The organism is Homoserinibacter sp. GY 40078, assembly GCF_008017545.1.
In the GTDB taxonomy this organism is placed as follows: Bacteria; Actinomycetota; Actinomycetes; order Actinomycetales; family Microbacteriaceae; genus Homoserinibacter.
The window spans coordinates 640081-695437 of the sequence record NZ_VRTZ01000001.1 but is presented as its reverse complement, the minus strand read 5'-3'; the positions used below and the strand labels follow the sequence as shown (position 1 = coordinate 695437).

Here is a 55357-nt window from a genome sequence, read left to right as displayed (position 1 = left end):
CCCTCTCGATCTCTGCCGTCTTGCCGGCGGGAGCGTCCTTCGACCGGTACTGGGTGCCGTTGTGCACCTGCACGGTCGAGCGGTGCTTCTTCGACGGGTGGTAGTAGTTCGAATACACGTAGACGGTGTTGGCCGGCTCGTAGACGCCGTACGACCACTTGCCCCCGCCCACGTACTCCGTGGTGGCGTGCGCGGCGACCGCGCCGCCTGCGACCAGACCAGCGGCGACGATCGCGGCGATCCCCGCCCGAATGCGACCTCTCATGGCAGACCTCGTTCTCTCCGCGCCCCCACGAGCGCTGCGTGACGCCACGGTGACACGCCAAGCCCGCACTTAAGCGCGTTCTGTGGCAAATTAAGTGCGCCAGATAGCCCACTTACGTGGCCGAGCGACTCCCGCACACCACGATCGGTGATCACGTCCCCTGCTGTTCACCGTTGCGCAGTAGCGTTTCCCGCATGAGTGACCCGACCGGCAACGAAGCCGCGCGCGCGGCGTCCACACCCACACCGCCCGCCGCCGCCAACACCGGTGCGATCGCCGCGATGGGACTCGACCTGCAGGAGGGGCGCACCATCCCCCGCAAGCAGGTGTTCTCGTGGGCACTGTGGGACTGGGCGACGCAGCCCTTCAACACGGTGATCCTGACGTTCGTCTTCTCGGTGTACCTGACGAGCGACTACTTCCTCCCCGCTGGCGTCGAGCCGGATGCGAGCGGCGAGAACGCGCTCCTCACCTCCGGCCTCGGCTGGGCCGTCGGCGCCGCCGGGCTGCTCATCGCGCTGCTCGCCCCCGTGCTGGGTCAGCGTGCGGACGCCAGCGGTCGGCGCAAGCTGTGGCTCGCGTGGTCGACCGCGGTGCTCATCGTCACGACCGCACTCCTGTTCTTCATCGAGGCGGACTACGCCTTCTTCTGGTGGGGCGCCGCCCTCATCGGCTTCGGATCGGTCGTGAGCGAGATCGCGGGCGTCAACTACAACGCGATGCTCGTGCAGGTCTCCACCCCGAAGTCGGTCGGCCGCATCTCGGGCCTCGGATGGGGCTTCGGATACCTCGGCGGCATCGTCGCGCTCACGATCGTGATCGTCATGGACCAGGCCGACTGGTTCGGGCTGCCCACCGATGCGGGCCTCAACATCCGCGTCGTCGCGCTGGGTTGCGCGGTGTGGATGGTGATCTTCTCGATCCCGATCCTTCTCAACGTGCCCGAGGCGCCGCCCGCCGCCGGGCGCCCGCGGGTCGGGTTCTTCGCCAGCTACGGGGTGCTGGTGCGCGACATCGCGCGCCTGTATCGCGAGGCGCGTCCGACGTTCTGGTTCCTGCTCGCGAGCGCCGTGTTCCGCGACGGGCTCGCGGGAGTCTTCACCTTCGGGGCGATCATCGCGGCGACGGTGTTCGGCTTCGACCCGACGATGGTGATCCTGTTCGGTGTCGCCGCGAACCTCGTCGCCGGGGTGTCGACGATCATCGCGGGGCGCTTCGACGACCGGTTCGGGCCGCGCGCCGTGATCCTCACCTCGCTCGGGGGGCTCGTCGTGGCCGGACTCGTGGTGTTCATCGCCCGCGACGCCGGCGACGTGATCTTCTGGGTGTTCGGACTCGTCCTCTGCATGTTCGTGGGGCCGGCCCAGGCCGCCAGCCGCTCATTCCTCGCGCGCGTCACCCCCGCCGGTCGCGAGGGCGAGATCTTCGGCCTCTACGCCACGACCGGTCGAGCGGCGAGCTTCCTCTCGCCGTTGGCGTGGTCGGGGGCGATCGCCCTCTTCGGCTCGACCGCGTGGGGCATCCTCGGCATCGTGCTGATCCTGCTGGTCGGCTTCATGCTGATGCTGCTGGTCCCCCGCCAGTCCGCCTCCTGACCCTGCCCGCGTCCGTCTCGGTTGCCGCACCCGCCGTCGCCTCGGTCCCTGTCAGAAATGCAGGAGATTCTCCGGCCGAAGACCGGCGGTTCAGCCCCCAGCGGGGCCCTCACCCAACATCTCCTGCATTTCTCAACCTGAGCGCGTACGGGAGGTCAGCATCGTCGCGCGCCTCCCACCGCTCGGCATCTCCGGCGGCTGGGCCCCGAACGCTTGTCAGAAATGCAGGAGATCTTCCCCGCCGGAGCTGTAGATGGGTGCCGGCTGGTGTCACCGGAAGGAACTCCTGCATTTCTGAAACGGAAGTCGCGGAGAGCGGGGGCGAGCCAGGGCGCGCGGGGCGGGGTGCAGCGAAGGGGGCGAAGCTGGCCGCCGCGGCAGCCAGCCCGCCTGAGACCAGCGGCAGGGTCAGCGGAGGGGGACGGCGACGTCCGATCCGCCCTCACGGGTGAGGCGGGCGCCCATCTGCACGACCGACGGCTGGGCGATGAAGCCACCCGCCATCAGCGCCTGACCCTTGGCGAAACCAGGGACGCGCTCGAGCAGTGACGGCGGCGCGAAGCCGAACACGTCACCCAACTCGGCGAGGTCGCGGGGCGCGTTCATGCGCATGAGGGTGAGGTTGTCGCACTGGGTGAGCACGTTGGGGTGCACCTTCGACGGGCGCTGCGTCGAGATCAGCAGCCACAGCCCGTACTTGCGCCCCTCGGCGGCGATCTGCACGATCCGCTCGGTGAGCGCCTCCGCGAGCGGTGTGTCGGGGACGGGCGGGCACAGGTTGTGGGCCTCGTCGATCACGAGCAGGCGGGGGCGTCGCTCTTCGCGCTTCTCCCACAGGTGGTCGAGCACCGCGAGCGCCGCCGCACGCAGCTCGTCCGCGACGGCGAACCCGCCGAGGTCGAGCACGGTCGCATCCGGTTCGTCGTCGATCTCGTCGGTCGCGGCGCGGCCACCCCACGCCCACAGCGGCCAGTCGAGCACGCCGAGATTGTCGAGCCGGAGCGCCAGGTCACGCATCACGGGGTCGTCGCCGGCGCGCAGCTGGGCCACGACCTCACCCATCGACTTCGGGTCGCCGGGCGTATCCCAGTGCAGGCTCGCGTTGTACTCGGCGCGGTCGTGGAGCGGATCGATGCGCAGCGCTGCGGCACGGGCGCGGCGGTCCATATCCACGAAGCGCACGTGCAGCGAGTCGCCCTCCGCGTCACCCGAGCGGAACACTCGGATGTCCCGCTCGGCGAAAGCCTTCGCCACCTCCGCGGGCGCATCGTCGCGCACCTGACCGAGGTGCACGAAGTCGGAGTTCGGGTCGAACACGACGATCGGCAGGCGGGTCGCGAGCAGCAGCTGCTCGAGCGCCACCCCGAGCGCATAGGTCTTGCCGGATCCGGACTGACCGCACCAGAAGGTGTGTCGGTTGAAACGGTCGGCGAGCAACTCGGCCGCGACCCCGTCCTCGGCGTCGACCAGAGTTCCGACGGGCAGTTCGGGAGTCATGCGCAAGATCCTAGGGGGCCGGGGTTGCGCCGAGGAACGCCCAGGCGATGAGCACCATCGTCACCAGGAAGCCGGTGACGTAGTTGATCCAGAGGAACCGGCGCCAGCCGCGATTGGCGGATTCCGCATCCGCGTCGGCAACCGACCACCAGGGCGCGACGTTCGCGGCATACGGCAGCGCGAGCGCGGCGGCGAGCTGACCGGGCCACGGGGCGAGCAGGAGCAGCGCGCCCGCCGCGAGGTAGAGCACGAGGCTCAGGCGAACGGTCGCCCGGGCACCGATCACGGTGGCGACCGAGCCGATGCCGGCCTCGCGGTCGGCCAGCACGTCCTGCACCGCGCCGAAGGCGTGCGATGCCATGCCCCAGAGGAAGAACGCCGCGATCACGGCGAGGAGCTGCGGTGTCCAGGCGACGTCGGCGATCGCGAGACCGACGATCGCGGGGCTCACGAAGTGCGTGCTCGAGGTGACCGAGTCGAGGAACGGGCGCTCCTTGAACCTCAGCACCGGTGCCGAGTACGCCACGACCGCGGCGAGGCTCACCGCGAGCCAGACGGTACCCGACCACCACCCCACGATCGCGAGGTAGACGACGAACGGCACGCACGAGACGATCGCCGCGACGATCGTGGCGCGATGGTAGCTCGGCCGCAGCAGCGCCCCCTCCACTCCGCCTTTGCGCGGATTCCGGAGGTCGGACTCGTAGTCGAACACGTCGTTGATGCCGTACATCAGCAGGTTGTACGGGATGAGGAAGAAGATCGTGCCGACCACGAGCGTCGCGTCCAGTTGACCCGCGGCGAGCACGTAGGCGGCGGCGAACGGGTAGGCGGTGTTCACCCAGCTGACGGGTCGGCTCGCGACGAACAGCGCGCGGATCACGAGGCGGCCCCCTCGTCCCGATCCCGGCCCGGGCCCGGACCCCCCGGCGCGAGCAGGGCCCACACCGTCGGCAGCAGCACGGCCGCGGCGACCGTGTACGCGAAGTCCTCGACCGGCGCGACGCCGATGCGGATGCCGGAGATCTCGCCGGGGTCGTATCCGACGATCCCGACCGCCACGAGGACGTTGTCGAACACCGCCGTGAGCACGAGCAGCACCGCGAGCGTGAGCCCCACCCAGCGCCAGCGCGGGGCACGGCGCACGAGCACGGCCACGAGGGCCAGCAGGGCGACCGCGCCGAGGAACACGGCGTTCACGACGAGATAGGTCATCGCGCCACCTCCCGGCGCGTGCGGACGGCGCCGACGATCCGCGGCAGCCCGGTTACGAGGTTCATCGTCAGGTAGCAGAGCAGGGTGAGGAAGAAGAGCTCCTCGAGCGGCAGCTCGGGCGCGAGCTCGACCCCGATGAGCAACTCGGGGGCGCCGCGGAAGAAGATGCCCGCCCCGATGCCCACCGCATCCCAGGCGAGAAAGAAGGCAACGCCCACGACGAGCACGACTGCGGCCCGCAGCGGCGCCACCGCGAAGAAGAGCCGGAACCGCAGGTCGAGCACGACCATGCCGCCGATCGAGACGACGAGCGCCAGCAGGTAGAGCCAGTTCACGACTCCGCCCCGGCACGGTCGGGTTCGGGCAGCGGACCCGCGCTCGTGTCACCGCGCAGTCGCTTCACGACGAGTTCGGCGCTGATGAGGCACATCGGCAGGCCGATGCCCGGGATCGTCGATCCGCCTGCGTAGAGCAGACCCTCGACGCGGCGGCTCGCGTTGCGGCCGCGGAAGAAGGCCGACTGGCGCAAGGTGTGCGCCGGCCCGAGGGCGGTTCCGCGCCAGGAGTTCAGGTCGTCGCGGAAGTCCGCCGGCGCGATCGTGCGGCGCACGACGATGCGTTCGGCGAGGTCGTGCGCGCCGGTCCAGTCGGCGATCTGGGCGATCACACGATCCGCGAGCGCCTCGACCGCGGCATCGCCATCGCCATCCACGTTGCCGTGCCCGAGACGGGGGTCGGCGGGCAGCGGCACGAGCACGAACAGGTTGGTGTCGCCGGAGGGCGCGACGGATGCGTCGAGTCCGCTCGGCGCGCACACGTAGAGCGAGGGGGTGGCGGGCACCCGCTGTTCGTCGCCGAAGATCGCGTCGAAGTTCTGCTCCCAGTCGCGCGCGAAGAGGAGCGTGTGGTGCGCGAGCTCGGGCACCTCACCCCGCACGCCGAGCAGCAGCAGCAGGGCGCTCGGCCCGGGGGTGCGGCGCTCCCAATACGACTCCGGGTACGTGCGGTCGACCGGATGCTGCAGCAGCACGGTCTCGGTGTGGTGCAGGTCGGCCGCCGAGACGACGAGGTCGGCGGGCAGGAACTCGCCGTCGGCGAGCTCGACGCCCACAGCGCGACCCTCCTGCACCCGGATCGCGGTGACCTCGGCGTCCGTGCGCAGCTGCGCGCCACCCGATCGCGCCACCCGCTCCATAGCGGCGATCACCTGGGTGAAACCGCCCATCGGATACCGCACCCCGTCGACGAGGTCGAGGTGGCTCATGAGCGAGTACATGCTCGGCGCGAGCGACGGTGACGCCCCGAGGAACACCGCGGGGTAGCCGAGCACCTGCCGCAGACGCGGGTCGCGCACCGTACGGCCCGCCAGGCGGTCGAGCGGTTCGAGAAGCAGGCGACCGAGGCGCCCGCCGCGCCGGAGCACGCGCCCCGAGAACACGGGACCGAACCGCTGGAAGGTGGAGTACAGGAAGTGCGCGAGGGCCAGTTCGTAGATCTCCTGTGCGCGATCCAGGTATCCACGCATCCGCTCGCCGGACCCGGGCTCCACCCGCTCGAAGAGGGCGAGGTTCTCGTCACGGCTCGCGGCGATGTCGAGCGGCTCCTCGACGCCCTCGGCGTAGACGCGGTAGCCCGGGTCGAGGGTGACGAGCTCGTACTGCTCGGTCGCGGTCGTTCCGCACAGGCGGAAGAAGTGCTCGAACACCTCGGGCATGAGGTACCACGAGGGTCCCGTGTCGAAGCGGAAGCCGTCGTGCTCCCACGAGCCCGCACGGCCTCCGAGCGCCTCGTTCTTCTCGAGCAACAGCACCTCATGGCCTTCGCGGGAGAGCAGCGCGGCGGTTGCGAGGCCCGCGATGCCTCCGCCGATGACGATCGTGCGGGTCACGGTCTCCCCCTCTTCGGCATACCGCGGCGCACCACCACGCCCGCGGCGATCCGCAGCTTCACCGGATCCGGCACGCGGATGCGCGTGCTGAGCAGTTCGTTCGCCGGCGTGCGGCGGATGCGTGCGTTCAGCTCGGCGAAGAGGCCTTCGGCGAGCGCCACCGCGCGGCGGGAGCCGACGGGCAGCAGCGGCAGGGTCGCGCGTGCGGCGGCGAGGTCGTCATCGATGTCGTCCACGAGCCGCAGCTTGACCGCCTCGTCGAAGCTCTGCGCGTCGACCCCGGGGAAGTAGCTGCGCCCGAGCTGGAACGCATCCGCCGCGAGGTCGCGGAGGAAGTTCACCTTCTGGAACGCCGCGCCGAGGGCGCAGGCGCCGCGCTCGAGCCGGGCGAGCTCGTCGGCGCTGCGGGGGTGATCGATGAGGAACACCCGCAGACACATGAGGCCCACGACCTCCGCCGAACCGTACACGTAGCGAGCGAAGCTCTCGGGGTCGTGCTCGACCTCGTGCAGGTCGGCGCGCATCGAGGCGAAGAACGGGCGGGTGAGCTCGGCCCCGAAGCCCGCACGACGGGCGACCGTGGCGAAGGCGTGCACGACGAGGTTCGCCGAGTAGCCCTCCACCAGGGCCCGCTCGGTCTCGGCCTCGAACGCGTCGAGGAGCCGCCCCGCCGCCGCGGTGTCGAGCCCCGCCTCCGTGGCGCCCCCGTCGACGATCTCGTCGGCCACCCGCACGAGCGCGTAGACCTCTTCGATCGCGCGGCGGCAGCTTTCGTCGAGCAGACGCGACGCGAGCCCGAACGAGGTGGAGTAGCGGCGGATCACGAGGGCGGATGCCTCGCTCGCGACGCTGTCGTAGAGCCCGAGCCGCGCGATGGCGGCTCCCTTCTCCCCCGTGTGCTTCATCGGCCGCGCCGGAGCACCGCGTCGGCCACCGGGTGCAGTTCGGCGCGCAGCGCAGCCCCCACGTGGGGCTCGACGAGTCGGGCGAGTGCGCGGTTGGCGTAGTAGCGGGCGAGGCCGTCGGCGAACGAACGCGCTCCGGACTCCTCCAGGTGCGCGCGAAGCAGCGCGGCACCGTCCTCGTCGAGGCAGGGGTCGCCGAAGAGGTGCTCCACCTCGCTCCAGCCAGGCGCGGAGGTGGCGTATGCGATGAGCACGGTGCGCTTGCCCTCGCGCAGGTCGCCGAGCGTCGACTTGCCGGTCTCCGGAGTGCCGAAGACCCCGAGCACGTCGTCCACGAGCTGGTAGGCGGTGCCGATGTCGCGGCCGAAGTCGGCGAGCGTCGCAACGAGCTCGTCGCCGGCTCCCGCGAGGATCGCCCCGGCCTGCAGCGGGCACTCGAACGAGTAGACCGCTGTCTTCAGGCGCTCCATCACGAGGATGTCGTCCACCCGCGGGACCTCGGGAACCCACGAGAAGTCGACGTCGATGAGCTCGCCGGCGGCGCTCGCGAACAGCGCCTCATCCATCACCTCGTGCAGCCGGGCTCGGGTGTCGAGGTCGGCCCCCGAACGCTCGATGAGGCGGAACGCGCCGGTGAGCGCGAGGTCGCCCGCGATGACGGCGGCGCTCAGACCACGGTGCTCGGCAGCCTCCTCGCTCGCGCCCCGCGACCGCGCGAGGTCACGGGCGGCACCGGAGATGTTGGGTGCGCCCCGGCGCACGAAGTCGCCGTCGATGACGTCGTCGTGCACGATGAGCGCCGTGTGCAGCAGCTCGAATGCGGCGCCCACGTTCGCCGCCGCGTCGAGGTCGCGCCCGCCGAGAGCCGAGTAGGCGGCCATCACCATCCGCGGGCGGAACCGCTTGCCGCCGGTGGTCGCGGCCTCGATCTGATCCCAGAGTTCGACGTACTCGCGGCCGTGCGGCTCCGCGCGCTTCTTGGCTAGGCTGAAAAAACGCCCCAGCACGGCGTCCACTTGGGCTCCCCGCGTCGCAGCGGAGGAGGCCAGTTCGGCCGCATCCATCTAGGCAGGCTACCGGCTCATGTCGCTCCCAGGTACTCCCGAAGCCACGGAGCTCGTGCTGCTGCTCGGCGACGACGGCAAGCCCGTCGGCACTGCTCCGAAGGCCACCGTGCACACGGCAGACACCCCTCTGCACTTCGCCTTCTCGTGTCACGTCTACAGCCCGCAGGGTCGGATGCTGATCACGCGCCGCGCCCTCACGAAGGAGACCTTCGCCGGCGTCTGGACCAACGCGTTCTGCGGGCATCCCACCCCGGGCGAGACCGCGATCGCCGCTCTCACGCGCCGCGCAGGCGAGGAACTCGGCGTTCCCGTGCGCGATGTCGAGATCGTGCTGCCGCACTTCCGCTACCGCGCGGTCGACTCGAACGGCATCGTCGAGAACGAGATCTGCCCCGTGTTCCGTGCGATCGTCGACACCGACCCGCAGCCGTCGCGCGACGAGGTGTCGGAGTGGGTGTGGGCCGATCCGAGCTCGGTGCGGATGGCGGTCGCCGCCGCTCCGTTCGCGTTCAGCCCGTGGCTCGCGCTGCAGCTGGCCGCCTGGCCCTCCTGAGCGCGATCCGCGTTACTCCCCGGGAGCGCCCGCGGTCGTCGCCGTGACGTCGGTGCGGTGGAAGTTCTGCCACGAGCGCGAGGCGGTCGGCCCGCGCTGGCCCTGGTAGCGGTTCGCGTAGGCGCCCGATCCGTAGGCGTTGATCACCGGGGAGCTCGTGCGGAAGAAGCAGAGCTGGCCGATCTTCATGCCCGGCCACAGCTTGATGGGCAGCGTGGCGACGTTCGAGAGCTCGAGGGTGACGTGCCCCGAGAAGCCGGGGTCGACGAATCCGGCGGTCGAGTGCGTGAGGAGTCCGAGACGCCCGAGCGAGCTCTTGCCCTCCAGCCGCGCCGCGACGTCGTCGGGCAGCGTGACGAGTTCGTAAGTCGACCCGAGCACGAACTCGCCGGGGTGCAGGATGAACGGCTCGCCCGGCTTCGTCTCGATGAGGCGCGTGAGCTCCGGCTGCTCTTCGGCGGGATCGATGAAGGGGTACTTGTGGTTGTCGAAGAGCCGGAAGTAGCGGTCGAGGCGCACGTCGATGCTCGACGGCTGGATCATGTCGCGGTCGAGCGGTTCGAGCCCGATCCGGCCGGCGTCGAGTTCGGCGGTGATGTCGCGATCGCTCAGCAGCATGCGACGAGCGTATCGGGCGCTACGGGTGAGACGCCCAGCCCGCATCCCGCAGCCGGGCGAACGCGTCGAGAAGCAGATCGAGGGTGAACTCGAACTCGTCCTGCTCATCGCACGCGCCGGACGGGTTGCGCGTCGCGGTATCGAGGGCGATCGCCGTGATGTGGGGGTATCGCTCGCTCATCACGCGGAGCGTCGCCTCCTGCTCGGCGGGCGTGGGGGGCGTGCGCGGCGGCTCCTCGAAGGCTTCCGGGCTGAAGCCCCAGATGCGGTGGCCGAGCGCGTGCATGGCGTGATGGGTGAGGTCGACCGAGTAGCCGGCGGCGAGGAAGGCGCCCGCGACATCGTCCATGTGCGCGAGCACGGCGGGTGTGCGACGGGTGCGGGTCTCGATGGCGCGGCGCATCCACGGATGCTCGACGAGCGCCCGGCGTGCGGCGAGGATGCGTGATCTCACGGCATCCGCGCCGGTGAGCGCGGGATCGGTGGCCGCGTACGCGGTGACGACGGTGTCGACCATGCCGTCGATCAGGTCGTCCTTGTCGGCGACGTGCTTGTACAGCGCCATCGGCACGACGCCGAGTCCGGCGGCGAGTCCCCGCATGCTGATCGCGTCGAGGCCTTCGTGGTCGGCGAGATCCACGGCGGCCGCGAGCACGCGGTCGCGGTCGAGGGGGATCCGCTGGGTCCCGGCCGTGGTCGTCACCTCGCCATCTTGACAGGTGTACAGCGTACACCATAGGTTCTGATCGACCGGTGTACGCCGTACACCTAGCTCCCGGAAAGGACTCCCGTGATCCCGCACCGCCGCCTCTCGCTCGCCGCCGGCCTCCTCTACCTCGCCACCTTCGCCACCTCTATCCCGGCGGCCCTGCTCAACGCGCCGCTGCTCGCGGGGGCGGCGGAGCCCTCTGCCTTTGCGGCCCAATGGTCGGCGGTGCTCGAGGTGCTGCTCGCCGTCTCGTGCATCGGAACGGCGGTCGTGTTGGCACCCGTCGTGCGACGCGTGAGCGAACCGGCCGCTCTCGGATTCGTCGCCTCGCGCACGCTCGAGGCCGGGATCATCGCGGTCGGCGTGATCGCCGTGCTCACCCTCTCGGGGATGCGCGCGACCGGCACGGATGCCGCCGACCCCCTCGCACAGGCGCTCGTTGGCGTGCACACCTGGTCGTTCCTCATCGGCCCGGGGTTCCTGCCCGCGATCAACGCGCTCTGCCTCGCGCCCGCGCTTCTACGCGGCCGCCTTGTGCCGCGCGCCATCCCGCTCATCGGCATCATCGGCATCCCGCTGCTCGCCACCTCCGCAGGGGCGACCCTCTTCGGCGTCTTCGGCCAGACCTCGCCGCTCGCGGCAGTGGCCGCCCTACCGATCACCATCTGGGAGCTGTCGCTCGGGCTGTGGCTCGCGATCCGCGGCTTCCGGCGCGACGCCGTCGAGCGCCTCCTATAAGCTCTACCGGTAGCCGTTCGCGGCTGCGGGGCTGTAGTTCAATGGCAGAACTTCTGCTTCCCAAGCAGACAGCGCGGGTTCGATTCCCGTCAGCCCCTCCGTCGATTCTTCTCCGGCTCCGTTTGTCGCCGCCAAGCCGATGCGGTGTGACGGCTTACTTGAGTGTCCACTTGGCCCCTTTCCTGGGCTAGGGTGGGCATGTTCCCGAGATCCGTCCCTCGACTCAAGGTCTCAACTCATGCCACGGCTCTGGAACATCTCTGCCTGCTCGCTTCTCGCTCTCGGGCTCGTCGCGGCCTCCGTCTCACCCGCCCATGCGGCGGGTGCACCCGACTACGAGGAGGCGGTGAGCTTCGCCCCGCCCGACGGCAAGAACGCTGGGTACGCGATCGATCTCGCCGGCGATGTCGCCGCCTCGACCCGCGTGCGCGGCACCTCGGTCGACGTCATGGAACACGTGGGCCCGGGGCGCGACGACTGGCTCACCACGACGATCACCGCACCCGTCACGGGCAAGGGCTTCGGCACCGCTCTGACCCTCGACGACGACGGGGATCGGCTCTTCGTCGGCTCGCCGCAGGGGGCCACGGTGCATGTCTACGAGCGTGCGGCAGCCGGGAAGTGGCCGCTCACGGCAACCCTCACCCCGCCGGATATCGCCCAGACGAGCGAGTTCAAGAACTTCGGTGAGGCTCTCGCGTACGACGACGAGCGGCTGGTGATCGGCGTACCGAACGCGGATGTCAACGGACGTTTCGCGGCAGGTTTCGCGTTCGTCGTCGATCTCTCCTCGGGCGAATGGGACGCGCTCATCCCGCCGGAGCCGATCGTCAGCAGCATCACCGGGCAATCGGTGGCCATCGACGGCGACCGCGTCGCCGTGAGCGCCGTGCAGAACCGGTTCAACGGCGGCGTGCAGATCGGCGGCGTCTACCTCTGGGACCTCGCCTCCGGCGACGACCCGCTCTTCACCTCGCAGCCCGACACCGACCCGAAGGTGTGCCTCACCTCCGGCAGCGGCGGGCCCGCGTTCGGCATGTCGCTCGAGTTCGAAGGCGAGCTGCTCTACGTCGGCTCGCCGATCGAGATCGACTACGCCGCGGATCAGCCGGAAGTCGGCTGCACGATCGCCGAGGTCGAGGCCGGCAGGACCACCCAAGGAGCGGTCTACGTGCTCGACGCCCAGCTGCAGCAGGTGGGCGCCAAGATCGTCCCCGCCACCAAGACCCTCTCGTTCGGATACTCGATCGAGATCGAGGGCGGCACTCTGTTCATCTCCGGAAAGGACCTCGCCACGGGAGAGGGTGAAGTGCAGCTCGCCGAGCTGTCGACGATCGACACGACCTCCGCGGGCGACGAGAACAACCGCATGACTTTCCCGCACGCTCAGACGCTGCGAACCGCGGACGCGACGAGCGCCCCGGGCCTCGGGCAGCAGATCTACGGTCAGGGCATCCACGCGAGCGGCGATCGAGTGCTCGTCAACGCGTCCCGCACCGTGGGAGCCGCGCATCTCTTCGCCCCGGCCGTGATTCCGGCCGCCGCGAGCATCGACGCGCACGAGATCGAATACGGCCAGTCGGCCGAACTGACGGCGCGGCTCACCCCCGGCACCGTCGATCTCGCCGGTGGCTCGGCGACCTTCTCTGTCGACGGAGACAAGCTGCCGGGGGCGCCGATCGGTTCGGATGCGACGCTGGTCCGCGCACCCGCCCCGGCCCTACTGCCGGTGGGTGAGTACGCGATCCACGTCACGAACCTGCGCGACCGGCTGGACCGCGACGTCGAGGCGACCAGCACGGCGTCCATACTCACCGTCGTCGCGGCACCCACACGGGTGCGGGTCGACGACACCGCCGCGGGCGACTCGCTCAGCGGCACCGTGAGCGGCGCACACGGAACCGTCCCCACCGGCGAGGTGACGATCGACGTGGATGGCGAGCCCGTCGGCACAGCGGCACTCGACGACGGCCGCTTCACGTGGGACGTGCCCGAAACGCTGCGCGCGCGGGACGACGTGGCGTTCGCGATCCGGTACACCGGCGATCGCAACCACCTGGCATCCGCCGCCGACATAACCGGGAACGACACCGCGCCGTCGCCCGATCGGACGCCGGCCGACCCCGCAACGCCGCTCACGCCCGCGGGCGACACCGACCTCGCCGCAAGCGGTGCAGAGATCTCGATGGGGCTCGCCGTCGCCAGTGCTCTGCTCCTCGTCGGAGGTGTGCTCGCCGCGCGCGCGATCGCGCGCCGCCGACAGGAGCGCGACGCCTGAGCTCCCGCCTCGAGAAACCGGCCCCGTCCGCGCCCATCACCCGGCGCGGGCGGGGCCGACCTCTCCCCACGACCCCTCTGGTGCCGAGCCTCGCTCAGTCCTAATGTGAGCGGCAGAGCGCCCTCTACGACGCCCGGCACCACTCCTCGCATCACCCCCGAACACACGGCACGCGACGGAAGGGAACCACCATGTCGGAAACACCCACGATCGTCCTCGTTCACGGAGCCTGGGCCGACGCGTCCAGCTGGAACGCGATTGTCCCGCCCCTACACGACGAGGGCTACACCGTCCTCGCCCCGGCCAACGAGCTGCGCTCGGTCGACTCCGACTCCGCCTACGTCGCGTCGTTCCTGGCGCAGCGCACCAGCGGACCCGTCGTTCTCGTCGGCCACTCCTACGGAGGCGTCGTCATCACGAACGCCGGACACGCGGGCGACGTGCGCGCACTCGTCTACGTCGACGCGTTCATCCCCGACGAAGGCGACACCGTCGCCGGAATCCTCGACGGATCGAGCTCGGCACTCGCCGTCGCCGACCCGACCACCGTGTTCGACATCGCGGGCTACCCCGGCGCGCCAGAAGGTGCCGCCGACGCGTACCTCAAGCCCGCGACCGTCCACAACGCGTTCGCGCAAGACCTCCCGGAGTCGGACCGGACGCTGATCGCCGCGACGCAGCGACCCATCTCGTTCGTCGCGAACGTCTCGCCATCAGGGCCGCCTGCATGGAAGAGCATCCCGAGTTGGGCGGTGCTCGGCACCGACGACCTCGTGATCCCGATCGACGTCCAGCGCCGAATGGCCGAGCGGGCGGGCGCCACCATCAGCGAGGTGGCGGGGTCACACGTCTCGATGGTGTCGCATCCGGAGGCCACCCTCGCTGCGATCCACGCGGCGATCGCCTCGATCGGCTGAGTCGGCTCAGCGGGCGCCGACGGCGGCGCGCAACACGCTCGATCGGGATGCCGCTCGGGCGGGACGCCACCGTCGGCCCTCGAGCCGCGCCGCGCGCAACTCCGCCGCCGGGTTGGTCTCGACCTCGGCGATACGCACGAGAGCGTTCGCGAGATGCGCGGCACCCGCACGGCGCGCGGCATGGTCGTCGGCGATGAGTTCCAGCAGCAGGCGGGTCGTGCGGCGCAGCTCTCGCGGGGCGCGCAGGCCCGGAAGGCACGCGGCGTTCAGGTCGGCGAGGCGCACCGCGAGCGCATGCCGGCCGACAAGATGCGCGCGCTCGTGCTCGATCACGGCACCGAGCTGGGCGGGCGAAAGCAGCCGCTGCAACCCCGCGGACACCACGATGGCCCGCGACCGGCCCGGCACGGCGCACGCGAACGGCCGATCGATCGACGACACGATCAGCTCTGTGCGCCCTTCCGTGGCGAGCACCTCGTGCGGTGCCGCCAGTACCGCGTCGCGCTCCGACTCCTGCATATCGACGAGCAGCTCATGACGCGAGGCGACGAGCGCGGCAAGCGCGCCCACCACGAGCAGAGCCGTCCACCCGGCGACCGTCGCCACGATCCCCTCGGTCCCGGCCGTCGCCCCGGAGGCACCGGCCGCGCCGACCGCCACGAGCACCGACACCACGACGCTCGCGACGAGTGCCGCCACCCCCGCAAGCAGCGCGGCATGCCATGCCGCGAGCGCCAGCCGCGGGAAGCGCACCTGCCAGTGACCGAGGGTCAGCAGACGCGGAGCGAGCCAGACCGTCGCAACGGTCAGGCCCACGAGCGCCAGCGCGATGATCACCTCAGCGCTTCCCCCGTCGGGTCAGGGCGTCGCGAAGGAAAGCCACATCGTCGTCTGCGAGGTCGCCCGCGAACTGCAGCAGCGCCGCACGGCGGTCGACGCCGACCAGCGCACCGCGCATCAGTTCGCTCGCGTTCTCGACCTCGCTGAGGGCGGCCTGGAAGCGCACCCGGCGGGGCGACTCCGCGAAGCGCAGCACCTCGCCCTTCTCGACCAGCCGCTCGAGAGCGGTCAGCACGGTCGTGAGCGCGGGGCGGATGCCGGGCACCGCATCCTGGATTTCCGCGGCACTCGCCGGGGCCTCGTGGCTGCGCAGCACGCGCAGGATCTCACCCTCGAGCTCGCCCTTCGCGCGCGTCCGGATGCCGGCCATGAGTACCTCCTGGGGGTCGATTCTACGGAATGTCGAATGTGGGGTCAGGGGACGGTCGTCTCGACCAGCAGCGTCCGTTGGTCGAAGGTCGTGAGCCGGACGCCCACGGTGATCCGCCACTCGCCCGGGTAGGGGGTGCGCGCCTCGGCACGGAACTCGCCCGGCACACCCGTCGGTTCCGCCTCGACGGTGAACGGTCCGAGATCCTCGCTCGGGAGCCGGGAGTTCACGGTCGGCGGCTCGACAGGCTCGATCGGCGCACCGTCGTCATCGACGAGCGTGAACACGAGCACCGTGATGTCGTCGCCCTGCAGCGCCTCCCCCGACAGTTCGACTCCATCCGCCGACGCCGCGACCTCCGACGACGCGGGCGTGGCCGCCGCACTCCCGCCGCGCACCGCATCCGGACTCTGGCTCGTGAGGAACCCGGTCGCGGCGAGCACGACGAGCACCACGGCCGCCTCGCGCAGCAGCTGGGCGCGCATGAGGCGCCACGCGGCCGCCGCCGTGGGGCGGGCGCGGACGACCGGCACCAGACGGACGCGATTCCAGCCCGCGACGCCGAGCGCGATCGCCACCACGCCGAGCTTCATGAGGAGGAGGAGCCCGTAGACCGTCTCGACGAGGGGGGCCCAACCTCCGAGGATCGCCACGGCCATGACGGTTCCCGACACGATCAGCGCGCCGACCGCGACGGCGGCGTATCCCGAAAAGCGCGCGACGACCTGCGCCGTCGAGACCGCGTCCGCGGCGGATCGGTCGCGCTCCGATCTGGACGCCTGGATCAAGAAGAGCAGCATGCCGATGATCCCGCCGAACCACACCGCGCCCGCCGCGAGGTGCACGAGGTCGCTCACGACCACGAGCGCGCGCGGCTCGGTCGTGGCGCTGTGCCCGAGGAGCACCGGAGCGACGAGGGCGAGCAGCGAGACCGTGAGTGGCACGATCGCGCGCGGGCGACCGACCGTGACCACGACGAGCACCGCCGAGACCACGAGCAGCGCGGCACTGACGAGGCTCTGCCAGGTGAGTTCCGCGGCGACCGTCACGACAGCCCCCGCGACGGCGGCGAGCGCGGCGCCCGAGAGCACGACGACGCGCGACGCGCGCGTGCCGATCCGCCGACGAAGGGCCGCCGCCTCGAAGAACAGCAGGCCCGACACGAGCAGCGCTGCCGCGTATTGCAGGGCGGATGCGGTGCCGAGCACGGCGGTGCGCACCGTCGCAGCTCCGCCCACATCCGGCACGACGGGTCCGGCTCCAGGCGGAGGGTCGCCGACGCTGAACGAGATGGTGCCGGCGATCGGGTGGCTGTCGACCGAGACGACTTCCCACGCGATCACGTACCGGGCGTCGTCGGCGAGCTCGGGCAGTTCGACCGTCACGACGCCGTCGCGCGAGGTCGTCACGAGCGGCACGGGGTCGGCCGCGACGCGGAACAGGCGGATGCCACCCGCGGCGACCGTGACGTCTTCGCTGAAGCGCAGGGTCGCCTCGACGGGCGCGACCTCGAGGGCGGCGCCGTCCTCCGGGTCGGAGCCCAGGAAGTCGGCATGGGCCGATGCGGGTGCCGCCGGCAGCAGGACCGCGAGCAGACACGCCGAGATGGCGAGCAGGAGTCGCCCTGCTCGCCATCTCGAGACGCGTATGCCGGAGGTCACGCCGCGGGACGCCTCCGCAGCAGGGCGACGAGGGCGACTACCAGACCGAGTGCCCCGACCGCGAGACCCGCAATGCCGACCGCGAGGGCGGGCGAGGAGTCGGATACCTCGTCGGCGTGCTCGCCCTCCGCGTGCTCGGTCTCGGCGGCGTCGCCGTGTCCGTGCTCGTCGTCGACCGCCTCCGTGACCTCCAACGCCGGCGCGGGGCTCGCGAGCTCCTCGTCGTCCTGTCCGTCGGCGGGGATCTCGATCCAGTCGTTCGACCCCTCCTCGCACTGCTGCACGGTCGGGAAGTAGAGCGTCTCGCCGGCGGCGTCCTCGGGCAGCTGCAGCGAGACGTCGAACGAGACCCGGAATCCCTCGGGGAACGGAGTGTCGGCGGTGTAGACGATCTGGCTGACGCGCTCGGTGAGCTCGTTGCCGTGACTGTCGGTGATGGGGGTGTCGAGTGTCTCCATGACCTTCTCGACCTTCCATCCGGCCAGGATCTCGGGGCTCGCGGCGTTGATGCCGTCCGGCAGGTCGATGGTGAACGATGTCGTGGGCGAACCGTCGCAGCTGTGTCCGGAGGCGAAGGTGAGCACGGTGTACGAGCCAGCGGCTGTGCTGGTGGCCTCGACGGTCGTGTGGGCGAACGCCGCCGGGGCGGCCAGCAGCGTGAGCGCGGCAGCGCCCAGAACGGCGGCACCGGATGCGGCGGCGAAGCGGGACTTCGTCATGCGGGGCAGGATCCTCTCGGTCGCGGGGCGGGACCCCGTAGTTCTACATTCAGTAGAGTACTGCATCGGCGGTCACGCAAACGCCATCGCCAGGGTCATCGCACCCATACCGATACCCATCGCGGCGGTGGAGACGTCGTCGGAGACGTGCAACGCCGTACGCGGCGGACGACGCACAAGGCACACCGCCGCATCCGCCACCGCGACCGCCACCCCCGCGTAGAGCCCCGCGGCACCCAGCGCGCCGGTCGCGGCGAGCGCCGCCGGAAGGGTCACATGCTGGCCCGCCGTGCCAGGCGCGACCATCCAGACCATGGCGAGCATCATGAGCGCGTGATAGCCGAGCATCCACGGCGGATGCTCGGCGATACCCGTGCCTCCGCGCAGCAAGGAGCGCACCCAGATCGCCGCGCAGTAGAGCGCCCCGATCGAGAACACGAGCACCTGCGGGAGAGTCGGCACCGACAGCGCCCAAGCCATCGCGATCATGGCGAGCGACATCAGGATGTGCAGGCCGTGCATGACCCGCTCGATGAGGCGGCGGTCAATGATCGTCAGCACGACCGAGTAGACGCCGGTCGCCCCGAAGATCACGGTGAACACCCAGGCCACGGCGGGATCGTGGAGCATCGAGCCTCCGCCTCCCGAACGCCGTCTCTACTGAACGTAGAAGAAGCTACCATCCAGCGGGCGCCTCGACTACCGGATGTAGAATTAGGGGTCGCGCCGGAACCCGCGGCGCCACCCGTGAGGAGACCCCAATGCCCACGATCGAACGCCACGTCGACGGGATGAGCTGCAGCCACTGCCGTGCCGCCGTCGCCGGTGCGATTCAGGGTGTACCGGGCGTGACCGGCGTGAGCGTCGACCTCCTCACCGAGACCGCGTCGATCGACTTCGAGGGCGTGCTGGACGAGGCGGCCGTCTCCGCCGCCGTCGACGACGCGGGCTACAGCATCCGCCCGTGACGACCACCGAGCTGCCCGCCTACGACCACGCCACCGGCCGCAGACCGGTGGCCGTTCCGCTGACGGTCGGCATCGCCGCCGCCGTCATCGCTCTGGGCGTCCCCCTCGCGACCGTCGTCGCGCTCGGCACCACCCCCTACGACGCGATCTTCCGCGGATACCCGGGACTCGAGATCTCCGTGCTCTCCACCGGCCTGCGCGTCGTGGTCGAGCTCGCCTCGATGCTCACCATCGGCAGCCTCGTCGCGCTGCTGTTCCTACTCGCCCGCCCGCGTCCCTCCCGACTCCCCCTCGCCGCCGAGCCGGAATGGCGCATCGCCCGTATCTCCTCGCTCGTCTGGGCGCTCACGGCCACCGTGCTCGTCGCCGTCGACGCGGCGGATGCGAACGGTCAGCCGCTCGCGCGACTCCTCGAGCCCGGCGGTCTCGGCTTCCTCGTGGAGGCCGCTTACCTGCCGCAGGCATGGATCATCACGGCGGCGGCCGGGTTCCTGGCGTTCGGCGTGATCGCGTTCGCCTCGCGCTGGCGCACGCTGCTCATCGCCCTCTGGGCGTCGGCCATCGCCCTGCTCGCACCCATCGTGGTCGGGCAGATCCTCGTCGGCCCGGGCCACGACTTCGGGTCGGATGCCGGCGTGCTGCTGGCCGTCTCGGGGACCGTCGCGTATGGGGTCGCGGTCGTGCTGGCGATCCGTCGCGCGACCGGTCGCCTGCTCCGACCCGAGACGCTCGGGCGCGCGGGTGCGGTGCTCGCGGTCGCCTTCCCGCTCATCATCGCGTCGGAACTCGTGCTCGCCGGCTTCAAGCTCGTGGGCGGCGAATTCGCGGCGACTCCGACGGGGCTGCTGATCGCGCTCCGCCTCGCGGTCGACGTGGTGGCGGGCGGGATCGCCGCAGCGTGCGCCGTCGCGTGGCGCCGTGGCCGCCTCACCGACCGCCGGATCGGCCGGGCGCTTGCCGCGGGCGCTGTGCTGGCATCCGCGTTCGTGGCGCTGACCGTGGTGATGACGCGCATCCCGCCGCCGCAGTACTTCGTGCCCACGAGCATCAGCCAGGTCTTCCTGGGGTTCGAGCTACCGGACGCCCCGAGCTTCGCGACGCTCGTCGGCGGCTGGCGTCTCAACATCCTGTTCGCGGTCATCGCGACCGCGGGGATCACGGTCTACCTGGTCGCCCTCCGGTCGGCTCGGGGCAAGGGCGTGCGCTGGCCCCTCGGTCGCACGATCTCGTGGGTGCTCGGATGGATCGTCGTGGTCGTGGCGACGAGCTCCGGATTCGGCATGTACTCGGGCTCCGATTTCGGGGTCCACATGATCGTGCACATGGGGCTCAACATGCTCGCCCCGGTGCTGCTCTCGCTCGGCGGTGTCGTGACTCTGTTGCTGCGGGCCACGACCCCGCGCCGTGCGCCGGCGGCCGACGGCATGCACGAGTGGATCGTGCGGGTCATGCACTGGCCGCTGCTGCGCGTGCTCACCAATCCGCTCGTCGTGTTCGTGCTCTTCATCGGCTCGTACTACGGCCTGTACTTCTCCTCGATCTTCGAGGACGCCGTGCGGTACCACTGGGCGCACCAGCTCATGAACCTGCACTTCCTGATCGTCGGGTACCTCTTCTACTGGCTCGTGATCGGCGTCGACCGGCCCCCGCGTCCGCTCCCGCCGCTCGGCAAGCTCGGCCTCGTGCTCGCCGCGATGCCGTTCCATGCCTTCTTCGGCATCGCCCTCATGACCGCCACGACGCCGATCGCCGAGAACTACTACCTCTCGCTCGACCAGCCGTGGGCCGACGACCTGATGGCGTCGCAGTATCTGGGCGGCGGCGTCGCGTGGGCGGGCGGCGAGCTGCCGCTGCTGATCGTCGTCATCGCGCTCGGCATCCAGTGGGCCCGGCAGGATCAGCGGGAGGCCACGCGCACCGACCGCCACCTCGATCGTGGACTCGACGACGAGTTCGACGCCTACAACGACATGCTCGCCAAGCTCGCGGAACGCCGCGGCGCCGCGGGCGTGGGAAGCGCCCCGGGAGGCGAACGGTGACCGTCGAGCTCGACATCGGAGGCATGACCTGCGCCGCCTGCGCGGGTCGCGTGGAGCGCGCCCTCAACCGGGTGGAGGGCGTCTCGGCCACGGTGAACTACGCCACCGAGCGCGCCACGGTGGTGGGGCTCGACCCCGAGCACACTCCGGAGGCACTCGCCGCCGTCTCGAAGGCGGGCTACGAGGCGCGCGTGCGCACCGGCCCGGACGACACCTGGACCCGCCGCGCGCAAGAGAACCGGATCGTCTCGCTGCGGCGTCGACTCATCACGTCGACGCTGCTGACGATCCCCCTCATGGACCTCACGCTCATGCTCGCGCTCGTGCCCGGACTGCGGTTCCCGGGCTGGGAGTGGCTGTGCGTGCTGCTCGCGGTGCCCGTCGTCACGTGGGCGGCGTGGCCGTTCCACCGCGCCACGCTGCGCAACCTGCGGCACGGCAGCGTCAGCATGGACACCCTGGTCTCGCTCGGCATCGTCGCGTCCTTCGGCTGGGCTGTCGCGACGATCATCATGGGCAGCGAGAGCGGGTACTGGATCGGATTCGGTCCCACCCCCGCCGGAGCGAACGCGATCTACCTCGACGTCGCCGGCGGCATGACGACCTTCCAGCTCGCGGGGCGCTACTTCGAGACCCGCGCCCGGCGCCGCGCCGGCGACGTGCTGGATGCGCTCGCGGCGCTCGCGCCCACGACCGCGCGCGTGCTGCGCGACGGCCGTGAGGTCGAGATCCCGGTGGAAGAGCTGCGCGCGGGAGACCTCGTCGTCGTCCTCCCCGGCGAGACCGCCCCCGCCGACGGCGAGATCCGAGAGGGATACGCCGCGGTCGACACGAGCGCCGTGACGGGCGAGCCCGTCCCCCGTGCGCTCGGCCCGGGCGACGCCGTCGTCGGTGGCAGCATCAGCACCGACGGCCGTCTCGTGGTCGAGGCGACCGCGGTCGGCGCCCACACGCAGCTCGCCCAGATGGCCGCGATCGCGGAGCGCGCGCAGGCCTCGAAGGCGGGGGTTCAGCGCCTCGTCGATCGCGTGGTCACCTGGTTCGTGCCGGCCGTCATCGTCGCGGCCGTGCTCGTCATGGCGGGGTGGATGCTGGGCGGCGCCGATCCGGCCCACGCGTTCGGCGTCGGTATCGCCGTGCTGATCATCGCCTGCCCGTGCGCGCTCGGACTCGCGACCCCGACCGCGCTCATGGTCGGCGTGGGCCGCGGCGCCCGCCTCGGCATCCTCATCAAGGGACAGGATGCGCTCGAGGCTTCCGGCGGGGTCGACACGGTCGTGCTCGACAAGACCGGCACCCTCACAACCGGCCGCATGAGCGTGGAGCGCTCGATCGTGGTCGGCGCGTTCGCCGAGCACCGCGTGCTCGCGGCGGCCGCGGCGGTGGAATCCGGATCAACCCACCCGATCGCCGAGGCCGTGCGGGCCGCTGCATCCGAACTGGTCGCCGACCTGCCGCAGGCGGACGACTTCCGCACCCTTCCGGGGCTCGGCGCAGCCGCCCGCGTCGAGGGCGACGAGGTCATGGTCGGGAACCTCCGAGCGATGGCCGAGCACGGCGCAGAGCTGTCCGACGAGATCCGGGCGACGGTCGACGAGATCGCGGCGGATGGCGCGACGCCCGTGCTCGTCGCGGTCGGCGGCGAGGTGGCCGGCGTGCTCGCCGTGCGCGACTCGGTGCGCCCGAGTGCCCGGCGCGGCGTCGAGGCACTGCGCTCCCTCGGCCTGCGCACCGTGCTGCTGACCGGCGACGACCCGCGAGCGGCCCGCCGGGTGGCGGCCGAGCTCGGGATCGACGAGATCCACGCCGAGGTGCTCCCCGCCGAGAAGGCCGACGTCGTGCAGGCACTCAAGGATTCGGGGCGCACCGTGGCGATGGTGGGTGACGGCATCAATGACGCCGCGGCGCTCGCCTCCGCGGACCTCGGGATCGCGCTCGTCTCGGGCACCGAAGTCGCCATGCGCTCGGCCGACATCATCATCGTGCGCGACGACCTCATCGCGGTCGCCCAGGCGATCGAGCTCTCGCGGCGCACGCTGCGCACCATCCGCGGCAATCTCATCTGGGCGTTCGGCTACAACGTGGCCGCCATTCCGATCGCGGCGGCCGGACTGCTGAACCCGCTCATCGCGGCGGCGGCGATGTCGCTGTCGTCGGTGCTCGTCGTGTGGAACAGTCTGCGCCTCGGTCGAGCGAGCGGCATCCCTACCCGGTGACCGAGCTCGACGCGGTCGTCGTGGGTGCGGGCCCGAACGGGCTCGTCGCGGCGGCTGCGCTCGCCGAGGCCGGCATGTCGGTGCTCGTGCTCGAGGCGGCGGACGTTCCGGGCGGTGCGCTCCGCACCGAAGAGGTCACGCTGCCCGGCTTCCGGCACGACATCGGCGCGACCGTGCTGCCACTCGCCGCCGGGTCGCCCGCCTTCCGCGCGATCGGGCTCGACCGGGAGGGACTGCGGTTCGCCCATCCGGAGACGCCACTCGGCCATGTGCATGCGGGCGGCGCGACGCTGCTGCATCGCTCGGCCGCACAGACCGCGGAGGAGCTGGGGCGTGACGGACGCGCCTGGCTGCGCGGGCCGGGATGGCTCGGCGCGCACTGGGAACGCGTCGCCGCATCGGTGCTCGACCCCACCGCGATGCCGCCCCACGCCCTGCGCGAGCTGCTCGCGGTCGGGCTGCACGGCTCCGCTCCGGCCACTTTCACAAACCGCCTCGTGTTCCGCGACGAGCCGACTCGTGCGCTCTTCGCCGGCCTCGCGGCCCACTCGACCCTGCCGCTCGGGGCCCCGCTGACCTCCGTGTTCGGGGTGTTCCTGGCGGCGCTCGCCCACGGGGTGGGTTGGCCGGTCGCGGTCGGCGGATCGCAGTCGGTCGCGGATGCGCTCGTCACGCACATCCGCAGTCTCGGCGGCGAGGTGCGCACCGGTCACCGCGTGCGTTCGCTCGACGAGCTGCCCGAGGCGCGAGCCGTGCTGCTCGACCTCACGCCCCGCCAGATCGTCCAGATTGCGGGCGACACACTGCCCTCCGGCTTCCGTCGGCGCCTCGACCGGTGGCGCTACGCCCCCGGCGTGTTCAAGGTCGACTGGGCGCTCGACGCACCCGTCCCCTGGCGCGACGAACGCCTTGCAGGCGTCGGTACGGTCCATCTCGGCGCGTCATCGCGCTCCATCGCGGAGTCGGAACGCCGAGTCGCCCGGGGCGGGCACCCCGACGATCCCTTCGTGATCGCCGTGCAGGCGACCGCCGCCGACCCCACGCGCGCACCCGCCGGCCGGCACACCCTGTGGGCGTACTGCCACGTGCCGAACGGTTCGAGCCACGACATGACGGATGCGATCGAGTCGCGCATCGAGGCCGCCGCCCCCGGATTCCGCGAGCGCGTGCTCGCCCGTCACGTCATGCCGCCTGCCGCGCTCGAGGCGTGGAACGCCAACCTCGTCGGAGGCGACATCGGCGGCGGTTCGGCCGACTGGCGGCAGATGCTGTCGCGCCCCCGCATCTCGCTCGCGCCGTGGCGCCTGCCGATCCCGGGCGTCTACGTGTGCTCGTCGTCGGCGCTGCCCGCGGGCGGATCCCACGGGATGGGCGGATGGAACGTGGCCCGCACCGTGCTCGCGGATCTCGGCTGACGCCGGGTCAGAACGGCCAGACGAGCGGTACGAGCAGCACGGCCACGGCGAGGAAGAGCGCCATGAGCGGAAGCCCGAGCTTCCAGTAGTCGCCGAACCGCAGCCCCGCGGGATCCTTCACCATGAAGTTCGCGGGTGTCGCGACGGGCGTGAGGAACGCAGCCGCGCACACCACGCCGACGCCCATGAGGAACGGCAGCGGCGAGAGCCCGAGCGTCGTCGCGACCGAGACCGAGATCGGCGCGAGGATCAGCACGGTCGCCGTGTTCGAGATCAGCTGCCCGAAGATCAGCGCCACCACACACAGGGCGAGCAGCACCACCGTGGGGCCGGCGGAGCCGAGGGCATCCACGAGCGCCGTCGCGATGGTCGCCGCCGTGCCCGTTTCGGTGATCGCCGTCGACATCGGGATCATTCCGGCGACCAGCAGGATCGTCGACCAGCTGATCGCCCGGTGCGCGCGAGTGACCGGCACGACGCCGGTCAGCACCATCGCGATCGCCGCGAGCAGACCCGTGACGGCGGGCGGCAGAAGACCTGTCGCGAGCAGCACGACCATCGCCGCGAGGATCGCGATCGCCACCCCAGCGCGCCAGCCGAGCGGCGCCGCCTGCCGACGCACTGCATCCGGCGCGTCGACCACGAGCACGTCGGGATCGACGACGTTGCGGTCGAGCGCATCCCACGATCCCTGCAGCAGCAGCACGTCGCCCGCGCGAAGCACCACCTCGCCCGCGGGCAGCTGCTCGCCTCCCCGCGAGACGGCCACGATCACGAGCTCGCCGCTGTCGGTGACCATCCCCGGAAAGACGCGCTCGCCGATGAGACCCGACCGCGGGGCCACGAGTACCTCCGCGACGCCCGCCTCGCGGTCGACCTCGGCGCTCGCCGCGGCCGGGTACTCGCGCAACAGCACGCTCGGATGTTCGGTCAGGTCGCGCGACATCGTCGCCGGGCTCCGCGCGGGGATGAGTCGTCGCCCGAACAGCGCCGCGATGAGGATGCTGCCCACGAGCAGCGGTGCGCCGACGATCGTGAACTCGAAGAATCCGAAGCCGTGGCCCGCGGCATCCGCCGCGAACTCCGAGACGATCACGTTGACGGGGCTCCCCGTGAGCGTGAGCAGTGCACCCGCATGCGCGCCGAAGGCGAGGGGGAGCAGCAGGAGTGCGGGCGGCACCTCGATGCGGCGTGCGATGACGACGACCACGGGCAGCAGCGCGGCGACCGCGCCATTCGGCGTGATGAGTGCCGAGAGGAGCGCGACGACGAGCATGACGAACACGGTCAGCACGACCGGGTTGCCACCGCCGCGTCGGACGAGCAGCCGGCCCGTCCAGGCGGTGAGCCCGGAGGCGTCGAGGCCCTCCGCCACGACGAACAGCGCCGCGATGAGCACCACCGAGGGATCGGCGAAGCCCGCGAACGCCTGCGGCAGCTCAAGGATGCCGGTCGCCGCGAGTGCGAGAGCGACCCCGAGCGCCACGATCCCGGTCGGAATACGGCCCGAGATGAAGGCCAGCACGGCGAGTCCGAGGATCACGAGCGTTGTCGCGGATTCGGACATGCCCCTGACGTTATCGGAGGTGTTCCGTTGTAGCCATACGTGCGACAGACTGAGCCTCACCACGCGGTCAGAGGTTGACGACGCGGTGTTTCGCATAAGGAGCACGGAGTGACCACCACCACCCAGAAGACGTCCTGGCTGCCGCTCGTGATCGTCGTATTGACGCAGATCCAGGCGTCGTTCGCGGTCAACGCCCTGACCGTGTCGATGGCAGGCATCACCACCGACCTCGGCATCGCGGCGACGAGCGTCGGAACGGCGATCACCGCGGGGACCTTCTCGATGGCGGCGTTCATCCTGCTCGGGGCCAAGGTCGGAGCGCGCTTCGGCAGCAAGGGCGTGTTCCAGATCGCTCTCGTGATCCACGGCCTCGCCATGCTCGGGATCGCCCTCGCCCCCAACGGCACGGTGCTGTTCGTCTCGCAGGCGGCCTCCGGGTCGGTCATCGCGCTCATCGCGCCCGCCCTCACCGTGTTCATCGCCACGAACTACCGCGGCAGCCAGCAGGGGGTGGCGATCGGCCTGCTCGCCGCCGCGATCCCCGCCGCGGGAGTGCTCGCGCTGCTCGTGGCGGGCTCGTTCGCGACGACGATCGGATGGCGCTGGTCATTCGCGATGATGGTCGGACTCGCGGTGGTCAACCTGCTGCTGAGCTTCACGCTCAAGAAGGTGCCGTCGCAGCCGCTGCTGCAGATCGACTGGACCGGTGCGGTCATCGCCGCGGTGTCGATCATCCTCCTGAGCTTCGGGTGCTCGGGCCTCGAGCCGTGGGGCCTCGTGATGGCCACGGACGGCGCCCCGTTCTCGATCCTCGGGCTCTCCCCCGCACCGGTGCTCGTGGTGCTCGGCCTCGTCGGCGGTCAGGTGTTCTTCGTCTGGATCCGCAGGCGCCAGGAGGCGAAGCGCGCCCGCATCTTCGACCTGCGGGTGCTGCGCTCGAACCGCGAGCTCATGATCACGGCCTGCATGGCGATCATGCTGTTCGTCGGCACCGCCGCGAACTTCGTCATCCCCCTCTACATGCAGGTGGTGCAGGGGCTCACGGGCATCGAGACGAGCTTCTCGATCATCCCGTACACGCTCTCGATCTTCCTCGCCTCGACGTTCATCGCGACCCTCTACGGGCGCTTCCGCCCCCGGCACATCGGCACGGCGGGCTTCGTGGTCGTGGCCGGAGCGCTGACGCTGCTGGCGTTCAGCATCCAGAACTCGTGGGGGCAGGCGCTCATCGTCGTCGGGCTCATCCTGCTCGGCCTCGGGCAGGGCTCCATCGTCGCGCTCGTGTTCAACACGCTCCTGTCGCGCGCCCCCAAGGAGCTCGCGGGCGACGTCGGCGCCTGGCGCGGCCTCGTGCACAACCTGTCGGGCTCCGTCGGCATCGCCGTGATCAGCGTCTTCGCGGTGAGCGTGCTCGGCGGGCTCGTCGTCTCGAAGGTCGACGAGAGCCCCGTGCTCACCCCGGCGGTCGTCGAGCAGGTGAACCTCGACAACATCAACTTCATCACCAACGACCAGCTCGAGCAGACGCTCGCCGACACCGGTGCAAGCGGCGAGGAGCTCGCCGAGGCGGTGCGGATCAACGAGGAGGCGCGCCTGCGTGCGCTGCAGCTGTCGCTGCTCGCCCTCGCGGTGCTCGCGCTGCTGGCGATCGTGCCTGCGACGCGCATGCCCGACAAGGGCATGGACGAACTGCCCGAGCAGGTGGAGCCGGACGATCCGGATGCGATCCTCGAACCCGAGGAGGTGGAGGTCTGATGGTCGCTCGCTCGCCCGGAGAACTGCTGACCCCCGGATTCACGGCGGTCCCCTCGGTCGCGTGGATCGATGCGCTCGAAGTCTCGTCGAGCACCCCCGACGACACGGAGGCGATCGGCATCACGGTCGCTTCGTCGGGCGATGTCGCGGAGGGGCTCGGCTTCGATCGCGCCGCCCTCACGCGCGCCGGCTTCGGCGCCCGACCCGGTCAGACCCTCGTGATCCCCACCGCATCCGGGCCCGCGCTCGTCGCCGTAGGGATCGGCGACCCGGAGGCGCTCACACCCGACGCGCTCCGCGACATCGCGGCCGCGTTCGCCCGGGCGACGGCTTCGCTGCGGCGTGTGTCGCTCGAACTCACGACGAGCGGGCCCGTGGACGACGCCGCGGCGGGCCAGGCCCTCGCCGAGGGTGTGGTGCTCGCGCGCTACCGCTACCGTCCGCTCAAGACCACGACCGCCGAGCCGCCGCTCGATGCGGTCAGCATCACCGTCGAGGGGGCCGACCCCGCCGCCCTCGCCGCGGGCGTCGCGCGTGCGCGAGCGACGGTGCATGCCGCCTCCGTGGCGCGCGACCTCGCCAACACCCCGCCCGGTCACCTCACCGCATCCGACATCGGGCGGGTCGCGGTAGAACTCGGCGCGCGATTCGGCTTCGAGGTCGAGCTCTTCGGGCGCGAGCAGCTCCTCGAGCTGCGCTGCGGCGGCATCCTCGGCGTGAACGCCGGCAGCGAGGAGGAGCCGGTGATGGTGCGCCTGCGCCATGCCGGCCGCGAGGGCGGCCGACGACTCGCCCTCGTGGGCAAGGGCCTCACCTACGACTCGGGCGGCATCTCGTTGAAGCCCTCGGATCCGATGCATCTGCTCATGAAGATGGACATGGGTGGCGCAGGTGCGATCCTGGGGGCCTTCACGGCGCTCGACGAGCTGGGGTCGGCATCCGAGACCACCGCCTGGCTCATGTGCACCGACAACATGCCCTCCGGATCCGCCTACAAGCTGGGCGACGTGCTCACGGCACGCGACGGCACGACCGTCGAGGTGAAGAACACGGATGCCGAGGGGCGCCTCGCGATGATGGATGCGCTCGTGCTCGCGAGCGAGTGGGAACCGGATGCGATCGTCGACATCGCGACGCTCACGGGAGCGTCGCTCATGGCGCTCGGCACCCGCACCGCCGCGCTGTTCGGCAACGACGACGCGCTGCTCGCAGCCGTCGAGTCGGCATCCGCGACGACGGGCGAGTCGGCGTGGAGGCTGCCGCTCGAGCGTGCCTATCGCTCACAGCTCGACTCGGCGGTGGCCGACATCTCGAACCTCGGCGGCCCCTATGCGGGAGCCACCACGGCAGCGCTGTTCCTCGAACACTTCGTGGATGGGCGCCCGTGGGCGCACCTCGACATCGCCGGCACCATGCAGTCGCCGGTCGACGACGCGTGGCGCTCGGCGGGTGCCACCGGATATGGGGCACGCCTACTGGCGCAGCTCGCCGTCGACTTCTCGAGCTGAGCGTGGGGCCGCGGGGCGTGGTCTAGCGTGGACGCGTGAGCGTCTTCTCCCCCGAGGTGGTCCAGGCGGTGCTGTCGCACATGAACGACGACCACACCGACGACAATCTGCTCATCGTGCGCGCCTTCGCAGGCATCGAGCCCACGACGGCCACGATGGTCGATCTCGATCACCGGGGCGGAACCTGGAGCTACACGACCACGGGTGTGCCCGGCGAGCTGCGGATCCCGTGGTCGCGTGAGCTGAGCCTGCGCCCCGAGATTCGCGCCGAGATCGTCCTCCTCTACGACGAGGCGTGCGACCGCCTCGGCGTCGAGCCGCGACCGCACTCCTGAACGGCGATGTCGCCGAATCGCATCGCCGCCCTCGCCACGGGCTCGATCTTCGTCCTCGTGGGCGGCGCGGGGATCGCGGTGTCGGCGACCGCGGGGATCGAGGCGAACACCGGAGCCGTGCTGCTCTGGCAGCTGAGCACGAACGTGCTGCTCGGCTCCCTTCATCTCGTGCTGGGGCTCGTCCTGCTCTTCGCGGCTTGGCGGGGCGACCGCCTCGCTCGCACGGCGAACGTCGTGGCCGGGGGCCTGCTCCTCGGCATCGGCTTCTTCGGGTTGTTCGCGGTCGGCACTCCGGCCAACCTCATCGCCCTCAACGGTGCCGACAATGTGCTGCACTTCGCCGCATCCACGGCACTTCTCGCGACGGGGCTCGGCGCGGCACGCGCGACAGAGCGCTGAGCGGACCACTCACCGGATCAGGCCGCGGGGGTTCCACCGACCTTCAGTCAGGCATAAGCTAAGGGAACCCTTACCTAGAGGAGTCCCCGTGTCTGTCATCCCCTTCTCGCAGGCGCTGCGCGAGCGCACCTGGTCGAGCCACTCCGACAGTGAGGGCGCCGGGTTCATGACCGATCTGATGAAGGGCGAGGGCACGCGCGACGACTACATCGCGCTCGTCGCCCAGCATTACTTCATCTACGCGGCGCTCGAAGCAGCGGAGACGGTGTTCGCGGGCGACGCCGTGGTGGAGCACTTCGCGACCCCTCGACTCACGCGCCTGCCCGCGCTCGAAGCCGATCTGGAGTTCCTGCTCGGCGACGACTGGCGCGAGCAGATCACGCCGCTCCCCACGACCGTCGCCTACGTCGACCGCATCCGTCATGTCGCCGCCGAACGGTGGGCGGGCGGATTCGTCGCGCACCACTACACGCGGTACCTCGGCGACCTCTCGGGCGGCCAGTTCATCCGCAAGGTCATGCAGCGCCACTTCGGATTCGAGACCAACGGCGTCGGCTTCTACCTCTTCGACGAGATCGCGAGCCCGCAGGAGTTCAAGGAGACCTACCGCGACGAACTCGACCGGGTCGCCTGGGACGACGCGGAGCGCGAGCGGGTGATCGACGAGGTGCTGCTCGCCTACCGCTTCAACACCGAGCTCTTCGAGGACCTCGCGCGGGCGAAGACGGCCGCCTGAGCGAAGCAGCGTCTAGGTGTACTCGGTCAGATCGTTGGTGACAGTGGAGTGAGGAGAAGGCCTCCATTCGAGTGGTGTCTACGTCACTCGAAGGAAGGCCTTCTCTATGTCTCACGTTAGGGCGCGGCTGGCTCCGGCTGGTCGACTGATCTTGGTTGAGCGTGTCCTGTCGGGGCGTCCGGTTTCGCATGTCGCGAAGGAGATGGGTGTCTCGCGGCAGTGCGCGCATCGCTGGGTTTCCCGGTTCCGGAGACTCGGCGCCGCGGGACTGGTTGATCGCTCCTCGCGGCATCGCGCGCACCCGGCCACGACCTCCCCGGCGGTCACGGCCCGGCTGCTCAAGTTGCGCCGGAGCGAGCGGCTCGGTCGGGACGAGCTGGCTCGGCGGGTCGGGGTGAGCCCGTCGACCGCGTCGCGGATCATCGCCCGGGCCGGGCTGCCGGCCCTGCGCGAGCTCGACCCGGTCACCGGGATCCGCATCCGGGCCTCGCGCCGCACGAACCGCCGCTATGAGCGGGAGACGCCCGGAGAGCTGATCCATATCGACGTGAAGAAACTCGGCCGGATCCCGGACAGCGGCGGCTGGCGCCTTGACGGCCCGGCCGTGATCAACCACAACCGCACTCATGAGAAGCGCAAGGCCCGGATCGGGTTCGACTACGTCCATGTCGCCGTCGACGATCACTCGCGGCTCGCCTTCGCCCGCATCCTGCCGAACGAGCAAGGTCCGACCTGCGCGGCGTTCCTCGCCGAGGCGGCCGCGTTCTTCGCCGACCATGGCATCACGGTCCGGGAAGTCATGACCGACAACGCGATGAACTACCGCCTCTCCCGAGACTTTCGCGAGGTCCTGAACGCCCTCGGCGCGAAACACCGGCTGACCCGGCCGCACTCGCCATGGCAGAACGGCAAAGCCGAACGCTTCAACCGCACGCTCCAAGAAGGCTGGGCCTACCACCAGCCCTTCACCTCGAACCAGGACCGCGCCGACGCACTCGAACCCTGGCTGCAGCACTACAACTACGCTCGACCACACACCGCCTGCGGAGGCCAACCCCCGATCAGCCGAGTGTCACCAACGAAGTGACCGAGTACATCTAGGCCTTGACGGCCGGGATGGGCCGCGCGCCCGACATGAATCGGCGCACGTTCTCGTCGACGATGATGTCGCTCGGGCGCAGCGGCCGCGTCAGATACAGGCCGTCGAGCGCCGTGAGCCGGCTGAGCGCCACGTAGGTCTGGCCGGGGGCGAAACTGCGCGGACCGAGGTCGACGATCGCGCGGTCGTAACTCGACCCCTGCGACTTGTGGATCGTCACCGCCCAGGCGAGCCGCAACGGGAACTGCGTGAACTCGGCGACGACATCCTTGGTGAGCTGCTTCGTCACCGGCGAATAGCTGTAGCGGTAGCGCTCCCAGGTGACCGGGCTCACCTCGTGCCACTCCCCGTCGACCTCGACGGTCACGTTGTCGGCGATGCGGATGACCTCGCCGAGCGTGCCGTTGACCCAGCGACCCTCGCCTCCGGCGTCGTTGCGCAGGAACATCACCCGAGCTCCGACCTTCAACTCGAGCCGCTCGTCGGCGGGGAACGTGCGACCGCCGAAGTCGCCGTTCACATCCGCGACCGCCGACTTGGTGCGCCCGGGGAGGCGCGCGAGGGCCGTCTGGTTGATCCGGGTGACGGATGCGTTGGTCGTCGCCAACGTGATGGTGCCGTCATCCGGCGCGGGACGCGCGCCCACCGTGTTCAACCGTCCCGCCATCTCGGCGGTCACCATGCCGTGCCGCACGGCGTTGAGCAGCTGCTTGAACTCGAGCTCGTGCTGCCTGTGGATCGTGCCGAGCTCGTAGATCACGAGGTCGGCCTCCTGCCAGACGAGCGCGTCGAAGAACCACATCGAGCGGTAGCGGTCGGCGAAGTAAGCACGCTCGTCGCCGTCGCCCGGCACGGGTGCGAGTTGGAACGGATCTCCGAAGAGCACCACCTGTACGCCGCCGAACGGTTCGTTCGGCTTCTGCCGCGCCTGCCGGAGGCTGCGGTCCATCGCGTCGAGCAGGTCGGCATTGACCATCGACACCTCGTCGACCACGAGCGTCTCGATCGCGTTCAGCAGCTTCTTGAGCTCGGCCGACTGCTCGATCTCGTGATCGGCGATGACGCCGATCGGCAGCCGGAACAGGGAGTGGATGGTCTGCCCGCCCACGTTGAGCGCCGCGACGCCGGTCGGTGCGCACACCACGAGCTGCTTCGAGGTGTTCCAGGCGAGGTACTCCAACAGCGTCGACTTGCCGGTGCCCGCACGACCCGTCACGAAGATGTGCTCGCGCGTCGTCTCGATCGCCTCGAAGACCGCCCGCTGTTCGGGGGCGAGGTCGGAGCGCGGCACCTCGACAGGCTAGCCCAGCACACCGGGGGCGTCCGGGCGGGCACGGCAGAATGTGCAGCATGCGGATTGTCGTCGGCTGGGTGGGTGCGATCGCGCTCGTCGGCGCGACGATCGTCGGCGGGATCGCGATCGCCAACGCGACCGTGTTCTCAGCATCCGCGTTCGTCGACGACTACCTGGATGCCCTGGCCCTCGGCCACGTGGATGAGGTGCTCGCGCTCCCTGGCGTGTCCGTCGCGTCCGGCGCCGACCGCACCCTGCTCGACCCGGATGCGCTCGGTGAGACGACGTTCGCAGTTGTCGGCGACACCGAGATCGGCGGCACCCATCGGGTCGATGTGGCGGATGCGAGCGGCGATATCTCGACGACCTTCGTCATCGAGCGGGTCGGCACGCGCTTCGGGTTCTTCCCCGAGTGGGGGTTCGCCCGCAGCCCTGTCTCCCCGCTGACGGTCGAGGCGACGGGCGACCGCCGCGTGACGGTCGGCGAGGTGTGGATCGACCTCCCCTCGAGCGGCAGCGCCACCTTCGCCGTGCTGAGCCCGGCGTCGTATCGACTCGCGCACACCTCCACGTTCCTGACGGCGGATCCCGTGGATGCGGTCGCGCTCGGCGGCGAGCTCACCGCGCGGATCGACGTGGTGCCGTCGGATGCGTTCGAGACCGCGGCGCAGGAGGGGCTCGAGGCGAACCTCTCCAGTTGCGTCTCACAGGAGGTGCTGTTCCCCACCGGCTGCCCGTTCGGCTACGCGATCGAGAACCGCGTGGTGTCGCCTCCGCTCTGGACCATCTCCGAGATGCCGGCGGCCCGCCTCGCACCCTCCGATCAGCTCGGCGTATGGGCGATCCCGGCGACCACGGGCGTCGCCCACCTCTCGGTCGAAGTGCAGTCGCTGTTCGACGGGAGCGTCTCGACACTCGAGAAGGATGTCGAGTTCGAAGCGAGCTACCTCGTGGCGTTCGACGACGCCACCGTCGTGCTCGAACCCACGCCCTGACCGGCCCGGGTCAGCGGCCGCGGCGCGCGAGCAGCTCGTCGTAGGCGCTCGGGGTCTCCGGGCGCGAGGCTCGAGGCGCCCGCGGTCGCGGTGCCTCGCCGCGCGTCCGCACGGCCCGGGCGAGGGAGACCGCCGCCAACACCAGGAGCGGTGCGCCGAGAATCACGAGCGCGATGCCCGCGCCGAACCGCTGGTCGTCGACCGCCGTCCACCCCCAGGTGCGGCCCATCGCCGCGAACCACTCCGGATGCAGCAGGCCGTCCCCGACGATCAGCGGCACGAGGACGCCCACCGCGATGCCGAGGGCGAGCAGGGCGGCGAGTGCCGCCACGAGCCGGCGGCGACGAGGCCCGGGGGCGCGAAGGCTCACGCACAGCAGCAGGCCCGATCCGACGAGCGATGTTGTGGACACCATCCACATCGCCGGATTCGCCGCCGCGGGCAGAAGGAGATCGGTTCGGACCGCGAGCACGAGCACCCCTCCCCATACGGTGGCCGCCACAAGCGGATGCGTGAGGAACCGCATCGCTCGGGACCGCGGGGCGCTCGTGGGCGGCGACGCGACGACGAGCAGGGCGGGCACGAGCAGCGCGAGCAGCGCGAGCTGGACGAGTCGCGCCGAGACGAGGGTCGTCGCGTACACGCCCGGAGCACCACTCGTCGCCCACACGAGCAGCGCGAGTGCGGCGACGCCGCAGACCAGACGGAAACTCGGCCCGCGGTGAACGCCGCGGCGGATCCCGCCGCCGAGCAGCAGCGCCGCCGTCGCCAGCCCGAACACCTCGAACTGCCACGACGTCAGAAGGTCGAGCACTGCGGGTGCCGGAGGGAGCGGTCGCCCGGTCAGGTACTCGGCGGGTGTCACGCCGTCGCGGTCGCGCGCGGGCAGCTCGGGGGCCAGGAGCGCGAGCAGCGCCGGGCTCGCGCCTACCCAGATTCCGAGGACGGCCGCGGCGAGAGCGGCGCGCACACCGTGCCACCTGACGCCTGCGATGCCGATGAGACCGCCCGCGACCGCGGGGGCGATCATCCAGAAGGTGATCACGACGATCTCGTGGTGTGCTGTTCCGGGCTCCGACGAGGCGGCGGCGAGCGGAAGCAGGCCCGCACACACCACCGCGGCGAGGATGCGCGACCCCCCGGGGCCGCGGACCAGCACCGACGCGATCGTGGCGGCGACGCCCACGAGCGCAGTGATCGCCCAGGCTCGTCCCAGCGGATCGCCGAGGAGGAAGGAGACCGGGTCCAGATCGGATGCGGCGTCGCCGGCCTCGTGCGCCGCCAGAACGTCCGCCGCCGCGCTGCCGAACGCTGTCGCGGCCCCCGCGAGAGCCGCGAGCGTCATCGCCGCGGCGGAGCCCGCCGAGAGCAGGCGGCTCCCTGCCGTGTCCGCATCCGACGCGGTCGTCGTCAGGAGGAGGGCGGCGATGCAGCTACCCGCCGCGAGCTGCACGAGCAGCGCGGGGATCGCGGGGCCGAGCTCGGCGGGATCTCCCCACACGACGAGCGCGATGCCCCCGGCCGCCACGGCGGCGATAACGAGAACCGCGGGTACCATGACCCGCTCGAAGCGCCGCACGGAGTCCAGCTTAAACAGGAAGGGCGCCGGCATCGCAGCCAGCGCCCTTCTCGCAGTCGAAGCCTTACTTGACGGCAGCCTTGAGCTTGCTGCCCGCCGAGACCTTGACGCCGTTCGACGCGGCGATCTGGATGGTCTCACCGGTCGCGGGGTTGCGGCCCGCGCGAGCGGCACGGTGGGTCTTCTCGAAGGAGAGCCAGCCGGGGATGCTGACCTTCGTGCCGCCGCCGACCTGCGAGGCGACGACGGAGAAGAACGCGTCGACGACCTTGCCGACGGTCGCCTGGCTCTCGCCGGTCTCGGCGGCGATGGCCGCGACGAGGTCGCTCTTGTTGAGGGTGTCAGCCATGGGTGTCCTCCTCGGACGGTCTTACTGATTGTCGGTGCAGCTCCCGAGGGTGCTGCGGGGTGCGGCCCCGAGGCTGTCTACCCCTGAACCGTGGTCGAAACTACCAGGGATCCCCGACATTCCGGGCTTTTCCGGGGCGGTGTCGCTCATCCTCTGGTTGAGGGTTGGGCGATCCGATCAAGACCCCGGGTGCTCCACGAGACACGACGAGGGGGCGCCGGCACGTGGCCGACGCCCCCTCGGACGTGTGATGCGGTCTGCTTACCAGCTCGACTTGGTGACACCGGGCAGCTCGCCCCGGTGCGCCATGTCGCGGAAGCGGACACGCGAGATGCCGTACTCCGACAGCACACCGCGGGGGCGGCCGTCGATCGCGTCGCGGCCGCGCACGCGGATGGGCGACGCGTCACGGGGCAGCTTCTGGAGGCCGACGCGGGCGGCCTCACGCTGCTCGTCGGTGGAGTTGGGGTCGACGAGCGCCTTCTTCAGCTCGGCACGCTTCGCGGCGTAGCGCTCGACGATGACCTTCCGCTGCTCGTTCTTGGCGATCTTGCTCTTCTTGGCCATGTCTTAGCGCTCCTCGCGGAACTCGACGTGCTTGCGCACGATGGGGTCGTACTTCTTGAGCACGAGACGGTCGGGGTCGTTCCGGCGGTTCTTGCGGGTCACGTAGGTGTACCCGGTGCCGGCGGTCGAGCGGAGCTTGATGATGGGACGGACGTCCTGAGCCTTCTTGGCCATCTCAGATCTTCTCCCCTCGCGCGATGAGGTCGGCGACGACGGCCTCGATACCGCGCGCATCGATCACCTTGATGCCCTTGGCGGACAGCGTGAGAGTCACGGTGCGCTTGAGGGACGGGACGTAGTACTTCTTCTTCTGCACGTTCGGGTCGAAGCGGCGCTTCGTCCGGCGGTGCGAGTGCGAGATGTTGTGTCCGAAGCCGGGAGTGGCTCCGGTCACCTGGCACACAGCTGCCATGGTTTCTTTCCTTTGCGGCTACCGTGGGGCGAACGCCCCACCCAAGGTCACTTGTCGGCGCACCAGATCGAGATGATCCCGGACCGGAATCCGAGAATCGCGACGGCGCACAAGGAAGCGCATTGCTGCGCAACCCTCCGATGCTACCCGAGCCCCGCAATATCCGCCACCCGCGGGCGCGGAGCGGATCAGCGCGCGGATGCCGCCGCGGTGCACTCCGGGCAGAGTCCGAACACGTCGACCACGTGCTCCGGGGCCGTGAAGCCGTTCTGCGCGGCGACCTGGCGCGCCCACGCCTCCACCGGATCCGCGGAGATCTCGACGGTGCGCCCGCAGTTGCGGCAGATCAGGTGGTGGTGGTGACTCCCGGGCGTGCAGGCGCGGTAGAGGCTCTCACCCTCTTGCTGCAGCGAGTCGGCCTCGCCCTCGGAGGCGAGATCGGCGAGCGCCCGGTACACGGTGGCGAGCCCCACCTCCGAGCCGGTGCCGCGCAGGGACGCGTGCAGCGCCTGCGCCGAGACGAACCCCTCGGTGCGCCCGAGCGCATCCCGCACCGCCTCGCGCTGCCAGGTGTTCCGCTTCATCGTCACACCGCCCTTTCCGACGCCACCAGGGTACGTCGGTCGCGCACCCGCCGACCAGCGAGGCGGCATACGAGATAGATGACGAACGAGATGGTGGTCACGTACGGGCTGATCGGCACGCTCGACCCGAGCGCGAGCATGATTCCGCCCACGAGCGAGGTCACCGCGAACAGCATCGACAGCACCGGCACCCACAGTTGCGAGCTCGAGATCCGCAGGGCGGCAGCGGCGGGGGTCACGAGGATCGACAGCACGAGCAGGGCTCCGACGATCTGGATGCTCGCCGCGACAGCGAGCCCCAGCAGCAGCATGAAGGCGATCGAGATGCCGCGCACCGGAACGCCGCGCGCGGCCGCCACTTCGGCATCGAGGCTCGCGAAGGTCAGCGGGCGCCACATCACGAGGAGCCCGATCACGACGATCGCCGAGACGATCGCGAGCGCCGACAACCGCGGGTCGTCCACCGCGACGATCTGCCCGGTCAGCAGGCCGAACTTCGTGGTCGCGCGCCCCGGATACAGCGCGAGGCACAGAATCCCGAGCCCCAGGCCGAAGGGCATCAGCACCGCGGTGATCGAATTGCGTTCTCGAGCGCGCGAGCCGAGCAGGCCGATCAGCAGCGCCGCGACGAGCGAGCCCAGGATCGAGCCCTCCACGACTCCGATGCCGAGCAGGAGCCCCGCGGCGGCGCCCGCGAACGAGAGCTCGCTGATGCCGTGCACGGCGAATGCGAGATCGCGCGTCATGACGAAGACGCCGATGAGGCCACCCGCGATGCCGAGCACGGCCCCCGCGAGGATCGAGTTGTGCAGGAGCGCGAGGAGCTCCCCGTAGTCGCGGAAGTCGAAGAGAGCGCTCCACCAGTCGCTCATGCGTCCACCTCGAGCTCGTGCTCGTGGTGTGTGTGGTCGGGTGCACCCACGATCACGACCCGGCCACGGGTGCGGACGACGTCGACCTCGGCCTGGTACAGCTCGCTCAGCACCTCGCTGCGCAGCACCTCGTCGGGCGTGCCGATGCGGAACCGCCCGCCCGCGAGGTAGAGCACGCGGTCGACCATGCCGAGGATGGGGTTCACGTCGTGAGTGACGAACATCACGCCGAATCCGCGCTCGCGTCGGTGCCGATCGATGAGCTCGCTCACGACCCGCTGCGCCCGGAGGTCGAGCGAGGCGAGCGGCTCGTCGCACAGCATCAGCAGCGGATCGCCCGCGAGCGCCTGCGCCACCCGCAGCCGCTGCTGTTCGCCGCCCGAGAGGAGCGCGACCGGTGCGTTGGCGTAGTGGCTTCCGCCGACGGATGCGAGGAGCACGTCGATGCGCGCGCGGCGCTCGCGCCCCGGGAGCGGGAGCCCCCAACGGTGTCCGTCGACGCCCAGCCCGACGAGGTCGCGACCGCGGATGCGCAGGGCCGGATCCTGACCGCGCTGCTGCGGGATGTATCCGATGCGGCGGTCCCCGCGCCGTGCAGGCCGCCCGTCGACGAGGATGCCGCCGTCGCTCAGGCGGTGCTCGCCGAGGATCGCGCGCAGCAGGCTCGTCTTCCCCGATCCGTTCGCGCCGAGCACGGCGACGAACTCACCGGGCGCGACGTCGAGGTCGAGGTCGGTCCACAGGGTGCGCGCGCCGAGAGCGAGGCGCGCGCCGCGCACGCTGAGCACCGGATCCGTCACCCGCACACCCTACCTGAGAACCGTTCTCAGCGCAGCGCAGCGCGCGCCCGGCCGATCCGGGACTCGCCTCAGTCGAGCAGGAGCGCCGGCTCCTCGAGCACGCTCGCGACATCCGCCGTGAACCGGCTCGCGACATCCCCGTCGACCACGCGGTGGTCGAAGCTCGCCCCCACGGTCGTGACGTACGCGGGGCGCACCTCGCCGTCGACGACCCACGGCTTCTGCTTGATCGCGCCGAGCGCGACGATCGCCACCTCGCCCGGGTTCAGGATCGGCGTGCCGGTGTCCATCCCGAACGAGCCGAGGTTCGTGATCGTGATGGTGCCGCCCGACATCGCGGCCGGCTGGGTCTTGCCCTCCCGAGCGGTCAGGGTCAGCTGCTCGAGGGACTGCGCGAGCTCCAGCATGCTGAGATCCTGCGCGTCCTTCACGTTGGGCACGATGAGTCCGCGCGGGGTCGCCGCCGCGATCCCGAGGTTCACGTAGTGGCGGATGATGATCTCCTCATCCGTCCACGACGAGTTGACCGTCGGGTTGCGGCGCACGGCCCAGATGATCGCCTTCGCCATCACGAGCAGCGGGCTCACCCGCACTCCGGCGAAGTCAGGCGACGACTTGAGGCGCTTGACGTACTCCATGGTCCGCGTGGCGTTCACGTCGGTGAACACCGAGACGTGCGGCGCCGTGAACGCGGAGGCGACCATCGCCTGAGCTGTCGCCTTGCGCACACCCTTCACGGGCACGCGCTCCTCGCGCTCCGACGGCCACGCCGGCGTCTGGATGTTGCGGAACACGCTCGCCTGCTCGGCCTGGCGGATGACGTCTTCGCGCAGCACCTCGCCACCGGGTCCCGTCGCCGAGACCTGCTGCAGGTCGACCCCGAGATCCTTCGCGAGCTTGCGGATCGGCGGCTTCGCGAGCACAGGAGTCGCGGATTCGCGGCTGGGGCGCGGGGCCGTCCGTGCGGGCGCGGGTGCCGCGGCGTCGGCCTCCGCCGTCGCGACCGCGGGTCCCGGACGGCGACGGCGGCTCGCGGAGTGCCCGCCCTTCGAGCCGTACCCGACGAGCACCGCACCGGAGCCCTCGTCGTCGGACTGCGGGGCGTGAGAGAGGTCGGAGACCGCTCCGAGCCCCTCGGAGTCGTTCGCCGGCGCCTGCAGCTCGATGGAACCGCCGGAGGAATCGACCCGGATGATCGGGCTGCCGACCTCGACGGTCGCGCCCTCCTCCGCGAGCAGTTCGGTCACGGTGCCCGCGAAAGGACTCGGGAGCTCGACGAGCGACTTCGCCGTCTCGATCTCGACGAGTACCTGGTTCACCTGGACGGAGTCGCCCGGCTGCACCTTCCACGAGACGATCTCGGCCTCGGTGAGACCTTCGCCGACGTCGGGCAGCGGGAATTCTGCATGGGCCACGCGAGGCTCCTCACGGATCGGGGTCAGTAGGCGAGTGAACGGTCGACCGCTTCGAGGATCCGGTCGACGTCGGGGAGGTAGTCGCCCTCGAGCTTCGCGGGCGGGAAGGGCGTGTCGAACCCGGAGACCCGCAGTACGGGCGCTTCGAGCGAATAGAAGGCGCGCTCGGCGATCGTCGCCGCGATCTCGGAGCCGACCGACACATTGCCGGGCGCCTCCTGCGCGATCACGAGATGTCCGGTCTTCTGCACCGACTCCAGGATCGGGCCGTAGTCGATCGGCGAGATCGAGCGCAGGTCGATGACCTCGACGCTCGTGCCCTCCGACTCGGCCACGTCGGCGACCTGCATCAGTTGCGCGAGCATCGCGCCGTGACCGACGAGCGTCACCTGCGATCCGGTGCGGACCACGCGGCTCTGGTGCATCGGCACGGGAACGCCGTCGTCGGCCACCTCTCCCTTGTGCCAGTAGCGGCTCTTCGGTTCGAAGAACAGCACGGGGTCGTTGGAGGCGATCGCCTGCTGGATCATCCAGAACGCGTCGTTGGAGGTCGCGGGGCTCACGACCCGCAGGCCCGCCGTGTGCGCGAAGTACGTCTCCGGGCTCTCCTGGTGGTGCTCGACGGCTCCGATGTGACCGCCGTAGGGCACCCGGATCACCACGGGGAACGACTGCGAGCCCTCGTGCCGGTAGGTGAGCTTCGCCAGCTGCGACGTGATCTGGTCGAAGCCGGGGAAGATGAACCCCTCGAACTGGATCTCGCAGACGGGGCGGTAACCGCGCATCGCGAGGCCGATCGCCGTGCCGACGATGCCCGACTCGGCGAGAGGCGTGTCGAGCACGCGGTTCTCGCCGAACTCGGTCTTCAGCCCCTCGGTCACGCGGAACACGCCGCCGAGAGTGCCGATGTCCTCGCCCATCAGGATCACGCGGTCGTCGTCAGCCATCGCCCGGCGGAGGCCCTCGTTGATGGCCTTCGACATCGGAAGCATCCGCTCGGTCATGCGTCGCCTCCTTCGAAGCCCGCCTCGTACGCCGCGTACCACGCGGCCTGCTGCTCCACGAGCGGATGCGGGTCGGTGTAGACGTTGCTGAACACCTTCGACGACGTCGGGGGCTCGAGTTCAGACGTCCGGCGACGGACGTCGGCCGCGAGATCCTCGGCCTCGGTCGCGACGTCCTGGAAGAACTCCTCGCCCTCGCCGCGTGCGCGCAGGTAGGCCTCGAACCGACTGATCGGGTCGCGCTCGCTCCAGAAGCGCATCTCCTCGTCCTCGCGGTACTTCGTCGGATCGTCGCTCGAAGTGTGCGCGCCCATCCGGTAGGTCAGCGCCTCGATAAAGCAGGGACCTGCGCCCGAGCGCGCGGCCTCGAGCCCGGCGGCGGTCACGGCGTAGCTCGCGAGCACGTCGTTGCCGTCGATCTGCACCGAGGGGATGCCGAAGCCGGTGGAGCGCAGGTAGAGCGGGCTGCGCGACTGCCGCTCGACCGGCACCGAGATCGCCCAGTGGTTGTTCTGGAGGAAGAAGACCTGGGGGGTGCGGTAGCTCGACGCGAAGACGAACGACTCGCTGACGTCCCCCTGGCTCGTGGCGCCGTCGCCGAAGTACACGAGCACCGCGGTGTCCGTCGTGGGGTCGCCGGTGCCGCTCTTGCCGTCGAGCGCCACGCCCATCGCGTACCCGGTCGCATGCAGCGTCTGCGACCCGATCACAAGGGTGAAGAGGTGGAAGTTGCCGGTCTCGGCGGGAACCCATCCGCCGTGGGAGTTGCCGCGGAGCATCTCGATGATCTTCATGAGGTCGAGACCGCGGATGCGGCCCACGACGTGCTCGCGGTACGAGGGGAAGATGTGGTCCTGGGGGCGAGCGGCGTACGCGGAGCCGACCTGGGCGGCCTCCTGGCCGAGGCTCGGAATCCACAGACCCAGCTGACCCTGGCGCTGCAGGTTGCCCGCCTCGATGTCGAATCGACGCATCACGACCATCTGCCGGTGGAAGTCGCGCAGCCGCTCATCGTCGAGAGCGGCCAGGTGCGGCAGATACGGTGCCGTCGCGTCGTTCTCGACGAGAGCCCCCTGCGGCGAGAGCAACTGGATCGTCGCCTCGGTGTAAGACATAGGGACAACCCTAGCCCGGGCGTATTCCCCAGAACTCAGAGGGTCTGCACAATGCGTTCCGTGGCTCGTAGGAGCTGATCCACAGACTCCTCCTCGCCGACGGTGACGCGGATGCCCTCCGGGGCGAACACGCGCGCGACGATCCCGTGCTCCTCGAGCACCGTCGCGGCGGCGGCAGTCGCCTGGCCGGTCGGCAACCAGACGAAGTTGCCTTGGGGCTCGGGGATGGTCCAGCCCTGGGCGCGAAGCGCGTCGCGGATGCGCTCCCGACGCTCCACGAGCTCCGCGACCTGCGCCCGGTAGTCGTCCTCGTGGTCGAGCGCGGCGAGGGCGGCCCGCTGCGCGGGCTCGGTGACCGAGAGCGCGATCGCCGTGCTGCGTGCAGCGTCGAGCACGTAGGAAGGGCCGGCGGCGTAGCCGACGCGCAGCCCCGCGAGTCCGTACGCCTTCGAGAAGGTGCGCAGCACCACGAGGTTCGGGTACCGCTCGAGCAGCGGCAGCCCGTCGACCGCGGCCGGGTCGGTCACGAACTCGCGGTAGGCCTCGTCGAGGACGACGAGCACGGTCTGCGGAACGCGTTCCATGAACGCCTCGAACTCGGATGCGGTGACGACGGCGCTCGTCGGGTTGTTGGGGGTGCAGACGAGGATGAGCCGAGTGCGGTCGGTGACGGCATCGGCCATCGCGAGCAGGTCGTGCGATCCGTCGGGGCGGCCGGGGACGGTCACGCTCGTCGCTCCCGTGACCGTCACGATGCCCGGGTAGGCCTCGAACGAGCGCCAGGCGTAGAGGATCTCGTCGCCCGGGCCCGAGGTCGCCTGGGCGAGCTGGTGAAGGATCGAGACGGACCCCGCTCCGACGTGGACCTCGTCGACCGTGACGCCGAGGCGCTCGGCAAGGCGCACCCGCAGGGCGGTCGCCGCGCCGTCGGGGTAGCGGCCGATCGTCGACTCGGCGATCGCGGCGGTGACCTCGGGCAGCGTCGGGAACGGGCTCTCGTTGGAGGAGAGCTTGAAGGCCTCGCGCGGAGCGGCTCGCCCCTGTCGGTACGGCTCGAGGGCGGCGATCTCGGGGCGGAGGGTCACGGGCATGTCGACAGCCTAAAGCGGCGGACGTGGCGGATGCGGCGGGCCGCTGGGATGATGCTGGCATGCGATTCCTGCTGCGCACCCTCATCAACGCATTCGCCCTCTGGCTCTCGGTGTTCATCCTCACGCCCCACGTGGAGATGAACTCCTGGGACGCCGCGGCGGATGCGGCCGCGGCCGACCAGTCCACCATCTCGTGGCCGCTCGTGTGGACGTACCTGCTGGTCGCGCTCATCTTCGGCATCGTGAACGGCATCGTCGGCACGGTGATCCGCATCGTCGCGTTCCCGCTGTACATCCTGACCCTCGGTCTCATCTCGCTCATCGTGAACGGGCTGCTGTATCTGCTGGTCGCCTGGATCTCGACGCTCATCGGATTCGGCCTGTCGGTCGAGGGGTTCTGGTGGGGTGTCCTCGGCGCGCTCGTGCTCGGCGTGATCGCCTGGCTCATCGGGATCATCTTCCGGCCGCTGACGAAGCGCCGGTGATCCGCTCGGCTCGGTAACCCGAGACGGTCACGCTCGAGCCCTCGCGGCGCACGCGGTCCTGAACGAACTCGTCGAGGGCGTCGAGCTCCGCCCGCACGCTCGGCGACCTCGCGGCATCGATGAGCCGCGCCGTCTGGGCATAGTTCTCGCGCTGGTGGGCGGGCACCGGAAGCCCGGCGGGAATCTCGGCACCCGCAGAGAAGGCACGACGCTCGACGATCGTGCGGTCGTTCTCCGCCGGCGGCCCCCCGACCGCCACGACGAGGTCATCCGTGTGCTGCACCGAGAGACCCCGGATTCCCTCGGGAAGCGCGACCCCGCCGCCCGGATCGCCGAAGGTCTCGAGGCCGACGGCGTTCCACCGACCTGACGCGGCGATCCGGTCGGCAACGAGCGCACCCTGCGAGTAGCCCACGAACACCACCTCGGAGCGCGCGTCGATCCCGGCATCTCGCATGGCGAGTTCGGTCGCGCGGAGCGACCCCGCAGGGAGCCCCGCCACACCCGCGAGGTTGCTTGTGAGGTCCCACGGGTCGCCGTCGGCGATCGGCGAGAAGGTGCGGGTCGGTGCGACGTAGACGACGAAGCGGTCGGGGACGCCGGGCGCTGCATACCTCTCGATGCGGACGTGCTCGTCGTCCGGGATGCGGGCGAGGCGATCCTCGGCGCTACGGGGCGCACCGCCTCCGCGCGAAGTAGCGCGCTCGACACGTACGGGGGTCTCGGCGAAGACGCCTGCCCCCGCCCCCATGGACATCACCGCCGCTGCGCTCGTGTCGACACCGAGGATCCCGAGACCCCGCTCGCCGAGGAGCATCCGGAGCGGCGCGGGCATCCCCGCGAGGGCCAGCGCGGCATCGTCCGAGTTGGAGACCACCCGCCGCACGAGTGCGCAGAACTCAGGGCTCGTCACGAGCTCCGGGTGATCGAGCAGGTACTGACCGGCCGCCTCCTGCTTGCGGTCGGCGTCTCCGGAGGCCGTCACCCACGCGTACCAGGCGCCGAGGGCGGCCCACGGGAGCACGGCCACGAGGCCCGCCGCGACGAGGCCCGCGGTCCACGCGGACGCCGCATCCTGCGCGGTCGATGCGGCGCGCTCCGCTGACGCGTATCCGGCCTCCGCGACGATCACCGCGGCGCGCAGGCGACGCGCCTCGTCCGCCGACGCGACGGCGACCTCCGCGGCCCGCTCGATCGGTCGGCGGAGTGCCTGGCCCGGGCCGTCGAGCGCGAGGATCGCGAGGCGATGGCCGGCGATGTCGAGGGCGTCGGCGAGCGAGGAGAGCTCCGGGAGGTGCGCGAGCAGCGCATCGGTCGCGACCATGACCTCCCCGGCGCCCCGCACCACGAGATGCGAATCGGCGCCGGCCGGATCAGAGGACATGCTGCAGCTCGGCCCACGCGAGCCGCTCGACCTCGACGACTCGGTGCGCGGCTTCACCGAGACCGCACGCGAGACGCTCGACCGCGGCGCGGTACGACTCGTACGCGGGCCCGCGCCACGCCTCCGGACCGACACGGGGAACGCGGGCGGCGCGCGCCGACAGCTCGACCGCGATGGCGTGCAGCTCGGCCACACGACCGCGCAGCCGCTCGATCTCGATCGGGGGGACGTCGGACACGTGGCTCCTCCTGTCTGTGGCTTTCACGGAGAAGCCAGCCTCCCGCCGATCCCGCGCGCGCTCGCGATCGATCGCCCGATCTGACGAGGGCATCGCGAATCCGCGGGTGTGGAGGAGCGGCGGAGCGGCCACAATGGGCGCATGAGCTTCGACGCATCGGGCACGGATCCGGTCGTCTTCCGCATCTGTTTCGTCTGCACCGGCAACATCTGCCGCTCCCCGATGGCGGAGGCGATCTTCCGCAGCATCGTCACGGCCGGCGGCTACGGCAACAGCGTGCGGGTCACCTCCGCAGCCACGGGCGACTGGCACGTCGGCGAGCGCGCCGACCCGCGCACGATCGCCGCACTCGAATCTCACGGATACGACGGCCGCGCGCACCGCGCCCGCCAGTTCGATCCGGCCTGGTTCCCCGACCTCGACCTCGTCGTCGCCTTCGACCGAGGGCACGAGCGGGTGCTGCGCGAGTGGGCGCCGACCGAAGCGGATCAGAGCAAAGTGCAGCTCCTGATGAGCTTCGACCCGGAATCATCAGGCACGATGGATGTGCCGGACCCGTACTATTCGGACGCTGCGATGTTCGACACGGTGCTCGGGGTCATCGAGCGCGCAGGACGCGCGCTCTTCCGGCAGCTCGAACCCGCGATCCGACAGGGAGTCTCATGAGTCCGCTTCCCCCGCAGCCGATCAGCCCGCTCGACGGGCGCTACCGCGCGGCGGTCGAGGGCCTGGGAGAGTTCCTCTCCGAAGCCGGCCTCAACAAGGCGCGGGTGCACGTCGAGGTCGAGTGGCTGCTCTTCCTCGCGGAGCGCGGCATGTTCGGCGCCGAGGTGCCGAGTGCCGAGCAGGCACGGGCGTTGCGCAGCTGGGCGGCCGAGTTCGGCCAGGCCGAGATCGATGAACTCGCGACCGTCGAGGCCACCACCCGCCACGACGTGAAGGCGGTCGAATACCTCGTGCGCCGACAGCTCGCCGACCTGGGCCTCACGCCGCTCGCCGAGCTCACGCACTTCGCCTGCACGAGCGAGGACATCAACAACCTCTCCTACGGGATCACCCTGCGCGCCGCCCTCCACGAGGTGTGGCTGCCCCGTCTGCGCGGCGTCATCGAGGCTCTGCGCGCTCTCGCCATCGCCCAGCGCGACCAGCCGATGCTCGCGCACACGCACGGTCAGCCGGCGACTCCCACCACCTTCGGCAAGGAGATCGCCGTCGTGGTGCACCGTCTGCAGCGGCAGCTCACGCGCATCGAGGCGGTCGAGTTCCCCGGAAAGTTCTCCGGAGCAACCGGCACCTTCTCGGCGCACGTCTCCGCCGATCCGGACGCCGACTGGCCGACCCTCTCGCGCGAGTTCGTGACCGGCCTCGGGCTCACCTGGAATCCGCTGACCACCCAGATCGAGTCGCACGACGGCCAGGCGGAGCTGTTCGGTCGCATCAGCCACGCGAACCGCATCCTCCACAACCTCGCAACCGACGTGTGGACCTACATCTCGATGGGATACCTCACGCAGATCCCGCAGGCGGGGGCGACGGGGTCGTCGACGATGCCCCACAAGATCAACCCGATCCGCTTCGAGAACGCCGAGGCGAACCTCGAGCTCTCGAGCGCGCTGCTCGACTCGCTCGCCTCGACCCTCGTCACGAGCCGCCTGCAGCGCGACCTCACCGACTCCACCACCCAGCGCAACATCGGCGTGGCCCTCGGCCACTCGGTGCTCGCGCTCGACAACCTCACCCGGGGGCTCGGTGAGATCGCCGTGAATCCGACAGCGCTCGCCGACGACCTCGACGGCAACTGGGAGGTGCTCGGTGAGGCGATCCAGACCGTGATCCGCGCGGAGGTCACCGCGGGTCGCTCGTCGATCGCCGACCCGTACGCGCTGCTCAAGGAGCTCACGCGCGGCAAGCGTGCGACGCAAGCCGACCTCGCTGCGTTCATCGAGGGGCTCGACATCGGCGACGACGCGAAGCAGCGACTGCTCGCGCTCACGCCAGCGAACTACACGGGACTCGCCTCCGCTCTCGTCGACTACCTCGACAGCTGAGCAGGCACCGCCAGGTCGGCGGGAAGGGACGGAACTGCGCGATCAGTGCCCGTGAGGATCACGGTGCACCGACCCCGCGCCGCCTGAGGGCGCGTCGGGATCGACCGGATCAACGCGGTCCTGCTCGTACGACGGATTCGCCGCGATCAGCAGCATGGCGAGAATCACGAGCGACGCGATGAACGCGACGGCGGCCATGATGAGCGCGAGACCCCACTCCCGTGTGCCCATGAAGACGAACACCCCGACGAAGACGCCGAAGATTCCCGCCAGGACGAGCAGCTCCACGGGCCGCAGGCGCTCTCGCCAGCTCGGGGTGCGGGGGGCGGGAGTGTCGTTCATCGCGTCCTCGGTCATGCTTCCGCCTTCTGGGGTGCGGTCCGCGGCGAGCGGAGGCTGATCGTCGCGATAGCGAGTTGCACGCCGACGAGTACGGCCCATGCGCCGAGCAGACCCACGAGCATCACATCGGCCGTGACGACACCCGAGATCACCCGGTCGCCGTCTTCCACGCTGTAGTCCTCGGCGAAGCCGCTCGGCACGAGGAGGAACACCAGACCGAGGGCGAGCGTGAGCGCACCCGTGAGGAGCCAGTCGCGGGCTGCGGCGCGGACGCGACGGAACCGTAGACCGTTCACGGTCTCGAGAGCGCCCGTGACGAGCGCCCATCCGCTCACGATCAGCACGACGTATCCGTGCTCGGCGCTGGGCACAAGCAGCGCGGCGATGCCCGCCACGGCGGTCACGATGCCCTGGGTGAGCACGGGTCCGCGGATGGCACGGTCGGCGCGAAGTCCGCTCGCGAGGAGCACGGCGGCCGTGAACACGGCGAAGATCCCGAAAGCGAGGAGGCCGAAGGAGGCCGTGTGATCCTGGCTGAAGGTGATCACGAGGCCGAGCACGAGAGCGGGGACAGCGCGAGCGAGCGGGGCGACCCAGTTGTCCGGTGCTCCGAGGGCAGGCGAAGCATCGGTGGGCACCCGCCCATCCTACGTCGCGGTGACCAGGGGGCCACCGGGTCAGTCGAGGTCGTCCACCGCGGCGTCGACGTTGTCGTGCCGGAACGCGAACCCGTCGGCGGCGAGCGCCGCAGGTATCACTCGCTGATCGGCGAGCAGCAACTCGCGTCCGGCCGTTCCGAGGGCGGCCGTGATCGCGAACGCGGGCGCCGGAAGCCAGTACGGCCGGTGCTCGTGGTGCGCCACCGCGCGGATGACCTCGCCCGCAGTGGCGGCGTGCGGCCCGACGATGTTGACCGGGCCGTCGAGCTCCGAGTCGATGAGGTGCACGAGGGCTGCCGCCTCGTCGTGGAGGCTGACCCACGGCCAGTGCTGCCGGCCGCTGCCGAGGGGGCCTGCGAGACCGAACCGGGCCAGCGTCCGCACGGGCGCGGTGGCGCCCTCCGGGCCGATGACGAGTCCGGTGCGTGCGAGCACGACGCGAGTGGCCTCGGGTGCGGCACGCGCCGCGCCCTCCCAGGCCCGCACGACCTCCGCGAGGAACCCGCCGCCGGGGGCCGACGCCTCGGTGAGCTGCTCGCCCGGCCGCGATCCGTAGACGCCGACGGCCGAGGCGCTCACGAGAACCGCAACGGGCTCGCCGATGCGCGCCCTCTCGTGCAGCGCACCCGTGATTGCCGTGGTCGCACTCACGCGCGAGTGGAGGATCTCGGTGCGGTACGCGCGCGTCCAGGGAAGCTTCGCGAGGCTCGCCCCCGACAGATTGATCACGGCATCCGCGCCCGCAAGCGCCTGAGGATCGAGGTACCCGGATGCCGGATCCCAGCCGATCTCGTCGGCGCCCGCCGGGGTCCGACGCACGAGCGTGACGACGCGGTCGCCGCGGTCACGGAGGCGCTCGGCGAGCGCCCGTCCGATCATCCCCGAGCCGCCGCCGATGACGATGAGCATGCGATCACGCTACGTCAGCGGCGCGACGGCCGTCACCCCTTGACAGCGTCGACGGGAGTCGCGAGCCCGTCGATCACCTCGGCCCCCGGTAGCTGTGCGAGCACGGCACCCGGGAGGGCGATCTTGGCCGCGCGGATGCCGGCCCCGACGATCGCATCCGGTACGTCGACCACGCGCCGGTCGACGAGGATGCGCCACCCCTCGGGCAGTCCGAGCGGAGTGATGCCGCCGTACTCCATGCCGGTGAGCACGACGGCTTCGTCCATCGGCGCGAAGCTCGCCTTCCGCGCATCGAGCAGGCGGCGGACCGTGCCGTTCACATCGGCGCGGGTGGTGGCGAGCACGACGCATGCGGCGTAGCTCGTGGTCTCCCCGCGCCGTCCCTGCACGATGATGCAGTTCGCGGAGGCCTGCGGTGCGACACCGTAGGCGGCGCAGAATGCCGCGGTGTCGGCGAGTTCGCCGTCGATCGCGGCAACGCGGATGGCTGCGGCGAGCGCCGGGTCGAGCGCCGCGAGCGCGGAGCGCACCGGATCGGCGAGCAGCTCGGGAGCGGTGAGGGCGGGGCGCAGGTCGAGCGTCGAGGTCATCGCTCCCACGCTATCCGAGCATCGGCGCGGCCAGTCGGCCAGGGGGCGGCGCGGATCAGACGGGCGCCATGTCGGCGAAGCGCGAGAAGGCGCCCTGGAACGCGACCGTCACCGTGCCGGTCGGCCCGTTGCGGTGCTTCGCGATGATGAGGTCGGCCTCACCGGGGCGCGAGCTCTCTTTCTCATAGGCGCTCTCGCGATGCAGGAGAACCACCATGTCGGCGTCCTGCTCGAGCGATCCGGACTCACGGAGGTCTGAGAGGGCCGGCTTCTTGTCGACCCGCTGCTCCGGACCACGGTTCAGCTGCGACAGGGCGATCACCGGCACCTGCAGCTCCTTCGCGAGAAGCTTCAGCGCACGAGAGAACTCCGACACCTCCTGCTGGCGGCTCTCGACGCGCTTTCCCGAGGTCATGAGCTGCAGGTAGTCGATGACGACGAGCTTGAGCCCGGCGCGCTGCTTGAGCCGACGGCACTTCGCGCGGATCTCGACGAGGGTCATGTTGGGGCTGTCGTCGATGTACAGCGGTGCATCGGCGATGCGACCACGAGTGGAGGCGAGGAGAGTCCAGTCGTCGGAACGCACGTCGCCCTTGCGCAGCTTCTGCAGGAAGATGCTCGACTCTGCGGAGAGCAGGCGCATCGCGATCTCGCTGCGCCCCATCTCGAGCGAGAAGAAGATCGTCGGCAGGCCGTTGCCGATCGCCGCCGCGCGTGCGAAATCGAGAGCGAGCGTGGACTTTCCGAGCGCGGGACGCGCGGCGATGAGGATCAGCTGCCCCGGGTGCAGGCCGTTCGTCATGCCGTCGAGCTCGGCGAAGCCGGTGGGAACGCCCACCATCTGGCCGTCGCGGCCGCTCGCGTGCTCGATCTCCTCGGTGGCCGCCTCGATCGCCTGGAGCAGCGGCACGTAGTCCTCGGCATCCGCGCCACCCGCCACGCCGTAGATCTCGGCTTGCGCGTTGTTGACGAGGTCGGTGACCTCACCCTCGCTCGCGTAGCCCATCTGCACGATGCGGGTACCGGCCTCGACGAGACGGCGCAGCACCGCCTTCTCGGCGACGATCGAGGCGTAGTAGCCGGCGTTCGCGGCGGTGGGCACGACGCCGGTGAGCGTGTGGAGGTACTCGGGGCCGCCCGCGCGTTGCAGCGTGCCGGACTTCGTGAGCTCGTCGGTGACGGCGATCACATCGGTCGGCTCGCCGTGGGAGTAGAGCGTGAGGATCGCGTCGAAGATCACCTCGTGCTTGGGGATGTAGAAATCGACCCCACGCACCGTCTCGATGACGTCGGCCACGGCGTCCTTGCTGAGCAGCATTCCGCCGATGGCGCTCTGCTCGGCGAGGAGGTCGTGCGGAGGCGTCCGCTCACCCTGCCAGCCGTCGCGCGGCGCATCCGATTCCGGCGCCAGACCGAGATGGGCGATCGACACGGTGCTCCCTTCCGAGGTCGAAACTACGTGCCGCATCCGACATCGTGAGCAGGCTCACCGCGCTGCCGCGATCTGTTGTGTGGCGGTCGGGTGGCCCCTCCCCCGGAGGCACCGGATGCCAAGCTAGGCACCCCCCGAAGCAGGTTCAAACCCACCTGTGGATAACTATGTGGAATGTCGGCGGGAAACGCCGGAGGCGATGTGGGGAATCTGTGGAAGGCTCGGTGGAGAACTTCTTCAAGATTCGCCCCAACCGCCTTGTGATCAGGGATTTTCCCGCTCACACCCTGTGTGTAGAAACATGTCTACAGTTGGGGTTGAAGCTTGCCGTACCCCCCGAACGAGTGTGGACAAATCTCTTGACACCGGCTTCGAAAAACCAGTAACGGCGCACCCCCGAAGGGGCACGCCGTTACCTGGAATTCGGGCCTACTTGGCCGCGACGACCTCCAGCTGGAGGACGGCGACGACGTCCTGGCGCAGGCGAGCAGTCGCCTCGAAGCGGCCGGTCGACTTCACCGGGGTGGAGAGCTCGACGGTCTGCTTGTCGAGCGACCCGAGGCCTGCGGCCTCGACAGCCGCGACGACATCCGCCGGCTTGACCGATCCGAACAGACGACCCTCGCGGCCGGCCTTCACGCTGAGGCGCACGGGCGCCTCCTCGAGCTTGGCCTTCAGCGCCTGGGCGTCCTCGAGGGTGGCGAGCTCGCGGGCCGCACGAGCGGCCTTGATCTGCTCGACCTGCTTCTCGCCGCCGCGCGTCCACGCGACAGCGAACCCCTGCGGGATCAGGTAGTTGCGGGCGTAGCCGTTCTTGACGTCGACGACGTCGCCGGCCGAACCGAGTCCGGTCACCTCTGAGGTGAGGATGAGCTTCGACATGTCGGCCTCCTTAACGGCCCGAGCCCGCGTACGGGAGGAGCGCCATCTCACGCGCGTTCTTCACGGCGCGGGCGATGAGGCGCTGCTCCTGCACGGAGACACCGGTGATGCGGCGGGCGCGGATCTTGCCGCGCTCCGAGATGAACTTGCGCAGGGTGGCGACATCCTTGTAGTCGATGACGCCGACCTTGATCGACTTCGCGGGGGCGGCGTTCTTTCCGCCCTTGCCCCGCTTGCGGCGGTCCTGACCGCCGCTGCTCTTTCCAGCCATAGCTGATTTCCTTCTGGGTTCTTAGGTTCCGGCCCGGGGGCTCAGAACGGGGTCTCGTCGGAGTAGGTGCCGGGGGCGTTCCACACGTCGTTGGAGTCGGAGGGGCCAGAGGCCGCCCACGGCTCTTCTGCGACGGCGCTCTGCGAGCGCCCGCCTCCACCGCCGCCGGAGGTGCGAGTCACCTGGGCGGTCGCGTACCGGAGGCTCGGGCCGATCTCATCGACCTCGAGCTCGATCGCGGTGCGCTTGTTGCCGTCGCGGTCGTCGTAGGAGCGCTGCTTGAGTCGGCCGGTCGCGATGACGCGGCTGCCCTTCGTCAGCGAGCCGGCGACGTGCTCCGCGAACTCACGCCAGCAGGACGCGCGGAGGAACAGGGCCTCGCCGTCCTTCCAGTCGTTCGTCGCGCGATCGAAGGTGCGCGGCGTCGACGCGATCGTAAAGTTCGCGACCGCGAGTCCGGACTGCGTGTAGCGCAGCTCCGGGTCCGCCGTGAGGTTGCCCACGACCGTGATGATCGTTTCGCCGGCCATGAGCTACTCGGCGTCCTTGGCGGTCGGCTTGGCAGCCGGCTTCGCGGCGGCGCGCGCAGCCTTCTTCTCCTCGGCGGCGGCGTGCGCGGCGACGCGCGCCACGGCCTCCTCCGCGCGCAGCACCTTGGTGCGCAGCACGGCCTCGGAAAGCTTCAGCTGGCGGTCGAGCTCCTGGGTGGCGGCGCTCGTCGCGGTGAAGTTCACGACGGCGTAGATGCCCTCGGACTTCTTCTTGATCTCGTACGCCAGGCGGCGACGACCCCAGATGTCGACGTTCTCGATGGTGCCACCGTCGCCGGTGATCACGCCGAGGAACTTGTCCAGGCTGGGTGCGACGGTACGCTCATCGATCTCGGGATCGAGAATTACCATCAACTCGTACTGATGCGTCATTGACCCACCTCCTCTGGTCTGGAACGGCTGCAGGACTTCTGCAGCAGGAGGGTTGAATGCATCTGCCCGCGGCGCGTGAGCGCCTGGGCAACCTGCACATCCTACACGGAGTCGCGATCCGCCCACCAGGAGCGCAGGCGCGCCTCCGCATCGGAGGCGTCGAGCGGGCCCTCGTCGAGACGCAGCTCCAGCAAGAACCGGTATGCCTCGCCCACCGCGGGCCCTGGCCGGATGCCGAGGATCGCCATGATCTGCTCGCCGTCGAGGTCGGGCCGGATCGCGGCCAGCTCCTCCTCTTCGGCGAGCGTCGCGATCCGATCCTCCAGTCCGTCGTACGCGCGCTGCAGGCGGGTCGCCTTGCGCTGGTTGCGCGTCGTCACGTCCGCGCGCGACAGGATGTGCAGGCGCTCGAGCTGCTCGCCCGCGTCGCGCACGTACCGACGCACGGCGGCGTCCGTCCACGAGGTGTCGGCGTAACCGAAGAAGCGCAAGTGGAGCCGGACCAGCTGCGCGACCGCCTTGATCGTCTCGCCGTCGACCCGCAGCTCGCGCAACCGCTTGGTGGCGAGCTTCGCCCCGAGAACGTCGTGGTGGTGGAAGGTGACCGCACCGCCCGGCTCGATCTTGCGCGTCGCAGGCTTGCCGATGTCGTGCAGAAGCGCCGCGTAGCGGAGCACGAGGTCGGGAGCGTGGCCCCGCGACGCCTCGAGTGCGATCGCCTGCTCCAGCACCGTGAGGCTGTGCTCGTAGACGTCCTTGTGGTGCGCGTGCTCGTCGATCTCGAGGCGGAGCGCCGGAAGCTCGGGCAGTACGAGCTCCGCGAGGCCCGTGTCGACCAGCACACGGAGGCCGGGCACGGGGTTCGCGGTGAGCAGCATCTTTCCGAGCTCATCGCCGATCCGCTCCGCCGAGACGATGCCGATGCGATCGGCCATCGCCCCGATGGCCGCCGTCGCCGCCTCGTCGAGCGTGAACCCCAGCTGCGCCGTGAACCTCGCGCCCCGCAGCATCCGCAGCGGATCGTCGCCGAACGACACCTCCGGCTCGATGGGCGTGCGCAGGCGCTTCCCGAGCAGATCCTCGAGCCCGCCCGAAGGATCGACGAGCACCTTCGCGGGAAGCCGCAGCGCCATCGCGTTGACGGTGAAGTCGCGCCGCAGCAGGTCGCCCTCGAGGCTGTCGCCGAACGCGACGACGGGCTTGCGGGTGGTGCCGTCGTAGGCGTCCGAGCGATAGGTCGTGATC

Annotated in this window: 60 protein-coding genes and 1 tRNA gene (1 of these 61 cut by a window edge); 20 read left to right on the top strand and 41 right to left on the bottom strand. The window is 70.5% G+C overall.

Annotation, left to right across the window (positions count from 1 at the left end; all coding sequences use genetic code 11):
• On the bottom strand, positions 1-265 hold the 5' portion of the coding sequence (locus FVQ89_RS03370; protein WP_147900494.1) for a lactococcin 972 family bacteriocin. 44 nt of this gene lie to the left of the window's left edge; the window shows 265 of its 309 coding nt (coding positions 1-265); its start codon is at positions 263-265; its stop codon lies off the left edge, out of view.
• A 194-nt stretch (positions 266-459) separates the two neighbouring features.
• Here FVQ89_RS03370 and FVQ89_RS03365 point away from each other — a divergent pair, with 194 nt between their 5' ends.
• Positions 460-1860 carry an MFS transporter gene (locus FVQ89_RS03365; protein ID WP_147900493.1) on the top strand — a complete coding sequence of 467 codons (1401 nt, stop codon included), beginning with the start codon at positions 460-462 and terminating at the stop codon, positions 1858-1860.
• 408 nt (positions 1861-2268) lie between these two features.
• On the opposite strand, the gene FVQ89_RS03360 is transcribed toward FVQ89_RS03365, so the two are convergent.
• Genes FVQ89_RS03360 through FVQ89_RS03330 form a run of 7 tightly spaced genes read right to left on the bottom strand, consistent with a single transcriptional unit; the run spans position 2269 to position 8429 of the window.
• The gene (locus tag FVQ89_RS03360; RefSeq protein WP_147900492.1) at positions 2269-3357 is read right to left on the bottom strand and encodes an ATP-binding protein; all 1089 of its coding nucleotides are present in this window, start codon (positions 3355-3357) and stop codon (positions 2269-2271) included.
• Positions 3358-3367: 10 nt separating this feature from the next.
• Positions 3368-4240, bottom strand: a complete 873-nt coding sequence (locus FVQ89_RS03355; protein WP_147900491.1) for a prenyltransferase — start codon at positions 4238-4240, stop codon at positions 3368-3370.
• Positions 4237-4572, bottom strand: a complete 336-nt coding sequence (locus FVQ89_RS03350; RefSeq protein WP_147900490.1) for a lycopene cyclase domain-containing protein — start codon at positions 4570-4572, stop codon at positions 4237-4239. The genes FVQ89_RS03355 and FVQ89_RS03350 overlap by 4 nt, the downstream gene beginning before the upstream one ends.
• Positions 4569-4907: a lycopene cyclase domain-containing protein gene (locus tag FVQ89_RS03345; protein WP_147900489.1), complete on the bottom strand. Its 339-nt coding sequence runs from the start codon at positions 4905-4907 to the stop codon at positions 4569-4571. Before FVQ89_RS03345 ends, FVQ89_RS03350 begins: the two co-directional genes overlap by 4 nt.
• Positions 4904-6460, bottom strand: a complete 1557-nt coding sequence (gene crtI, locus FVQ89_RS03340; RefSeq protein ID WP_147900488.1) for a phytoene desaturase family protein — start codon at positions 6458-6460, stop codon at positions 4904-4906. The genes FVQ89_RS03345 and crtI overlap by 4 nt, the downstream gene beginning before the upstream one ends.
• Complete coding sequence (locus FVQ89_RS03335) at positions 6457-7365, bottom strand: squalene/phytoene synthase family protein (RefSeq protein ID WP_147900487.1); 909 nt, start codon at positions 7363-7365, stop codon at positions 6457-6459. Before FVQ89_RS03335 ends, crtI begins: the two co-directional genes overlap by 4 nt.
• Entirely contained in the window at positions 7362-8429 is a 1068-nt protein-coding gene (locus FVQ89_RS03330; protein WP_255513395.1) for a polyprenyl synthetase family protein, read from the bottom strand. The genes FVQ89_RS03335 and FVQ89_RS03330 overlap by 4 nt, the downstream gene beginning before the upstream one ends.
• Before the next feature lie 19 nt (positions 8430-8448).
• On the opposite strand from FVQ89_RS03330, the gene idi reads away from it, so the two are divergent.
• The gene (gene idi / locus FVQ89_RS03325; protein WP_147900486.1) at positions 8449-8985 is read left to right on the top strand and encodes an isopentenyl-diphosphate Delta-isomerase; all 537 of its coding nucleotides are present in this window, start codon (positions 8449-8451) and stop codon (positions 8983-8985) included.
• A 12-nt stretch (positions 8986-8997) separates the two neighbouring features.
• Here the strand turns inward: idi and dcd are convergent, their stop codons facing one another.
• Positions 8998-9603: a dCTP deaminase gene (gene dcd / locus FVQ89_RS03320; protein ID WP_147900485.1), complete on the bottom strand. Its 606-nt coding sequence runs from the start codon at positions 9601-9603 to the stop codon at positions 8998-9000.
• A gap of 19 nt (positions 9604-9622) precedes the next feature.
• Positions 9623-10306: a TetR/AcrR family transcriptional regulator gene (locus tag FVQ89_RS03315; RefSeq protein WP_255513394.1), complete on the bottom strand. Its 684-nt coding sequence runs from the start codon at positions 10304-10306 to the stop codon at positions 9623-9625.
• Between the two features lie 87 nt (positions 10307-10393).
• Between FVQ89_RS03315 and FVQ89_RS03310 the strand changes: the two genes are divergently transcribed.
• The 4 genes from FVQ89_RS03310 to FVQ89_RS03295 all read left to right on the top strand — a co-directional run bounded on the left by FVQ89_RS03310 (position 10394) and on the right by FVQ89_RS03295 (position 14245).
• On the top strand, positions 10394-11050 hold the full coding sequence (locus FVQ89_RS03310) for a DUF4386 domain-containing protein (RefSeq protein ID WP_147900484.1): 657 nt from the start codon (positions 10394-10396) through the stop codon (positions 11048-11050).
• A gap of 27 nt (positions 11051-11077) precedes the next feature.
• Positions 11078-11148: transfer RNA gene (locus FVQ89_RS03305), tRNA-Gly, on the top strand.
• 140 nt (positions 11149-11288) lie between these two features.
• On the top strand, positions 11289-13328 hold the full coding sequence (locus FVQ89_RS03300) for an Ig-like domain-containing protein (protein WP_147900483.1): 2040 nt from the start codon (positions 11289-11291) through the stop codon (positions 13326-13328).
• Between the two features lie 191 nt (positions 13329-13519).
• On the top strand, positions 13520-14245 hold the full coding sequence (locus FVQ89_RS03295) for an alpha/beta fold hydrolase (RefSeq protein ID WP_147900482.1): 726 nt from the start codon (positions 13520-13522) through the stop codon (positions 14243-14245).
• 6 nt (positions 14246-14251) lie between these two features.
• On the opposite strand, the gene FVQ89_RS03290 is transcribed toward FVQ89_RS03295, so the two are convergent.
• From FVQ89_RS03290 to FVQ89_RS03265, 5 genes are all read right to left on the bottom strand, one after another.
• The gene (locus FVQ89_RS03290; RefSeq protein ID WP_187264878.1) at positions 14252-15082 is read right to left on the bottom strand and encodes a M48 family metalloprotease; all 831 of its coding nucleotides are present in this window, start codon (positions 15080-15082) and stop codon (positions 14252-14254) included.
• Position 15083: 1 nt separating this feature from the next.
• A complete protein-coding gene (locus FVQ89_RS03280; protein WP_147900480.1) occupies positions 15084-15455 on the bottom strand; it encodes a BlaI/MecI/CopY family transcriptional regulator in 372 nt (123 codons plus the stop codon).
• 44 nt (positions 15456-15499) lie between these two features.
• Complete coding sequence (locus FVQ89_RS03275) at positions 15500-17116, bottom strand: copper resistance CopC/CopD family protein (protein ID WP_187264877.1); 1617 nt, start codon at positions 17114-17116, stop codon at positions 15500-15502.
• Positions 17113-17835, bottom strand: coding sequence for a YcnI family protein (locus tag FVQ89_RS03270; protein WP_187264876.1), 723 nt, complete (start codon positions 17833-17835; stop codon positions 17113-17115). Before FVQ89_RS03270 ends, FVQ89_RS03275 begins: the two co-directional genes overlap by 4 nt.
• Positions 17836-17907: 72 nt before the next feature.
• On the bottom strand, positions 17908-18465 hold the full coding sequence (locus FVQ89_RS03265; RefSeq protein ID WP_147900477.1) for a DUF5134 domain-containing protein: 558 nt from the start codon (positions 18463-18465) through the stop codon (positions 17908-17910).
• Positions 18466-18596: 131 nt separating this feature from the next.
• Between FVQ89_RS03265 and FVQ89_RS03260 the strand changes: the two genes are divergently transcribed.
• Genes FVQ89_RS03260 through FVQ89_RS03245 form a run of 4 tightly spaced genes read left to right on the top strand, consistent with a single transcriptional unit; the run spans position 18597 to position 24473 of the window.
• Positions 18597-18803 carry a heavy-metal-associated domain-containing protein gene (locus FVQ89_RS03260; RefSeq protein ID WP_147900476.1) on the top strand — a complete coding sequence of 69 codons (207 nt, stop codon included), beginning with the start codon at positions 18597-18599 and terminating at the stop codon, positions 18801-18803.
• Positions 18800-20842 (top strand): cytochrome c oxidase assembly protein, encoded by a 2043-nt coding sequence (locus FVQ89_RS03255; RefSeq protein ID WP_147900475.1) that lies wholly within the window; start codon positions 18800-18802, stop codon positions 20840-20842. Before FVQ89_RS03260 ends, FVQ89_RS03255 begins: the two co-directional genes overlap by 4 nt.
• A complete protein-coding gene (locus FVQ89_RS03250) occupies positions 20839-23058 on the top strand; it encodes a cation-translocating P-type ATPase (RefSeq protein ID WP_255513391.1) in 2220 nt (739 codons plus the stop codon). The genes FVQ89_RS03255 and FVQ89_RS03250 overlap by 4 nt, the downstream gene beginning before the upstream one ends.
• Positions 23055-24473 (top strand): NAD(P)/FAD-dependent oxidoreductase, encoded by a 1419-nt coding sequence (locus FVQ89_RS03245; protein ID WP_147900474.1) that lies wholly within the window; start codon positions 23055-23057, stop codon positions 24471-24473. The genes FVQ89_RS03250 and FVQ89_RS03245 overlap by 4 nt, the downstream gene beginning before the upstream one ends.
• 7 nt (positions 24474-24480) lie before the next feature.
• Here FVQ89_RS03245 and FVQ89_RS03240 read toward each other — a convergent pair whose 3' ends face one another.
• Positions 24481-26040 (bottom strand): SLC13 family permease, encoded by a 1560-nt coding sequence (locus tag FVQ89_RS03240; RefSeq protein WP_147900473.1) that lies wholly within the window; start codon positions 26038-26040, stop codon positions 24481-24483.
• Positions 26041-26148: 108 nt separating this feature from the next.
• Between FVQ89_RS03240 and FVQ89_RS03235 the strand changes: the two genes are divergently transcribed.
• From FVQ89_RS03235 to FVQ89_RS03210, 6 genes are all read left to right on the top strand, one after another.
• Entirely contained in the window at positions 26149-27795 is a 1647-nt protein-coding gene (locus FVQ89_RS03235; RefSeq protein WP_147900472.1) for an MFS transporter, read from the top strand.
• On the top strand, positions 27795-29303 hold the full coding sequence (locus tag FVQ89_RS03230) for a M17 family metallopeptidase (RefSeq protein WP_147900471.1): 1509 nt from the start codon (positions 27795-27797) through the stop codon (positions 29301-29303). The genes FVQ89_RS03235 and FVQ89_RS03230 overlap by 1 nt, the downstream gene beginning before the upstream one ends.
• Before the next feature lie 35 nt (positions 29304-29338).
• The gene (locus FVQ89_RS03225; RefSeq protein ID WP_147900470.1) at positions 29339-29638 is read left to right on the top strand and encodes a DUF2470 domain-containing protein; all 300 of its coding nucleotides are present in this window, start codon (positions 29339-29341) and stop codon (positions 29636-29638) included.
• A gap of 6 nt (positions 29639-29644) precedes the next feature.
• Entirely contained in the window at positions 29645-30037 is a 393-nt protein-coding gene (locus FVQ89_RS03220; RefSeq protein ID WP_147900469.1) for a DUF4383 domain-containing protein, read from the top strand.
• An 88-nt stretch (positions 30038-30125) separates the two neighbouring features.
• Positions 30126-30773 carry a heme oxygenase (biliverdin-producing) gene (locus FVQ89_RS03215; protein ID WP_147900468.1) on the top strand — a complete coding sequence of 216 codons (648 nt, stop codon included), beginning with the start codon at positions 30126-30128 and terminating at the stop codon, positions 30771-30773.
• A gap of 106 nt (positions 30774-30879) precedes the next feature.
• Positions 30880-31860 carry an IS481 family transposase gene (locus tag FVQ89_RS03210; RefSeq protein ID WP_147900467.1) on the top strand — a complete coding sequence of 327 codons (981 nt, stop codon included), beginning with the start codon at positions 30880-30882 and terminating at the stop codon, positions 31858-31860.
• Between the two features lie 10 nt (positions 31861-31870).
• On the opposite strand, the gene FVQ89_RS03205 is transcribed toward FVQ89_RS03210, so the two are convergent.
• Entirely contained in the window at positions 31871-33163 is a 1293-nt protein-coding gene (locus FVQ89_RS03205) for an ATP-dependent RecD-like DNA helicase (RefSeq protein WP_147900466.1), read from the bottom strand.
• 59 nt (positions 33164-33222) lie between these two features.
• On the opposite strand from FVQ89_RS03205, the gene FVQ89_RS03200 reads away from it, so the two are divergent.
• Positions 33223-34161, top strand: coding sequence for a hypothetical protein (locus FVQ89_RS03200; RefSeq protein WP_147900465.1), 939 nt, complete (start codon positions 33223-33225; stop codon positions 34159-34161).
• Between the two features lie 10 nt (positions 34162-34171).
• Here FVQ89_RS03200 and FVQ89_RS03195 read toward each other — a convergent pair whose 3' ends face one another.
• The 12 genes from FVQ89_RS03195 to hisC form a co-directional block, all read right to left on the bottom strand.
• Positions 34172-35740: a cytochrome c oxidase assembly protein gene (locus tag FVQ89_RS03195; protein WP_187264874.1), complete on the bottom strand. Its 1569-nt coding sequence runs from the start codon at positions 35738-35740 to the stop codon at positions 34172-34174.
• Between the two features lie 64 nt (positions 35741-35804).
• Positions 35805-36089: an HU family DNA-binding protein gene (locus FVQ89_RS03190; protein ID WP_147900463.1), complete on the bottom strand. Its 285-nt coding sequence runs from the start codon at positions 36087-36089 to the stop codon at positions 35805-35807.
• Positions 36090-36350: 261 nt separating this feature from the next.
• On the bottom strand, positions 36351-36656 hold the full coding sequence (gene rpsN / locus FVQ89_RS03185) for a 30S ribosomal protein S14 (RefSeq protein ID WP_147900462.1): 306 nt from the start codon (positions 36654-36656) through the stop codon (positions 36351-36353).
• Positions 36657-36659: 3 nt separating this feature from the next.
• A complete protein-coding gene (rpmG, locus tag FVQ89_RS03180) occupies positions 36660-36830 on the bottom strand; it encodes a 50S ribosomal protein L33 (RefSeq protein WP_147900461.1) in 171 nt (56 codons plus the stop codon).
• Between the two features lies 1 nt (position 36831).
• Entirely contained in the window at positions 36832-37068 is a 237-nt protein-coding gene (gene rpmB / locus FVQ89_RS03175) for a 50S ribosomal protein L28 (RefSeq protein WP_147900460.1), read from the bottom strand.
• Positions 37069-37256: 188 nt separating this feature from the next.
• Entirely contained in the window at positions 37257-37652 is a 396-nt protein-coding gene (locus FVQ89_RS03170) for a Fur family transcriptional regulator (protein WP_147901465.1), read from the bottom strand.
• 2 nt (positions 37653-37654) lie between these two features.
• Entirely contained in the window at positions 37655-38524 is an 870-nt protein-coding gene (locus FVQ89_RS03165; protein WP_147900459.1) for a metal ABC transporter permease, read from the bottom strand.
• Positions 38521-39324, bottom strand: coding sequence for a metal ABC transporter ATP-binding protein (locus FVQ89_RS03160; protein WP_147900458.1), 804 nt, complete (start codon positions 39322-39324; stop codon positions 38521-38523). The genes FVQ89_RS03165 and FVQ89_RS03160 overlap by 4 nt, the downstream gene beginning before the upstream one ends.
• Positions 39325-39392: 68 nt before the next feature.
• Positions 39393-40739 (bottom strand): dihydrolipoamide acetyltransferase family protein, encoded by a 1347-nt coding sequence (locus FVQ89_RS03155; RefSeq protein ID WP_147900457.1) that lies wholly within the window; start codon positions 40737-40739, stop codon positions 39393-39395.
• Positions 40740-40762: 23 nt separating this feature from the next.
• Complete coding sequence (locus FVQ89_RS03150) at positions 40763-41743, bottom strand: alpha-ketoacid dehydrogenase subunit beta (protein ID WP_147900456.1); 981 nt, start codon at positions 41741-41743, stop codon at positions 40763-40765.
• Positions 41740-42858: a thiamine pyrophosphate-dependent dehydrogenase E1 component subunit alpha gene (locus FVQ89_RS03145; protein WP_147900455.1), complete on the bottom strand. Its 1119-nt coding sequence runs from the start codon at positions 42856-42858 to the stop codon at positions 41740-41742. The genes FVQ89_RS03150 and FVQ89_RS03145 overlap by 4 nt, the downstream gene beginning before the upstream one ends.
• A gap of 35 nt (positions 42859-42893) precedes the next feature.
• Positions 42894-43949: a histidinol-phosphate transaminase gene (hisC, locus tag FVQ89_RS03140; protein WP_147900454.1), complete on the bottom strand. Its 1056-nt coding sequence runs from the start codon at positions 43947-43949 to the stop codon at positions 42894-42896.
• Between the two features lie 59 nt (positions 43950-44008).
• Between hisC and FVQ89_RS03135 the strand changes: the two genes are divergently transcribed.
• Entirely contained in the window at positions 44009-44434 is a 426-nt protein-coding gene (locus tag FVQ89_RS03135; protein WP_147900453.1) for a phage holin family protein, read from the top strand.
• On the opposite strand, the gene FVQ89_RS03130 is transcribed toward FVQ89_RS03135, so the two are convergent.
• Together FVQ89_RS03130 and FVQ89_RS03125 are read right to left on the bottom strand one after the other, a co-directional pair.
• Positions 44403-45818, bottom strand: a complete 1416-nt coding sequence (locus FVQ89_RS03130) for a hypothetical protein (protein ID WP_147900452.1) — start codon at positions 45816-45818, stop codon at positions 44403-44405. The genes FVQ89_RS03135 and FVQ89_RS03130 overlap by 32 nt on opposite strands.
• Entirely contained in the window at positions 45808-46056 is a 249-nt protein-coding gene (locus FVQ89_RS03125; RefSeq protein ID WP_147900451.1) for a hypothetical protein, read from the bottom strand. The genes FVQ89_RS03130 and FVQ89_RS03125 overlap by 11 nt, the downstream gene beginning before the upstream one ends.
• A 141-nt stretch (positions 46057-46197) precedes the next feature.
• On the opposite strand from FVQ89_RS03125, the gene FVQ89_RS03120 reads away from it, so the two are divergent.
• Both FVQ89_RS03120 and purB read left to right on the top strand, forming a co-directional pair.
• Entirely contained in the window at positions 46198-46722 is a 525-nt protein-coding gene (locus tag FVQ89_RS03120; protein ID WP_147900450.1) for a low molecular weight protein-tyrosine-phosphatase, read from the top strand.
• Positions 46719-48104, top strand: coding sequence for an adenylosuccinate lyase (purB, locus tag FVQ89_RS03115; RefSeq protein WP_147900449.1), 1386 nt, complete (start codon positions 46719-46721; stop codon positions 48102-48104). Before FVQ89_RS03120 ends, purB begins: the two co-directional genes overlap by 4 nt.
• Positions 48105-48146: 42 nt before the next feature.
• On the opposite strand, the gene FVQ89_RS03110 is transcribed toward purB, so the two are convergent.
• The 10 genes from FVQ89_RS03110 to FVQ89_RS03065 form a co-directional block, all read right to left on the bottom strand.
• Positions 48147-48461, bottom strand: coding sequence for a hypothetical protein (locus tag FVQ89_RS03110; RefSeq protein WP_147900448.1), 315 nt, complete (start codon positions 48459-48461; stop codon positions 48147-48149).
• Entirely contained in the window at positions 48458-49084 is a 627-nt protein-coding gene (locus tag FVQ89_RS03105) for a DUF308 domain-containing protein (protein ID WP_147900447.1), read from the bottom strand. The genes FVQ89_RS03110 and FVQ89_RS03105 overlap by 4 nt, the downstream gene beginning before the upstream one ends.
• Before the next feature lie 39 nt (positions 49085-49123).
• Positions 49124-50014, bottom strand: coding sequence for a TIGR01777 family oxidoreductase (locus FVQ89_RS03100; RefSeq protein ID WP_147900446.1), 891 nt, complete (start codon positions 50012-50014; stop codon positions 49124-49126).
• 32 nt (positions 50015-50046) lie between these two features.
• Positions 50047-50604, bottom strand: a complete 558-nt coding sequence (locus FVQ89_RS03095) for a YbaK/EbsC family protein (RefSeq protein ID WP_147900445.1) — start codon at positions 50602-50604, stop codon at positions 50047-50049.
• A gap of 55 nt (positions 50605-50659) precedes the next feature.
• Complete coding sequence (dnaB, locus tag FVQ89_RS03090) at positions 50660-52036, bottom strand: replicative DNA helicase (RefSeq protein WP_147900444.1); 1377 nt, start codon at positions 52034-52036, stop codon at positions 50660-50662.
• Positions 52037-52465: 429 nt separating this feature from the next.
• A complete protein-coding gene (rplI, locus tag FVQ89_RS03085; RefSeq protein WP_147900443.1) occupies positions 52466-52918 on the bottom strand; it encodes a 50S ribosomal protein L9 in 453 nt (150 codons plus the stop codon).
• 10 nt (positions 52919-52928) lie between these two features.
• Positions 52929-53189, bottom strand: coding sequence for a 30S ribosomal protein S18 (gene rpsR, locus FVQ89_RS03080; RefSeq protein ID WP_147900442.1), 261 nt, complete (start codon positions 53187-53189; stop codon positions 52929-52931).
• A gap of 41 nt (positions 53190-53230) precedes the next feature.
• Positions 53231-53719, bottom strand: coding sequence for a single-stranded DNA-binding protein (locus FVQ89_RS03075; RefSeq protein WP_147900441.1), 489 nt, complete (start codon positions 53717-53719; stop codon positions 53231-53233).
• Between the two features lie 3 nt (positions 53720-53722).
• Complete coding sequence (rpsF, locus tag FVQ89_RS03070) at positions 53723-54112, bottom strand: 30S ribosomal protein S6 (protein ID WP_147900440.1); 390 nt, start codon at positions 54110-54112, stop codon at positions 53723-53725.
• A 101-nt stretch (positions 54113-54213) separates the two neighbouring features.
• On the bottom strand, positions 54214-55357 hold a 1144-nt coding region (locus FVQ89_RS03065; RefSeq protein WP_255513388.1), incomplete at its 5' end, for a CCA tRNA nucleotidyltransferase.

Bases quoted from the DNA above. Each gene is read 5' to 3' on its own strand.
- FVQ89_RS03095 (WP_147900445.1), bottom strand. From the start codon at position 50,604: ATGACCTCGACGCTCGACCTGCGCCCCGCCCTCACCGCTCCCGAGCTG.
- FVQ89_RS03240 (WP_147900473.1), bottom strand. From the start codon at position 26,040: ATGTCCGAATCCGCGACAACGCTCGTGATCCTCGGACTCGCCGTGCTG.
- FVQ89_RS03200 (WP_147900465.1), top strand. From the start codon at position 33,223: ATGCGGATTGTCGTCGGCTGGGTGGGTGCGATCGCGCTCGTCGGCGCG.
- FVQ89_RS03130 (WP_147900452.1), bottom strand. From the start codon at position 45,818: ATGTCCTCTGATCCGGCCGGCGCCGATTCGCATCTCGTGGTGCGGGGC.
- FVQ89_RS03135 (WP_147900453.1), top strand. From the start codon at position 44,009: ATGCGATTCCTGCTGCGCACCCTCATCAACGCATTCGCCCTCTGGCTC.
- FVQ89_RS03270 (WP_187264876.1), bottom strand. From the start codon at position 17,835: ATGACGAAGTCCCGCTTCGCCGCCGCATCCGGTGCCGCCGTTCTGGGC.
- dcd (WP_147900485.1), bottom strand. From the start codon at position 9,603: ATGCTGCTGAGCGATCGCGACATCACCGCCGAACTCGACGCCGGCCGG.
- FVQ89_RS03150 (WP_147900456.1), bottom strand. From the start codon at position 41,743: ATGACCGAGCGGATGCTTCCGATGTCGAAGGCCATCAACGAGGGCCTC.
- FVQ89_RS03295 (WP_147900482.1), top strand. From the start codon at position 13,520: ATGTCGGAAACACCCACGATCGTCCTCGTTCACGGAGCCTGGGCCGAC.
- rplI (WP_147900443.1), bottom strand. From the start codon at position 52,918: ATGTCGAAGCTCATCCTCACCTCAGAGGTGACCGGACTCGGTTCGGCC.
- FVQ89_RS03300 (WP_147900483.1), top strand. From the start codon at position 11,289: ATGCCACGGCTCTGGAACATCTCTGCCTGCTCGCTTCTCGCTCTCGGG.
- FVQ89_RS03190 (WP_147900463.1), bottom strand. From the start codon at position 36,089: ATGGCTGACACCCTCAACAAGAGCGACCTCGTCGCGGCCATCGCCGCC.
- FVQ89_RS03100 (WP_147900446.1), bottom strand. From the start codon at position 50,014: ATGCTCATCGTCATCGGCGGCGGCTCGGGGATGATCGGACGGGCGCTC.
- FVQ89_RS03280 (WP_147900480.1), bottom strand. From the start codon at position 15,455: ATGGCCGGCATCCGGACGCGCGCGAAGGGCGAGCTCGAGGGTGAGATC.
- rpsR (WP_147900442.1), bottom strand. From the start codon at position 53,189: ATGGCTGGAAAGAGCAGCGGCGGTCAGGACCGCCGCAAGCGGGGCAAG.
- FVQ89_RS03210 (WP_147900467.1), top strand. From the start codon at position 30,880: ATGTCTCACGTTAGGGCGCGGCTGGCTCCGGCTGGTCGACTGATCTTG.
- FVQ89_RS03230 (WP_147900471.1), top strand. From the start codon at position 27,795: ATGGTCGCTCGCTCGCCCGGAGAACTGCTGACCCCCGGATTCACGGCG.
- FVQ89_RS03165 (WP_147900459.1), bottom strand. From the start codon at position 38,524: ATGAGCGACTGGTGGAGCGCTCTCTTCGACTTCCGCGACTACGGGGAG.
- rpmB (WP_147900460.1), bottom strand. From the start codon at position 37,068: ATGGCAGCTGTGTGCCAGGTGACCGGAGCCACTCCCGGCTTCGGACAC.
- purB (WP_147900449.1), top strand. From the start codon at position 46,719: ATGAGTCCGCTTCCCCCGCAGCCGATCAGCCCGCTCGACGGGCGCTAC.
- idi (WP_147900486.1), top strand. From the start codon at position 8,449: ATGTCGCTCCCAGGTACTCCCGAAGCCACGGAGCTCGTGCTGCTGCTC.
- FVQ89_RS03220 (WP_147900469.1), top strand. From the start codon at position 29,645: ATGTCGCCGAATCGCATCGCCGCCCTCGCCACGGGCTCGATCTTCGTC.
- FVQ89_RS03365 (WP_147900493.1), top strand. From the start codon at position 460: ATGAGTGACCCGACCGGCAACGAAGCCGCGCGCGCGGCGTCCACACCC.
- FVQ89_RS03335 (WP_147900487.1), bottom strand. From the start codon at position 7,365: ATGAAGCACACGGGGGAGAAGGGAGCCGCCATCGCGCGGCTCGGGCTC.
- FVQ89_RS03170 (WP_147901465.1), bottom strand. From the start codon at position 37,652: ATGAAGCGGAACACCTGGCAGCGCGAGGCGGTGCGGGATGCGCTCGGG.
- rpsN (WP_147900462.1), bottom strand. From the start codon at position 36,656: ATGGCCAAGAAGAGCAAGATCGCCAAGAACGAGCAGCGGAAGGTCATC.
- FVQ89_RS03260 (WP_147900476.1), top strand. From the start codon at position 18,597: ATGCCCACGATCGAACGCCACGTCGACGGGATGAGCTGCAGCCACTGC.
- rpmG (WP_147900461.1), bottom strand. From the start codon at position 36,830: ATGGCCAAGAAGGCTCAGGACGTCCGTCCCATCATCAAGCTCCGCTCG.
- FVQ89_RS03330 (WP_255513395.1), bottom strand. From the start codon at position 8,429: ATGGATGCGGCCGAACTGGCCTCCTCCGCTGCGACGCGGGGAGCCCAA.
- FVQ89_RS03360 (WP_147900492.1), bottom strand. From the start codon at position 3,357: ATGACTCCCGAACTGCCCGTCGGAACTCTGGTCGACGCCGAGGACGGG.
- FVQ89_RS03120 (WP_147900450.1), top strand. From the start codon at position 46,198: ATGAGCTTCGACGCATCGGGCACGGATCCGGTCGTCTTCCGCATCTGT.
- rpsF (WP_147900440.1), bottom strand. From the start codon at position 54,112: ATGACGCATCAGTACGAGTTGATGGTAATTCTCGATCCCGAGATCGAT.
- hisC (WP_147900454.1), bottom strand. From the start codon at position 43,949: ATGCCCGTGACCCTCCGCCCCGAGATCGCCGCCCTCGAGCCGTACCGA.
- FVQ89_RS03110 (WP_147900448.1), bottom strand. From the start codon at position 48,461: ATGACCGAGGACGCGATGAACGACACTCCCGCCCCCCGCACCCCGAGC.
- FVQ89_RS03265 (WP_147900477.1), bottom strand. From the start codon at position 18,465: ATGCTCCACGATCCCGCCGTGGCCTGGGTGTTCACCGTGATCTTCGGG.
- FVQ89_RS03075 (WP_147900441.1), bottom strand. From the start codon at position 53,719: ATGGCCGGCGAAACGATCATCACGGTCGTGGGCAACCTCACGGCGGAC.
- FVQ89_RS03145 (WP_147900455.1), bottom strand. From the start codon at position 42,858: ATGTCTTACACCGAGGCGACGATCCAGTTGCTCTCGCCGCAGGGGGCT.
- FVQ89_RS03350 (WP_147900490.1), bottom strand. From the start codon at position 4,572: ATGACCTATCTCGTCGTGAACGCCGTGTTCCTCGGCGCGGTCGCCCTG.